The sequence below is a fragment of the Acinetobacter sp. LT1 genome (assembly GCF_059800965.1).
On sequence record NZ_JBBAXE010000005.1, the window covers coordinates 1 to 57671 of the forward strand.

At 37.9% G+C, this 57671-nt stretch carries 55 protein-coding genes, 4 tRNA genes and 2 pseudogenes (1 of these 61 running past the window's edge); 16 read left to right on the forward strand and 45 right to left on the reverse strand.

Annotated elements, in window-relative coordinates; translation table 11 throughout:
• Window positions 1-113: 113 nt before the first annotated feature.
• From WBW42_RS05945 to WBW42_RS05965, 5 genes and pseudogenes are all read right to left on the reverse strand, one after another.
• A pseudogene (locus WBW42_RS05945) lies at window positions 114-254 on the reverse strand (GNAT family N-acetyltransferase); the annotation flags it as partial.
• A gap of 27 nt (window positions 255-281) precedes the next feature.
• Window positions 282-1655, reverse strand: a complete 1374-nt coding sequence (locus WBW42_RS05950; protein WP_032055612.1) for a PQQ-dependent sugar dehydrogenase — start codon at window positions 1653-1655, stop codon at window positions 282-284.
• Window positions 1656-1827: 172 nt separating this feature from the next.
• On the reverse strand, window positions 1828-2247 hold the full coding sequence (locus WBW42_RS05955; RefSeq protein ID WP_032055608.1) for a PH domain-containing protein: 420 nt from the start codon (window positions 2245-2247) through the stop codon (window positions 1828-1830).
• Window positions 2248-2313: 66 nt separating this feature from the next.
• Window positions 2314-4143 (reverse strand): DUF1302 domain-containing protein, encoded by a 1830-nt coding sequence (locus WBW42_RS05960; RefSeq protein ID WP_080776769.1) that lies wholly within the window; start codon window positions 4141-4143, stop codon window positions 2314-2316.
• 100 nt (window positions 4144-4243) lie between these two features.
• The gene (locus WBW42_RS05965) at window positions 4244-4849 is read right to left on the reverse strand and encodes an RBBP9/YdeN family alpha/beta hydrolase (protein WP_080776751.1); all 606 of its coding nucleotides are present in this window, start codon (window positions 4847-4849) and stop codon (window positions 4244-4246) included.
• Window positions 4850-5139: 290 nt separating this feature from the next.
• Between WBW42_RS05965 and WBW42_RS05970 the strand changes: the two genes are divergently transcribed.
• A complete protein-coding gene (locus WBW42_RS05970) occupies window positions 5140-6150 on the forward strand; it encodes an AraC family transcriptional regulator (RefSeq protein WP_032055603.1) in 1011 nt (336 codons plus the stop codon).
• 92 nt (window positions 6151-6242) lie between these two features.
• Here WBW42_RS05970 and WBW42_RS05975 read toward each other — a convergent pair whose 3' ends face one another.
• From WBW42_RS05975 to WBW42_RS06010, 8 genes are all read right to left on the reverse strand, one after another.
• A complete protein-coding gene (locus WBW42_RS05975; RefSeq protein WP_032055601.1) occupies window positions 6243-7253 on the reverse strand; it encodes a YeiH family protein in 1011 nt (336 codons plus the stop codon).
• Window positions 7246-7554, reverse strand: a complete 309-nt coding sequence (locus tag WBW42_RS05980; protein WP_080759619.1) for a Rieske (2Fe-2S) protein — start codon at window positions 7552-7554, stop codon at window positions 7246-7248. Before WBW42_RS05980 ends, WBW42_RS05975 begins: the two co-directional genes overlap by 8 nt.
• 14 nt (window positions 7555-7568) lie before the next feature.
• Window positions 7569-8225 carry a DsbA family oxidoreductase gene (locus WBW42_RS05985; RefSeq protein WP_032055596.1) on the reverse strand — a complete coding sequence of 219 codons (657 nt, stop codon included), beginning with the start codon at window positions 8223-8225 and terminating at the stop codon, window positions 7569-7571.
• A complete protein-coding gene (locus tag WBW42_RS05990) occupies window positions 8222-9571 on the reverse strand; it encodes an MFS transporter (RefSeq protein ID WP_032055593.1) in 1350 nt (449 codons plus the stop codon). The genes WBW42_RS05985 and WBW42_RS05990 overlap by 4 nt, the downstream gene beginning before the upstream one ends.
• 117 nt (window positions 9572-9688) lie before the next feature.
• Window positions 9689-10741 carry a beta-keto acid cleavage family enzyme gene (locus tag WBW42_RS05995; RefSeq protein WP_032055590.1) on the reverse strand — a complete coding sequence of 351 codons (1053 nt, stop codon included), beginning with the start codon at window positions 10739-10741 and terminating at the stop codon, window positions 9689-9691.
• A gap of 60 nt (window positions 10742-10801) precedes the next feature.
• Window positions 10802-11650: a TauD/TfdA dioxygenase family protein gene (locus WBW42_RS06000; RefSeq protein WP_284105524.1), complete on the reverse strand. Its 849-nt coding sequence runs from the start codon at window positions 11648-11650 to the stop codon at window positions 10802-10804.
• A gap of 11 nt (window positions 11651-11661) precedes the next feature.
• Window positions 11662-12648, reverse strand: a complete 987-nt coding sequence (locus WBW42_RS06005; RefSeq protein ID WP_032055584.1) for a quinone oxidoreductase family protein — start codon at window positions 12646-12648, stop codon at window positions 11662-11664.
• Window positions 12649-12784: 136 nt separating this feature from the next.
• Window positions 12785-13537, reverse strand: coding sequence for an aspartate/glutamate racemase family protein (locus WBW42_RS06010; protein WP_032055582.1), 753 nt, complete (start codon window positions 13535-13537; stop codon window positions 12785-12787).
• Between the two features lie 137 nt (window positions 13538-13674).
• On the opposite strand from WBW42_RS06010, the gene WBW42_RS06015 reads away from it, so the two are divergent.
• The 4 genes from WBW42_RS06015 (at window position 13675) to WBW42_RS06030 (ending at window position 16084) form a co-directional block, all read left to right on the forward strand.
• Window positions 13675-14169, forward strand: a complete 495-nt coding sequence (locus WBW42_RS06015) for a GNAT family N-acetyltransferase (protein WP_032055581.1) — start codon at window positions 13675-13677, stop codon at window positions 14167-14169.
• 168 nt (window positions 14170-14337) lie between these two features.
• Window positions 14338-14910 (forward strand): nuclear transport factor 2 family protein, encoded by a 573-nt coding sequence (locus WBW42_RS06020; protein WP_005073557.1) that lies wholly within the window; start codon window positions 14338-14340, stop codon window positions 14908-14910.
• Window positions 14877-15371 (forward strand): chalcone isomerase family protein, encoded by a 495-nt coding sequence (locus tag WBW42_RS06025; protein WP_005073555.1) that lies wholly within the window; start codon window positions 14877-14879, stop codon window positions 15369-15371. The genes WBW42_RS06020 and WBW42_RS06025 overlap by 34 nt, the downstream gene beginning before the upstream one ends.
• Before the next feature lie 17 nt (window positions 15372-15388).
• A complete protein-coding gene (locus WBW42_RS06030) occupies window positions 15389-16084 on the forward strand; it encodes a response regulator transcription factor (RefSeq protein WP_002119620.1) in 696 nt (231 codons plus the stop codon).
• On the opposite strand, the gene WBW42_RS06035 is transcribed toward WBW42_RS06030, so the two are convergent.
• The 10 genes from WBW42_RS06035 to WBW42_RS06080 all read right to left on the reverse strand — a co-directional run bounded on the left by WBW42_RS06035 (window position 16081) and on the right by WBW42_RS06080 (window position 26396).
• A complete protein-coding gene (locus tag WBW42_RS06035) occupies window positions 16081-17409 on the reverse strand; it encodes a sensor histidine kinase (protein WP_032055573.1) in 1329 nt (442 codons plus the stop codon). The genes WBW42_RS06030 and WBW42_RS06035 overlap by 4 nt on opposite strands.
• Window positions 17410-17441: 32 nt before the next feature.
• On the reverse strand, window positions 17442-18488 hold the full coding sequence (locus WBW42_RS06040) for an SAM-dependent methyltransferase (protein ID WP_005073549.1): 1047 nt from the start codon (window positions 18486-18488) through the stop codon (window positions 17442-17444).
• Between the two features lie 8 nt (window positions 18489-18496).
• Window positions 18497-19276, reverse strand: coding sequence for a DUF1295 domain-containing protein (locus WBW42_RS06045; RefSeq protein ID WP_032055572.1), 780 nt, complete (start codon window positions 19274-19276; stop codon window positions 18497-18499).
• Window positions 19277-19305: 29 nt separating this feature from the next.
• Window positions 19306-20505: an SAM-dependent methyltransferase gene (locus tag WBW42_RS06050; protein ID WP_032055570.1), complete on the reverse strand. Its 1200-nt coding sequence runs from the start codon at window positions 20503-20505 to the stop codon at window positions 19306-19308.
• Window positions 20502-21293, reverse strand: a complete 792-nt coding sequence (locus tag WBW42_RS06055; RefSeq protein ID WP_032055569.1) for a DUF1365 domain-containing protein — start codon at window positions 21291-21293, stop codon at window positions 20502-20504. The genes WBW42_RS06050 and WBW42_RS06055 overlap by 4 nt, the downstream gene beginning before the upstream one ends.
• Before the next feature lie 21 nt (window positions 21294-21314).
• On the reverse strand, window positions 21315-22577 hold the full coding sequence (locus WBW42_RS06060) for an NAD(P)/FAD-dependent oxidoreductase (protein ID WP_032055567.1): 1263 nt from the start codon (window positions 22575-22577) through the stop codon (window positions 21315-21317).
• Entirely contained in the window at window positions 22574-23545 is a 972-nt protein-coding gene (locus tag WBW42_RS06065; protein WP_000032710.1) for an acyl-CoA desaturase, read from the reverse strand. Before WBW42_RS06065 ends, WBW42_RS06060 begins: the two co-directional genes overlap by 4 nt.
• Before the next feature lie 119 nt (window positions 23546-23664).
• Window positions 23665-24228 carry a lipocalin family protein gene (locus WBW42_RS06070; protein ID WP_000770558.1) on the reverse strand — a complete coding sequence of 188 codons (564 nt, stop codon included), beginning with the start codon at window positions 24226-24228 and terminating at the stop codon, window positions 23665-23667.
• A 96-nt stretch (window positions 24229-24324) separates the two neighbouring features.
• Entirely contained in the window at window positions 24325-25728 is a 1404-nt protein-coding gene (locus tag WBW42_RS06075) for a heavy metal sensor histidine kinase (protein ID WP_032055565.1), read from the reverse strand.
• A complete protein-coding gene (locus WBW42_RS06080) occupies window positions 25725-26396 on the reverse strand; it encodes a heavy metal response regulator transcription factor (protein ID WP_002055638.1) in 672 nt (223 codons plus the stop codon). The genes WBW42_RS06075 and WBW42_RS06080 overlap by 4 nt, the downstream gene beginning before the upstream one ends.
• 125 nt (window positions 26397-26521) lie before the next feature.
• Between WBW42_RS06080 and WBW42_RS06085 the strand changes: the two genes are divergently transcribed.
• Both WBW42_RS06085 and uraH read left to right on the forward strand, forming a co-directional pair.
• Window positions 26522-26989 carry a GlcG/HbpS family heme-binding protein gene (locus tag WBW42_RS06085; RefSeq protein WP_080776771.1) on the forward strand — a complete coding sequence of 156 codons (468 nt, stop codon included), beginning with the start codon at window positions 26522-26524 and terminating at the stop codon, window positions 26987-26989.
• 10 nt (window positions 26990-26999) lie between these two features.
• Complete coding sequence (gene uraH, locus WBW42_RS06090) at window positions 27000-27401, forward strand: hydroxyisourate hydrolase (protein WP_000167346.1); 402 nt, start codon at window positions 27000-27002, stop codon at window positions 27399-27401.
• Between the two features lie 59 nt (window positions 27402-27460).
• On the opposite strand, the gene WBW42_RS06095 is transcribed toward uraH, so the two are convergent.
• Genes WBW42_RS06095 through WBW42_RS06110 form a run of 4 tightly spaced genes read right to left on the reverse strand, consistent with a single transcriptional unit; the run spans window position 27461 to window position 31247 of the window.
• A complete protein-coding gene (locus tag WBW42_RS06095) occupies window positions 27461-28168 on the reverse strand; it encodes a PqiC family protein (RefSeq protein ID WP_032055557.1) in 708 nt (235 codons plus the stop codon).
• Window positions 28158-29825: a PqiB family protein gene (locus WBW42_RS06100; RefSeq protein ID WP_032055556.1), complete on the reverse strand. Its 1668-nt coding sequence runs from the start codon at window positions 29823-29825 to the stop codon at window positions 28158-28160. Before WBW42_RS06100 ends, WBW42_RS06095 begins: the two co-directional genes overlap by 11 nt.
• A 7-nt stretch (window positions 29826-29832) precedes the next feature.
• The gene (locus WBW42_RS06105) at window positions 29833-30642 is read right to left on the reverse strand and encodes a paraquat-inducible protein A (RefSeq protein WP_032055555.1); all 810 of its coding nucleotides are present in this window, start codon (window positions 30640-30642) and stop codon (window positions 29833-29835) included.
• Complete coding sequence (locus WBW42_RS06110) at window positions 30639-31247, reverse strand: paraquat-inducible protein A (protein ID WP_032055554.1); 609 nt, start codon at window positions 31245-31247, stop codon at window positions 30639-30641. The genes WBW42_RS06105 and WBW42_RS06110 overlap by 4 nt, the downstream gene beginning before the upstream one ends.
• A gap of 1008 nt (window positions 31248-32255) precedes the next feature.
• Here WBW42_RS06110 and aspT point away from each other — a divergent pair.
• Both aspT and WBW42_RS06120 read left to right on the forward strand, forming a co-directional pair.
• Complete coding sequence (gene aspT, locus WBW42_RS06115) at window positions 32256-33941, forward strand: aspartate-alanine antiporter (RefSeq protein ID WP_284105526.1); 1686 nt, start codon at window positions 32256-32258, stop codon at window positions 33939-33941.
• Window positions 33942-33997: 56 nt separating this feature from the next.
• Window positions 33998-35596 (forward strand): bifunctional aspartate transaminase/aspartate 4-decarboxylase, encoded by a 1599-nt coding sequence (locus WBW42_RS06120; protein WP_498478549.1) that lies wholly within the window; start codon window positions 33998-34000, stop codon window positions 35594-35596.
• A 90-nt stretch (window positions 35597-35686) separates the two neighbouring features.
• On the opposite strand, the gene WBW42_RS06125 is transcribed toward WBW42_RS06120, so the two are convergent.
• Together WBW42_RS06125 and WBW42_RS06130 are read right to left on the reverse strand one after the other, a co-directional pair.
• Complete coding sequence (locus WBW42_RS06125; protein ID WP_032055549.1) at window positions 35687-36241, reverse strand: TetR/AcrR family transcriptional regulator; 555 nt, start codon at window positions 36239-36241, stop codon at window positions 35687-35689.
• 679 nt (window positions 36242-36920) lie between these two features.
• Complete coding sequence (locus WBW42_RS06130) at window positions 36921-38012, reverse strand: DUF6670 family protein (protein WP_032055547.1); 1092 nt, start codon at window positions 38010-38012, stop codon at window positions 36921-36923.
• A gap of 413 nt (window positions 38013-38425) precedes the next feature.
• Here WBW42_RS06130 and WBW42_RS06135 point away from each other — a divergent pair, with 413 nt between their 5' ends.
• Window positions 38426-38659, forward strand: a complete 234-nt coding sequence (locus WBW42_RS06135; RefSeq protein ID WP_016806139.1) for a hypothetical protein — start codon at window positions 38426-38428, stop codon at window positions 38657-38659.
• Window positions 38660-38748: 89 nt separating this feature from the next.
• Here the strand turns inward: WBW42_RS06135 and csuE are convergent, their stop codons facing one another.
• The 6 genes from csuE to csuAB all read right to left on the reverse strand — a co-directional run bounded on the left by csuE (window position 38749) and on the right by csuAB (window position 44768).
• Window positions 38749-39768 carry a Csu fimbrial tip adhesin CsuE gene (gene csuE / locus WBW42_RS06140; protein ID WP_017402994.1) on the reverse strand — a complete coding sequence of 340 codons (1020 nt, stop codon included), beginning with the start codon at window positions 39766-39768 and terminating at the stop codon, window positions 38749-38751.
• Complete coding sequence (csuD, locus tag WBW42_RS06145; protein ID WP_284105527.1) at window positions 39765-42263, reverse strand: Csu fimbrial usher CsuD; 2499 nt, start codon at window positions 42261-42263, stop codon at window positions 39765-39767. The genes csuE and csuD overlap by 4 nt, the downstream gene beginning before the upstream one ends.
• Entirely contained in the window at window positions 42260-43093 is an 834-nt protein-coding gene (gene csuC, locus WBW42_RS06150; RefSeq protein WP_155394906.1) for a Csu fimbrial biogenesis chaperone CsuC, read from the reverse strand. Before csuC ends, csuD begins: the two co-directional genes overlap by 4 nt.
• Entirely contained in the window at window positions 43087-43605 is a 519-nt protein-coding gene (locus WBW42_RS06155; RefSeq protein WP_032055540.1) for a Csu type fimbrial protein, read from the reverse strand. Before WBW42_RS06155 ends, csuC begins: the two co-directional genes overlap by 7 nt.
• Before the next feature lie 4 nt (window positions 43606-43609).
• Window positions 43610-44158 (reverse strand): spore coat protein U domain-containing protein, encoded by a 549-nt coding sequence (locus WBW42_RS06160; protein WP_032055539.1) that lies wholly within the window; start codon window positions 44156-44158, stop codon window positions 43610-43612.
• A 73-nt stretch (window positions 44159-44231) separates the two neighbouring features.
• Window positions 44232-44768, reverse strand: coding sequence for a Csu fimbrial major subunit CsuAB (csuAB, locus tag WBW42_RS06165; RefSeq protein WP_032055537.1), 537 nt, complete (start codon window positions 44766-44768; stop codon window positions 44232-44234).
• A 583-nt stretch (window positions 44769-45351) separates the two neighbouring features.
• On the opposite strand from csuAB, the gene WBW42_RS06170 reads away from it, so the two are divergent.
• The 3 genes and pseudogenes from WBW42_RS06170 to WBW42_RS06180 all read left to right on the forward strand — a co-directional run.
• Window positions 45352-45990: a TetR/AcrR family transcriptional regulator gene (locus WBW42_RS06170; protein ID WP_032055536.1), complete on the forward strand. Its 639-nt coding sequence runs from the start codon at window positions 45352-45354 to the stop codon at window positions 45988-45990.
• 198 nt (window positions 45991-46188) lie between these two features.
• On the forward strand, window positions 46189-46590 hold the full coding sequence (locus WBW42_RS06175) for a DoxX-like family protein (RefSeq protein ID WP_017386491.1): 402 nt from the start codon (window positions 46189-46191) through the stop codon (window positions 46588-46590).
• A 30-nt stretch (window positions 46591-46620) separates the two neighbouring features.
• Window positions 46621-46989 (forward strand): annotated as a pseudogene (locus WBW42_RS06180) (SDR family NAD(P)-dependent oxidoreductase); the annotation flags it as partial.
• A gap of 67 nt (window positions 46990-47056) precedes the next feature.
• Here WBW42_RS06180 and WBW42_RS06185 read toward each other — a convergent pair.
• Together WBW42_RS06185 and gltS are read right to left on the reverse strand one after the other, a co-directional pair.
• Window positions 47057-48892, reverse strand: coding sequence for a monovalent cation:proton antiporter-2 (CPA2) family protein (locus WBW42_RS06185; protein WP_032005343.1), 1836 nt, complete (start codon window positions 48890-48892; stop codon window positions 47057-47059).
• A gap of 194 nt (window positions 48893-49086) precedes the next feature.
• Complete coding sequence (gene gltS / locus WBW42_RS06190; RefSeq protein WP_002115276.1) at window positions 49087-50322, reverse strand: sodium/glutamate symporter; 1236 nt, start codon at window positions 50320-50322, stop codon at window positions 49087-49089.
• A 434-nt stretch (window positions 50323-50756) separates the two neighbouring features.
• Here gltS and WBW42_RS06195 point away from each other — a divergent pair, with 434 nt between their 5' ends.
• Window positions 50757-51908 (forward strand): alpha/beta fold hydrolase, encoded by a 1152-nt coding sequence (locus WBW42_RS06195; protein ID WP_032055533.1) that lies wholly within the window; start codon window positions 50757-50759, stop codon window positions 51906-51908.
• Window positions 51909-52614: 706 nt separating this feature from the next.
• Window positions 52615-52938 (forward strand): hypothetical protein, encoded by a 324-nt coding sequence (locus tag WBW42_RS06200; protein WP_032005339.1) that lies wholly within the window; start codon window positions 52615-52617, stop codon window positions 52936-52938.
• On the opposite strand, the gene WBW42_RS06205 is transcribed toward WBW42_RS06200, so the two are convergent.
• The 8 genes from WBW42_RS06205 to WBW42_RS06240 form a co-directional block, all read right to left on the reverse strand.
• Window positions 52939-53409 carry an AnBLUF65 family BLUF photoreceptors gene (locus WBW42_RS06205; RefSeq protein WP_005073517.1) on the reverse strand — a complete coding sequence of 157 codons (471 nt, stop codon included), beginning with the start codon at window positions 53407-53409 and terminating at the stop codon, window positions 52939-52941. It lies immediately after the preceding gene.
• Window positions 53410-53687: 278 nt separating this feature from the next.
• Window positions 53688-53897 carry a cold-shock protein gene (locus WBW42_RS06210; RefSeq protein ID WP_002115279.1) on the reverse strand — a complete coding sequence of 70 codons (210 nt, stop codon included), beginning with the start codon at window positions 53895-53897 and terminating at the stop codon, window positions 53688-53690.
• A gap of 461 nt (window positions 53898-54358) precedes the next feature.
• A tRNA-Trp gene (locus tag WBW42_RS06215) sits at window positions 54359-54432 on the reverse strand.
• A 66-nt stretch (window positions 54433-54498) separates the two neighbouring features.
• Window positions 54499-54583: transfer RNA gene (locus WBW42_RS06220), tRNA-Leu, on the reverse strand.
• Between the two features lie 27 nt (window positions 54584-54610).
• Window positions 54611-54684: transfer RNA gene (locus tag WBW42_RS06225), tRNA-Trp, on the reverse strand.
• A gap of 55 nt (window positions 54685-54739) precedes the next feature.
• Window positions 54740-54824, reverse strand: a tRNA-Leu gene (locus WBW42_RS06230).
• A gap of 92 nt (window positions 54825-54916) precedes the next feature.
• Window positions 54917-55732: a protein kinase domain-containing protein gene (locus WBW42_RS06235; RefSeq protein WP_032055531.1), complete on the reverse strand. Its 816-nt coding sequence runs from the start codon at window positions 55730-55732 to the stop codon at window positions 54917-54919.
• Window positions 55719-57227, reverse strand: a complete 1509-nt coding sequence (locus tag WBW42_RS06240) for a DUF3336 domain-containing protein (protein ID WP_032055530.1) — start codon at window positions 57225-57227, stop codon at window positions 55719-55721. The genes WBW42_RS06235 and WBW42_RS06240 overlap by 14 nt, the downstream gene beginning before the upstream one ends.
• 177 nt (window positions 57228-57404) lie before the next feature.
• Here WBW42_RS06240 and WBW42_RS06245 point away from each other — a divergent pair, with 177 nt between their 5' ends.
• A protein-coding gene (locus WBW42_RS06245) for an ATP-binding protein (protein WP_032052273.1) crosses the window boundary here: on the forward strand, window positions 57405-57671 show its beginning. 615 nt of this gene lie beyond the right edge of the window; the window shows 267 of its 882 coding nt (coding positions 1-267); the start codon lies at window positions 57405-57407; its stop codon lies off the right edge, out of view.

Genomic DNA, 57671 nt, shown 5'->3' on the forward strand with positions numbered 1-57671 from the left:
CAGATGAGTTTTACTATGACCAGCTACCACAACAAAATAAGGTAGCTTAACTAGAGCAGAGTATCACTTATAAATAAGCTTTTAGTTGTTCAAACATGTGGGACCACCTCTCACTGTGGAATAGCATGTTTTTGATCAATGGAAATCTGAATGCTATCAAGATAGGCTTCCACAGGGATTTGCCATTTTTCAGAAAACCACTGTGCAGCCATTTCTTTGTATTGAGGGTAATCAGATAACCGTAATATTTGCATAAAATAAACCTATTTTGTCCAACCTTTTTAAGGTTGAGTCACTGAACTACTAATGGATTGCTGGGTTGGACTCTCATAAGTTGTCTCTGCAACTGGCGAAACGCGCCAAATCGTATTGCCCACATCATCTGCAACTAACACAGCACCTGAGAAATCAATTGCTACACCCACAGGGCGACCATACGCTTTGCCTTTATCGCTGAGGAATCCAGTCAAAATATCTTGCGGTGGACCAGAAGGCTGACCACTTCTAAATGGTACAAAAATGACTTTATAACCACTGTGAGGTTTACGGTTCCAAGAACCATGCTGACCGATCAATGCCCCACCTCTAAATTGTGGCATCAGTTCGGCTGCATAAAATGCAAGGCCTAAAGAAGCCGTATGGTTGCCTAGTGCATAGTCGGGTTTAATTGCACGAGCAACCATTTCAGGATTTTGCGGTTTTACTCGCACATCTACATGTTGACCATAGTAGCTATAAGGCCAACCATAAAAAGCACCGTCTTGAACCGAAGTCATATAATCGGGTACTAGGTCACTACCGATTTCATCGCGCTCATTAACCACTGTCCAAAGTTTACCGCTTTGAGGTTGCCAAGCCATACCATTAGGATTACGTAGTCCTGTTGCAAATGGGCGAGACTGACCACTTGCAATATCAAACTCTGTAATTTGTGCACGACCTTTTTCTTGATCTAAACCATTTTCAGCAACATTACTGTTAGAACCGACAGTAATGTAGAGCTTTGTACCTTCGCGATTAGCAATTACATTTTTGGTCCAGTGGTGGTTTAAAGCACCACCCGGTAAGTCCAATACTTTGGTTCCACTGGCTGTAATTTGAGTTTCCCCTTCTTGGTAAGGAAAACGCACCAGTGCATCCGTATTGGCGATATATAAGTTATTACTTACCAATGCTATACCAAATGGAGAATTTAAGTTTTTAAGGAATACCGTTTTCTGGTCAGCGACGCCGTCTCCATTGGTATCACGAAGTAAAATAATACGGTTTGCGCTCGGATGAGATGAGCCTGCACGCCTCATCACAAAAGTCATGATTTTACCTTTAATACCTTTGCTGTCTTCCGGTTTAGGCGGAGCATCTGTTTCAGCAACCAATACATCGCCATTTGGTAATACATAAAGCCAACGCGGGTGCTCAAGTCCTTTGGCGAAGGCTTTGACCTTTAAACCTTCTGCTGGAGTAGGCATAGCGCCATTTGGCCAACCTTCTGCTGGGGCTATATTAACGGTCGGTAATAAGCTTGTTTTTGGTTCAGGAAGTTTTGGTTCTGGGCCATAACTATCAGTAATTGGATATTGAGAGGATGACGCACATCCTGCAAGTACACATACAACCGTAATGCCTAAAGTTGGCTTCAAAAAATCGTTAAGCATCTTTTATCTCCATTTTATTTATTCGCAATAAATACAGGTTAATGCTTTAGAAGAGAGACTTATAGTTGATTTATTTAACTGTGCTGAGCATTACAGACCGTATTTTTCAAAAATCTAATACATAACTGAGTATTTATTAGGCACTTAATTTACTTTCTTAATTAACTATCAATTAGAACTTGGTCCCAGAACTATTGTTTAAAGTATTTAAAAAGCTCTCTTTATCTTTGGGCGAGATCATTACTGTAGCCATTCTTCCATCTTTCATATAATAAATTTTAAGTCGATCTAGCGATAATGCTGGAGAAGAAAGTGGATTATGGGTAGGTTCTATTTGAGTAATATCATTGATATTAATTTTCCATCGAAATACCAAGCTCTTAATGATTAATGTGTTGTTTTCTACTACGTAATACGTGTTAAAGACCGGAAGCCAAATAACCAAAATGACTAAACTATAAATGAAGAGGTGCTGAAAATTTGAAGCTAAAGAATAATGATGATTTGCTTCATAAATTTTCATAAGGATATTGCCAGTGACAACAATAAATATGAGTAAAAGCCACCAATCAATTTTTGATCTAAATTTCAAAGTTATCCTCCACGTATAAATATCATTTATAACGAGCCTTTCTATATTTTTTATAAAATAATTGAACTAAAAATTAGCTTTAAATGTTAATGATACAAAATCTCGATCATCTATCGTGCTAAATTCATTAGAACCAAAAAAGTTATTATAGGCAATCTCTGTTGTATATTTTTGCTGATAAGTCATAGATAACGCCGCAGTTACACTCATTTGCCCTTCTTGAAAGTTTTGGCTATATCCATAAACATCGTGTCTAAAACTAAGACTTGGCGTAATCACTGTAGAGGGTAAAATATCTTGATAATTTAATGCTCCACGTAATCGGTAACCTAATGACCATTCATTAAAAAAACCGTTTTTATTACAAAAGCGTTCATTCAAGTTATCAATTTCTGCATTGGTAAGATGAGCTGTACCATACGGCGTACATTTAAACTCACCTGTTTCAGGATTATAAGCACCTGTTGAAAGCTCACTACGACCAAATGCGCCTGTCCGGCCAATCCGATGATTACCAATATCTGCAATATGGTTTAAGGCAAACTCTGTAGACCATGTCATCGAATTTGCACCCCAAATATTGAATATGCTGCCAGTTGCTCCAACCGAAAATTGTGTTACAGGTAAGCGTACATATCCTTGGATATATTGACCCAATCCAACAGTTTTTCCCGGCGGTGCAAATGGTGTTCCTTCTGATAATACTTGAGCATAGACAATGTCTGTACCGTTTAGTTGCAAAGGTTGATTAGGTTTGTGGGTTAACTCACTAAAAACGTTTGTTGTTCCAACTTTACCAGTCAAACTTAATCCAAACATTTTGATATTTTCAGGATAGATAGAAAAATAACTCGCGCTATTAAAATGTTCGGGTCCTGCAGCTGTTACGGCCGTTCCATCAAAGTTTGCATTACGGTTATGGTAATTCGCATAGTAAATACCTAACTCAGCATTATTTAAACTGGGTAATGTCTGTTTTAAAGCAATACCATATTGGCCGTTATCCTTTGCTTTTCTACTTTCTGCACGTGGAATATAGGTACGTAAACGAATTGCGGTATCCGATAATTTATCTCCACCTCCAGCAATCAGAACTGGACCTGCATTTTCGGGCACAAAGTCTGAAATCTCAAAGAAAGTTCCGTTACCATCAACAACTGAAGGTCTAAATTTAAATTGATAGAACCCTTCTATTTTCAAATTTTTATTAATGCTTGTGTCGAATGAAAACATTTCGGTTGGAATGATTCTTTCTTTTGCATCACCACCCGGTCGGTTAATTGCAGCAAAATCAAAAGCACTCACCGAATTTAAACCGTTTTGAAAAAACTGAGATTTCCCCCAATTTAAAGTCTGTTTGCCTAATTTTAAATTGATGCTTTTTCCATCGTCTAATTCAAAATCTTTCCATATATAGGCATTCCATAAATCGATACCTTTGAACTTTGCGAGCCTTGGCCACGCTGAATCATTAAAGGGTTTAAAGTCTCCGTGCCCTGTCTCATAGGCATGGTCATACCAGTATTTAGTGCTAATGACCGCACCCTGCTGTTTTCCATTTAGCTTAACTTCGGTTATGCCTCTGATGATCTGTGAAATGGCATCATATTTACTAAAATTCATACGCCCATCATCACCATTCACATCAATGCTAGCGCCTTGTTTACCTATTTTGTTTGCGTCAGGCCGATAAAGTAATGAAACGGATGGATCTTGCGTACTCCAACTGGCACCTAAGCTTAATGTCGTCCTTGTCTCGAACTTCCAGTCTTTATCAATATCAAAATTGGCTGCATTTGCTTTAGACATGAATAAAATTAGGCTTAATGAAATACCTATTTTTTGAATATATAGAACGTGATTATTTCTTTGATTTAAATAGACGTACTGACCCATCATATTATCTCCCTATAACTATGATTTTTTTATTTATTGCTTATTACTCAAAGCCATCCATTGGCTTTAAATGGTTTACATAAGCAGGTATTTTTTTGCACTAGGCTGGTTGTTCGACCTGATCTAACTGTTGAATGAATTGTTCAGCTAAAGGCCAATAGCCAAAGCCAGATGCAGGGTTTAAATGTCCCACTTCACCTAAATTTACGAGTCGACTACCCCACTTTTCTGCCATTTCACTGACAGCTTCATAACAAGCTAAATGGTCATTGGTGCTTGCAACCAAAATGCTGGGGAAAGGTAGTTCTTGATCTGGTAAAGGACTCCATCCTTCTTGATGAAGTACAGTTGGGCTTGGATAATTTTCTGGCCAGCTTTCGTTTAAGTCAGGTGGAGCCACAAGTAGAGCTCCTTGAATTGGTCGTTGATATTTTGCAGCCCAGTGTATTGTCATCAGCACACCAGCGCTGTGTGCGACCAAAATGACAGGCCCTTGTATTTGTTCGAGTTGTGCCTGAATAGCAGCAACTCTATTTTCACAATTGAGTTTATTAGTTTCTACAGGTGGTACAGAGCGAACCTTTGCTAGCTTTGTTTCTAAGATCGTTTGCCAATGCTCGGGAACATGATCGCGTAACCCCGGAATAATTAAAATTGTTGCTTTGGTTTGTATTTTTTCCATTTCGACGCCTGTGAATTTTGCCATCTAGGATGCATAAGAATTTTTATAAAACTCTATTCACAATAAAGGCTCATTTCAGTTAATGGTGTACATAAGACGTCACGGACTTTTCATTTGACGACACATCTTTTTAAAATTTCGTAAATTAATTAAAATAGTTTTTGTAATTACAAATGAATTAAGAGAACAGCTTTAAAATTAAATCGACATCATGATTAGGCGCTTAAATAAAAGCTTTTGTAATGTGGATATTTTAGTTATAACTAGATATGAGCTGTAAGGAATATGGCTGATTAAGAACAGGAGATAATAAAATGGTGCCTCTTGCGCATACCGCCTCTTTAAAAAATTATTTGGCAGTTGCTCAGCAATTAGATCTAAATCCCTACCATTTATTATCACGTGTTGGGCTTAGCCAAACTCAATTGAATGATCTTAAACAACGTATTCCTGTAGATAAAGCCATTACCTTGCTTGAAGACTCAGCCCAAATGAGTAATTGCGATGTTTTCGGTTTACATATGGCAGAGCAACGCGAAATCGCGGATTTTGGTGAACTGAGCCTATTATTAAGTTACCAATATACTTTGAGAGAAGCGCTGCAAACGATTGTTCGTTACAGGAATTTACTCAATAACTCACTTGAAATATATATAGAAGAAATTGACGATACAGTAGTTATTCGAGAAGAAGTTGTAACAACAACTTGCGGGTATAGCCGTCAAGCCACAGAACTTGCTTTAGGAATCACCCATCGTTTTTGTGCAGCACTCATGATGCAAAAATGGCGACCATTAAGTGTACACTTTACTCATAACCCGCCTAGTGATTTAACTTTGCATCGGCGAATTTTTGGCTGTGCGCTCGAGTTTGGTAGTGACTTTAATGGCATTGTTTGTACTGCGGCCGAACTTGATACAACAAACCCTCAAGCAAATTTGGCTATGGCTAACCATGCACAACGTTATTTAGATATTTTGCAGAATAGCAATGAATCGACCATGATTTTTGATATTCGTAAAAGTATTTATCTTCTTTTGCCAATGGGCCGCGCTACTATTGATCAAGTCGCTCAAACACATGGTATTCATGTACGAACTTTACAACGTCGATTAGAAGAAGCTCAGACGAGTTTTAGTGATTTAATGAATGAAGTACGCAAAGATCTCGTATTTCGTTATTTAAAAAATCTAAATTATTCACTTGCTCAAGTGTCTGATATTTTAGGTTACTCAATGCCGAGTTCTTTTACCCGTTGGTTCATTAGCCAATTTGGTATGTCACCAAATATGTGGCGTAGTCACAATAAAGCCCTGCTCAATTAATTTCTCTTTATTTGACACCCCATAAAGTCATTTAAAGTATAAGGAAGCTGGGAAACTACTCCAGAACTTCCTTAAAAATCTAATTCTTGAAATTAAAACCACAAGCGCATAAGCCCAAGAACCAATACCACTAAAAAGATGCTTTCGCCGATCATTAAAAGAATCGGTTTAATGCTGACAGATGCTAATTCTTTTAACTGAGTTTTCATTCCTAAAGCACTTATTGCGATGACTAAAAACCAGCGCGATAAATCATTGATTCCATTTTGAACCATCGTTGGCACCCATCCTGTACTGTTAATACAAGCGAGTAGTAGAAAGCCAACGGCAAACCAAGGCAGTAATGGTGGTCGCTCTCCGGTTGAATCTGCTCCTTGCATGCGGGTAATCATGGCTGCACAAACGATTACTGGAAGCAGCATGGCCACACGCATAAGTTTAACTACAGTCGCCGTATCGCCAGTTTGAGTAGACATGCTATAACCAGCGCCGACCACTTGCGCCACATCATGAATCGTAGCACCAAGAAACACACCAGCCGCTTGTGGAGATAGCTCTAGCCAATTCGCAATCATCGGATAGACAATCATTGCAAAGGTTGAAAGTGCCGACACGCCAATCACGGTAAACAAAGTCGCCTTTTCTTTTTGCGGATGATTTGGAAAAGCAGCGGATAGCGCCAGTGCGGCTGAGGCACCGCAGATTGCCGTTGATCCACCAGTGAGCATGCCAAATAGTTTTTGGAAGCCTAAAATTTTAGCGGCAATAACAGAAACTGTAATTGTGACAACAACCAAAGTGATAACTAACGCAACTGGTTGCCAACCTAGTGCGGTAATTTGTCCTAAAGTTATACGCATTCCGAGTAACGCGATACCCATTCTGAGCACACTACGTGCAGTAAACTCGATACCTGCCTTACATTTACTTTCAGCAGCTAAAAAATTCACGCTCATGCCGAGTAATAATGCAAATAGCATAACTGGCGCGCCATAGTGCTCTGATAAAAAACAGGCAGCTGCTGCAACGACCGAACTGACCACAAAACCTGGTGCTAATTCTCTTGTACGCTGGGAAAAATTTTTCAAAACTAAACTACTCATGATTTTCCCCACAGCCCATCACAATAAATACCTTGTCCTCGATCACTTCTACGGGATAGGTTGCAACTTTGAGCTGAGAGGAATTAACCAAACAGCCATTTGTTAAATCAAAACGTAGACCATGGGCACAGCACTGAATCACTCGTCCTTCTAGACGTCCGCTAAATAGCGATGCGCCCTGATGAGGACAACTGTCATCGATTGCATAAAATTGAGCCGCAACGTTAAATAGTGCGAGAGTTTTATCTCCAATTTTAAAAAAAGCCCGCTCACCTGAATTTGGAATTTTTTCAAAAGGCACTTGAAATCGGTTGGTCATATCAACTCTCCTTGTGCCAGCATTGCCTCTTGCATCGCTTGATAAAGTGCATCTGCTGATTGCGCGCCCACCAAGGCAGAAGCCCGATCAAAAATAAAGTAAGGCACGCCATTACCTCCTGTACTTGCAGAGATAAAATCTTGATGATCTTGAATAAGCAAATCTTTGATCAGTTCACGCGGGAAACCACAGCGTTTGGCGATTTTGTATAAAGTAGTGGTATTTCCGATGTCTAACCCATCATAAAAATATGCAGCAAAGAGTTGTTCTAACAACGCATTGCACTGCTCAGGAGTTCCTATCTTTAAAGCTTTATCAAATAAGCGATGAGCTTTGGCCGTATTTGGCATTCGTTTAATTTGCTCAAAATCGATCTTGAGCCCAACTTTATTTGCAGCTTTATTGACCTGTTCTTGTCTCATACGAACTGCTGTCAAGCTACCTAACCGTTTCAAATAAAACGTTTGAAACGGTACACCTTCAACAGCTAAGTCAGGTATAAGCTGAACACCTCGCCAGTGCACGATAACTTTGACTTTGGGGTGAAGCTGATAAAATCTATTTATAGCGATCAGTAACTGACGTTTTCCGATCAAACACCAAGGACAAATAAAGTCAAAAAATACATCAATGTGTAATTGCCGAATCATCATTTGTTATTCATCCCGCATTTTTGTATTTGGTTACCTGAATGATTTTCAAGCTCAGTTATTGCTTGCTGCTCAAAGCGTGAGATATCTTTGTGATAATGGCGTTTGGCATAAAAAAATACTGCTGCAGCTGCAATACTGACCAATGGCATGAGTTGAAATGCGCTATGTAAACCAATCACATCAGATACTTTGCCAACCACTAAAGGACCAAGAGCTAAACCAAGAAAATTGTTAGCTAAGGTGAGTGTTGCAAATGCAGAGCCATGAACTGAGTTATGTGTGAGATTGGCCACCATGGCACTAGATGGCCCATTGGTTCCTAGGGCAATAAACATTCCGAGGCAGATGAGAAGTAACTGGTTACGTCCCACAGGCATAGCAAAAGCAATTGATAAAAGAACACAACCGAGCAAGCAGTATGTAATCGCTAAACTGACCTTACGATCTGGACAGTTACGGCCCAAATAATCACACAACATGCCGCATAGAATTGTGCCTACTGCACTACATAGCAAAATGATCGCTGCCATTACGCCTGCTTTGTCGGTACTCATGCCGTAATAGCGATTGAGATAACTCGGCATCCAGACAATCACTGTGCCACCAACAAATAATTGCAGACCACTACCAATGTAAGTGGCAATGACTGAACGACTTGAATATAAAGTTTTTAAAGGGCTTTTTATGTGCTGGGTTTTACTACGAATTTTATTTTGAGGTGCTGCATTTATTCTGTTTTCTTTCACTAAAATTGGATATAGAAAAGCCAAAATGAGACCAAATAAAGCAATGCCTCCAAATGCCCAACGCCACCCGAAGTGCTGTGCGAGTACACCACCTAAAGCTACACCCAAAAATGAACCAAATACGCCACCCGCCATAAAAGCACTGGCGAGTGTTGCGCGCATTTCTCGTGGAAAAACAGCCACAACCACTGCAATTCCAACGCTGCCATAAGCAGCTTCACCCACACCAACCATAAAACGAGCAATAAACATTTGCTCATAATTTTCAGCCAGTGCACATCCTAAAGTCGCCAAACTCCATAAAGCCGCCATAATAGCCAAGCTTTTCACTCGCCCAAAATGGTCTGCCATTAAAGATAACGGCAGAGTCAATAAACCCACCATTAACGCGACAATGCCACTGAGCAAACCTAACTGGCTATCGCTGAGCAACCACTCATTTTTAAGTAAAGGAAAGACTGCGTTTAAGACTTGCCTTGACATGTAATCTGAAATGAGCAAACCAAATGTCAAAGCAAAAACAAGCCATGCATAACGACGAGGTATACTGATTGACGTATCAACATCGCTCATCTGATCTGAATACTGATGTGTATTCATACGACCTCCTTGTATTTTTTATAATTTCTATTTAGCTAGTGCAGCAGCGCACTTTTAAAAACAAAGTGAATAAGCTGCACTACATTTGAGGTCTAAATTCCGTTAGACCTTGTCACATTAGTTACGCTGCGGCACGCCTTTTTGCCCTGCTTTACGGTTGGGTGCCATACCATTTGCGATTAGAGTTTCTTCAATACTGTTGTATTGCACCCCAATACGATAAATTTCACGGGCTTCTTTTCCTGAGGCAATTTCACGGCCTAATTCATGGGCAATCCGAACGGTTTGCTTAATTTGCTCTACAGATGAAAAACGGCGTCCGTGATGATCAATGATCGTGTCTTCGTTACCCACTCGTGCATGTAAACCCATTGCCATCGACATGGTGTTAAAAGGTAATACATTTTTGAGCAGAGATTCTGATGTCAAAGTACATCCATCAGGTACGCGATGAATAAAATTAAAGAAATTAAATGGGTTTGGACCATCAAAACCACCGCCAATTCCAATCCAAGTTAAGTTTAACGGCCCCATGTACAACCCTTTACGCACCATACGTTCTAGCGTCTCAAACCCATGCATACCTGTTAACTGAAAGTGCGGTTGAATATTGTTTTTACATAAGCGCTTAATATGTTCGGTAACCCATGCAGGCCCTGCAGGCACAGTCATCTCTGCATATGCTGCCTGAGTCGCTGGATGTGCCAATGAAGTCCCTTCTAAATATTCAGGATAGAGCAATTCCATAATATTCATTTGTGTGGTGTTAATTGCCACCGTGACCTGATCGGGCTTTGGAGTGAGTTCTGCCAACATATGTCGGGTATCATCACTTAACCATAGGGCTGCCTCACCTTCACTTTCTGGTGCAAATGAAATCGAACCACCCACCTGAATAATCATGTCAGGCACAGCTTCACGAACCCCTGCAATGAGCTCATTAAATTTTGACAAGCGTTTAGAGCCTTTGCCATCAAGCTCACGGACATGTAAATGCAGCACTGTCGCGCCCGCTTCATAGCACTCAACCGCTTTTTGAATTTGCTCATCCATGGTCACTGGAATATCTTCGGGAAAGTCTTCTGGCATCCATTCGGGTCCATACGGCGCAACCGTGATCACCACTTTTTCCATATTTTCCGGGTGCAATGAGTCGTCAAAGAATTGCATGTGCATCTCCTCATATATTTTTTAGAATTTTCAATTAGATAAAATTATTAACCTATAGATTTAATAGGTTGCGTCACCAATAATGCCGGCCCGCTCCATTTTTCGGTGGCAAGGTGGGTAATCCATGACTGCATAATGTTGTGTGCTGCGGTTATCCCAGATGGCAATGCTGTTAGGCTTCCAACGCCAACGCACTTGAAACTCAGGAATATAGGCTTGAGAAATTAAGTAACGCAGTAGTTCAGCTGCGCCCGGATTGGCATCTTGTCCAAATCTGACTCGGTCTTTGGTGTGATAGTTACTGAAGTGAGTTGTGAACGCGTTGACGTATAAAATTTTCTCTCCCGTTTCAGGATGAGTACGTACCTCTGGGTGCTCAGCATCGGGAAACTTTGCTTTTAAGTCCAAGCGTTTTTCAAGTGGCATAGCCGCACCAAAACTCGCTTCTATGCTGTGGTAGGCACGTAAGTCTGCAATCTTAGCCTTAATATCGTCGGGTAAAGACGCATAGGCCATGACCATATTGGTCCACATGGTGTCACCACCTACAGGTGGGCATTCGACACAGTGCAGCACACATCCCATCGGTGGAACCTTGCGCCAGCTTGCATCGCTGTGCCAAGCATTTTCATAACGATCGACAGGACTTTCAGGATGTTTATAGATCTGCACCAAACCCGGATGATCAGGATGGCTGCCTACCGCGGGATGATCTTCTAATTGTCCAAATTTTTCTGCAAATGCGACATGATCCTGACGGGTTAAGTGCTGATCTCGTAAAAACAACACACGATGTTTAAGTAGTTGTGTGCGAATTTCAGCAAATAATCCATCATCATAAATCGCATCAGCAAGTTTGACGCCACTGAGCTCTGCACCAATATTGCAAGTTAACTGTTCAATTTGCATAAGAAATCCCTTCAAATTACAAAGATTGATGAACCTATTGTTTTACGTGCTTCCAAATCACGATGAGCTTGCACGGCATCCTTTAGCTCATAGCGCTGATTAATTTCAATTTTGATTCGCCCATGTCGAACATGATCAAATAATTCATTTGCCAGTTCTTTCTTCTCAGCAGGATCTGCAATGTAATCTGCCAAAGCTGGACGTGTGACAAACAATGATCCTTTCACGGCGAGTAATACCGGATCAAAAGCAGGGATTGGACCAGACGCTGTTCCCACGCAGACCAACAAACCACGGCGTTTGAGAGAGTCTAATGAACTCATGAAAGTGGCTTGGCCAACACTATCGAAAACGACATTTACACCCACGCCGCCTGTTAACTCACGTACACGCTCAGCAACATTTTCATGACTGTAGTTAATGACATGATCACAACCATGAGCTCGCGCTACGGCAGCTTTTTCTTCTGAAGATGTGGTCCCGATAACAGTTAGGCCAAGTAATTTAGCCCATTGAGAAACGATCAGCCCAACACCACCTGCGGCTGCATGTAATAAAATTGAATCGCCCGCTTTAAAGTCATAAATGCGGCGCATTAGATAAGCAGCGGTCAACCCTCGCATGGTCATGGCTGCCGCTGTTTCACAAGAAATTTCTTCGGGTAATTTAATTAAAGCATTTGCTGGAATTAAACGGTGGGTGCTATATGCACCTAACGTATTTAAAAAACCTGTATAGGTAACTCGATCACCTACTTTAAGCTGAGTTACTCCTTCACCTAAAGCTTCGATAACACCAGATGCTTCGACGCCCATGCCATTAGGCATTGGAATTTGATAGGTTCCATTACGAAAATATGTATCGGCATAATTTAAACCGACTGCCACATGACGTAGGCGTACTTCCCCTGCTTTTGGATCTCCTACTTCTACATCTTCATAGCGCAATACTTCTGGCGTTCCTGTTCCATAGAAACGTATAGCTTTCGTCAACGTCATGTCCTATTCCATATTTTGGTTTTTTATTGAGTGCATATAAAAGCAATAACCAAAATTACAACAGTTAGGATATGGGCCACTTTACATTTGACGACACAAGCTTAACGTTTAATGACAAAGGATATTCCAAATATTGCTAAACAGTATTCCCAGAAATTGCAGCAGATATATTTAAATTGGTGCTATGAAAATTCTTATTTTCATTCAAGCTAAAACTCACCGCCTCTTTTGCATGAATGGTGGTCGTATCAAATAAAGGAACCGAGAATTTAAGCTCACCAATTAACATACAAATTTCGGTACAACCTAAGATAATTCCTTGGGCACCTTCAGCTATAAGCCTCTCTACAATAGCAATATACTTTTGCTGAGAATCGGGGTTAATCACACCTAAACAAAGTTCTTCATAAATAATGTGATGGACTGTCTTTCGATCTTCTTCATTTGGAATAACAACATCAATTCTATGATCTTGTAATCGAGCTTTATAAAAATCTTGCTCCATTGTAAAAGCAGTCCCTAACAATGCAACTTTACCAATGTTTTGACTCAAAATTTCTTTTGCAGTTGCATCAGCAATGTGTAAGAAAGGAACCGTAATTGAATCTTCAATCTGTGCAGCAACTTTATGCATGGTGTTAGTACACACCAAAATACAATCTGCCCCTGCTTTTTCTAAATTTTGTGCTTGCTCAGCTAAATATGTGCCAGCTTCTTGCCATAAACCCTTCGCTTGCAAGGCTGCTATTTCTTCAAAATCAACACTATTAATAATGACCTTAGCTGAGTGCAATTTTCCTAATTTATGATGAACCATTTTATTAATTTTCTGATAATAAAGCGCTGTCGATTCCCAACTCATTCCACCTAATAAGCCGATTGTTTTCATTATTGAATCCTTCTATTTATGTAAAATTTATCTATATCTCTTATGGGTAAAGCGCAGCTAGAATAAAATTGCTTTCTTTATTGAATTATTATTCATCTTATAAGCTATAATTTTTTAAACTATTTAATAAGAACTCTATGTTAGAAACAGAACGTTTAATTTTACGGCCATTCCTTGAAGAAAACTTACCTATTATGTTGGAGATGTTTCAAGACAAAGATTTTATGGCTTTTTCACCTCATGGTGCCTTATCAACTGAGGCAGCAACTGATCGTTTTTTAGAAATTTTGGAGCACTATAAAAATCATAATTTTGGCAAGATGGCTATCGTTTTAAAAGATACCCATAAAATTATTGGTTATTGTGGTTTTGAAACTTGTGAGGTTGATAGCAAGACAGAAGCTGAACTAGGTTTTAGACTTATTAAAACTGAGCGAAATAAAGGTTATATTGTTGAAGCTTCACTTAAGTTACTAGAAGACATGCAAAGTCGAAAATTTAAGCATGTGATCGCTTTTTCAGAAAAAGATAATTTACCTGCCCACAACCTATTAAATAAACTTGGTTTTGAAAAAACAAATTCATCTAGTTACATGAATATGGATGTTATCTTTTTCAAAAAAGATCTGTAATTTCTTTGATAAAAAATAAAGCATTACTATAAAAAACTTTAAGTTAGTGAAGATCTATTTGCCTCAAAGAAACCAGCATTAAATCCCAAATCATAAAACATAAGAATTCACGCAAAATTCACGACCAGCTCTTTAATTTGATCTTATAAAGTTGGCTTGGATATCGACATGAAAATTATAACTACAGCCCTAGGGTTGATTACTTTGGTAGGTTTAACGGCGTGTAAAAGTGTGCCTAGTTACTCAGGTGACTATGGCAAAGCTGAACAAAAAATTACTGGTATAGAATTAGATGATCAACAGGCGCTAGATGTCGGCAATCGTTTTGTCGCTGCATTTAATACGCTCGGTACTCCTTCTTTTGTAAATAATGCTAGCAATCTTTACGCTGATCAGCTCTATATCAACGATACACTCTCGCAGTTCTCTCAAAAGAAAGATCTGATTAAGCATTTTGAAGGCATGAATGCCCGAGTGAGTAATGTCACGGTAAAACTCATTAGTGCAACTCATCACCAAGATACAGCCTACATTCATTGGTACATGACCTATGACTTTAAAATGCTAGGTCGCTCAAAAACCATGGCTTCTTATGGAATTAGTCAAATTAAGATTAATGAGCAACAAAAAATTATTTTCCAGCAAGATTATTGGGATCCGGCAAATGGCCTTTACCGTTCTTTACCAATATTTGGAGGAGTATATAAATGGGTATTACCGTTCAAAAAAGTCGAATCTTGATATTTCTGGGAATCTTAATCGTATCTCAAGCCAATGCGGCTGAACTAAAAAAATGCAGTTCAGCTCCTTTAATGGTGACGAGCAAGAAAGTGGGAAATGTCAGTTACTTTGCTGAAGATTGCCTAAAAAATTGGCAGAACCAAAGCATCAAAATGGACTTTAGCTATAACCGCGATATTCCCGAGTGGGCATTTAAACGTGCAGCAACCCACTTTTTGAAGAAAAATGTTAGCGGCTTTGATGCGAAATCCCCGCTTAATCATATTAATGAACTATATAGGCCAATTAAGAGTGGAGATCTTTATAGTCTCTACTATCAACATGAAAATCAAAAACTAGAATTAAAATTAAACCAGAAGCTACTCGGCTCTTTGAACAATCCGAATGCAAATCAATATTTTAAAATCTGGTTTGGTAGCGAACCGTTTAATGCTAAATTAAAACAACAATTATTAAATTAATGGCTTAATAAAATCTCATGGGTAATCACTTTATCCTCATGGTTGAGGACCATTTTGAACTCGCAGCAACGGTCTGCGAATTTCTTGAAGTGCATGATTATGTTGTCGATCATGCACGTAATTTAGATGCTGCACGGACTTTTCTCAAATCTCAGCATTATCATCTTTTGTTGCTCGATATAAATTTGCCCGATGGCTCGGGTTATGACCTATGTAACTGGCTACGTACCGAACAAGGCGTTGATATTCCCGTTCTTATGCTCACAGCAAGAGATACTTTAGATGACAAACTTAAAGGTTTTACTGCTGGCACAGATGATTATTTGGTAAAACCTTTTGATTTTAATGAATTAGTGATGCGGATTCGTGCATTAATAAAAAGAGCAGCTGGTGAAGTCACTCACCATAAAATTCAAATTCACGACTTAATTCTTGATAGCTCAACTCAAACTGTGGTTCGTGCCGGAAATAATATCGAGTTACCCCCTATTCAATTTAAACTATTAAAAATTTTGATGCGCCAGTCTCCAAAAGTAGTGACTAAGCAAGAACTGATGATGGAATTATGGGGAGACGAAGAACCTGAAAGCGATGCGTTACGCAGTCATATCTATAACCTAAGAAAAATGGTTGATAAACCTTTTGATCCTAAACTATTACATACAGTGGCAGGTGTCGGTTTAAAAATTGCTTTGGAAGATTCCGCAACTTAACTTAAATAGACCACAACAATTAAGCCCGTGGTTGGCTCCAAATCGAGTTCAGGATGAGTGGTTAAATAATATTGTCGATCAAACAGCTCCACTCTCCATCCTAGTTGTTTGCAAAGCTTTTGTACCAATTGCAAGCCAATTCCATGGCCTTTAGCCTTTAAGGAAAGTTGCGAATCGCTGAGCTCTTGCACCTTTACATCGTTAGGTAAAGAAATTCCAATTCCGTTATCTGCAATAATCAGGCTGTTTTTTTGTTGAATGATATCGATTTGTGAGCCTTGAGAATAGTTCAGCGCATTACGTAAAATATTACCTAAAACCATTTGAGTCATCGAAGGATATAACCAACGTGGCTGCTCAGAAACGTCAGGTTGAATATTAATCTGTATCCCTTTACCTACACTCACCGCTTCTAAACTTTCAACAAGATCTTTTACCGTTTTGGATAATAAATTTTTCTCAGACGGCAAGCTTTTTACCGTATTCCGAGCAATCGCAAGTAAGGTATCAACGAGCAACTGCATGTCTTCAATTGTGTTATGAAGACGGACTAAAGATTTATCGTCTCCATATTTCGCCTGACAAAGTTGCACATTACCTTTCAAAATGGTGAGTGGAGTGCGTAACTCATGGCTCACATCTCCAGTAAATTCTCTTTCACGTCGAATAAAATCACTTAAAACTTGATGATATTTTTCTAAAGCTTGTTTGAGATATTCGGCTTCCATGTTGCCATTGGTATTAATATCTCTAAAAGGAGATGCCTGAGTATCTTGATGTGCCCAATCAATATTTTCTAAAGCGTTCGCTAAGCGCGTAATTGGGGAAAAATAGCGTCTTGCTCTTCGGTTTGACCACCACAAAAAGCTATATAGAACAGATAAGCTGAACATCAGTGGAGCAAGACCAAATAACCAGATCAGCTTATTAACATTGCTTTCGCCAAATACCAATAGAACATGCTGACCATTACGCTCACCATAGACCGTCATTCGTTCTTTACCATCAACGAATACTCGGTGCACGCCACTCTCTAAATGCATGCCCCGAAAAGGTTGAGGCGCGGCCTGTGTATTCCACCGATATCCATATAAATTTTTAGTATCTGGTAAATCAGCATTTGGATTACGTTCTATGCGTAACCAGTAATGCTCCATTTCCTGTTCTAAAGCGGTTTTAAGTAAAGAGCCCTTAATCACCCAAGCACTACAAGCCAACCCGACCACGATCGATAATGCAATCAGACCAATCTGCAACCAGTAATATCGATTGAACATTTGGGCTAATGGATGACTCGCTTTGCCATCATGTCGAGTTTTTATCATATCTTTATCGCCGGGATAGGCTATAGAAATTACTATGATCGCTTTTTAAATAAAAAGTGACCAATGACCCATTCTTGACCTTGCTCAAAACCAAATAACTCAGCACAAGCCATGAAGAAAATACGCCAGCGTTGCCACCAAATATTGGCATCTTTTCCATAGATTTTTTTAAACAGGGGCTTCAGTTCGACTTCTTGGTTATCCATGTTATCAAGCCAAGCATTTGCCGTTCTCATATAGTGCTCACCCGACCACTGCCACTGTTGAGCCAACTCTAAATGCTCTTGAAAATGCAAAAAAGTCGAAGTCGAAGGCATTAAACCGCCAGTAAAGAAATACTTGGACATCCAATCATAATCTGATTTTACTTCAAAAGGATAATGTAAAAAGCGATGGCAAAAAATATGACACCAAAGTAAGCCGTCTGCTTTTAACCAGCCCTGAATTTTTTCAAAAAGACGTTGGTAATTACGAACGTGTTCAAACATTTCGACCGATACAACACGATCAAACTTGTCTTGGTCTAAGTCAAGTACATTCACATCACAGGTAAGCACTTCAACATTGGTTAAACCTCTCAATTCTGCTTGCCGAAGAATATGCTTTTTCTGAGTTGCAGAATTTGAAACAGCCGTAATCTGTGAGCCTGGATAGTTTTCTGCCATCCACAAAGTTAAAGAGCCCCAACCACAGCCTAACTCTAAAATCTGTTGACCGTTTTTAAGTTGTGCTCTTTCACAATAAAGCTGAAGAGCCAACTCTTCTGCCTGATCTAAAGTTGTTGTTTTAGTCGGAAAATAACACGCACTATATTTGAGTCTTTTTCCAAGCACCGCCTGAAAAAACTCGGTCGGCAATTCATAGTGCTGCTCGTTTGCCTTATCCGTTTCAACCGCGATTTCGCTCTTCTTCAGCATATTAAGCACATCCATGTAGCGCTGCGCTCCTTGCTCAGGATCATAACGGCCTTCTTGGATTAAGCGCTTTTTACTTAAAGCACGAATTGCAGCTCGAATTGCATGATCTGGAATCACACCACTTTCAACAATTTTCAAAGACTGATGAACAATAAAATCCATATGCGCACCTATTTTTTGGGTTTTCGCGGAATAAACATTGATGTTTTTTGTTGATAATCAAGATAATTTTGACCGCGACTTTTAATTGCTTGTTTTTCACTAAATGGAATACCCGTGACGTAATATAAAAATAGCCACATCAGTAACGGATAAATCCACAATACATATTGGCCTGCTGCTAAACCAATAATTGGATAGGCAAACCAGTGTAACCATTCAAAAAAATAATTGGGGTGCCGTGAATAACGCCATAAACCCTGATCCATCGTTTTGCCATGATGATCTGGATTTAATTTAAATCGGTATAACTGCTGATCAGCGAGCTGCTCTCCAATGAAAGCAATTGCCATGATAACAGCAGCAATTACTAAAGCGACTTTATATCCACTACTCCATTCAGTTGTCTCTACATTGAGGAGCATCCACATCGGCAAAAAGAACAAAAGCACTAAAAGTGTTTGAAAGATAAAAAATAATAAAAAGCCAATATGCTGAAACTTACCCATCGCTTTACGCATGCTCGCGTAACGTCCATCTTCTTTTTGTTCAGATTGATAACGTCTTAACAGGTGCCAAAATAATCTTAAAAACCATAAGCCGCTAAAAATACCGATAAAAAGACGCACTTCAACTGGGGCAACTGAAATGAGTAAAGAAGACACAATAATGTTTACTGCCAGACAGAAACTCCATGCAGCATCTACAATTCCAGCTCTGCCATTTAGAGTGGCAAGTAGCCAGCTCAGCAACATGATCATTAAATCTAGAATCAGTAAATTCCAAAACATGAGCAGTCTCCTTACTTGAGCTGTTTGATTTAGTAGCTGGTACTTTCAAACAACAAGTGAACATTGCTTATCACGCCTTCTTTAAAACCACCTTCGCAATAACATAAATAAAAATCCCACATGCGAATGAAGTTTTCATCAAAACCTAGAGCCAATACTTGTTCCCGCGCTGCTAAAAAACGCGCTCGCCAGTGATGAAGTGTTTGTGCATAACTTAAACCAATATCATTTAAATGTTTTAACCTTAAACCACTCTCAGAGGCGGTTTGAGTTAATACACTTATGCTAGGAATGAAGCTACCCGGGAAAATATAGCGCTTAATATAATCAACTGTATTTAATGCTTTTTTATATCGGAAATCTTCAATGGTAATGGCTTGAATAAATGCCAAACCTTTCGGTTTTAAGAGTGCTTTACATTGATCAAAGTATGTCGATAAATATTGCGCACCAACCGCCTCAACCATCTCAATTGAAACCAGCTTATCGAACTTACCTTCGAGCAAACGGTAGTCTTTAAGTTGCACATCAATTCGATGTGCCAAGCCAGCTTCATTTACACGAGTAATGGCTTCATCATATTGAGCTTGTGAAATGGTAATGGTGGTTACTCTACAGCCATAATGTTGAGCTGCATAAATGGCAAAACCACCCCACCCACTTCCAATTTCAACCAAATGATCTAGCGGTTTTAAATCTAACTTTTTACAAATGATCTCTTTTTTTAAATCAGATGCTTCTTCGAGAGTCATGTTTTCATTTTCAAAAACGGCGCTCGAATACATTAAAGACGGATCTAAAAATAATTTAAAAAAGTCGTTGCTTAAGTCGTAGTGCTCGGCAATATTTTTACGGCTACCACTTATAGAGTTCTTTCGATTTTGATACCACGCTTTAAGAAAAAACTGGCTCGCTTGAGCAATAACATTCTGGTTGATTTGGTCCAATACAGCTCGATTACGTGCCAAGATCTGAATCAACTCGACAAGGTGCTCGCTGCTCCAGTCACCACGGATGTAGCCTTCTGCTGCTCCCAAAACACCATTTTTTAAAATGAGATCCATCAATAAAGGATTGTGAACTTCAATCACAGCATGTAAGTCTGAAACTTCACCGACCGTCCCATTCCACGCGCCCTGAAAAGTGATCTGTCCATGACGTAGTTTGAGAAGACTCTTGAGCAATAACGGCAGTGAGTCATCTTCACCATAAAGAAATGTTTTTATCATGTCTTATCTACCTTGATCTTTTTAGGATGACGATAAAATGGAACTTTTTTTCGCCACAACTTAAATGCCTCTAAATATATTGAAAACAACATTTTAAAAGGCGCTAGGCTGTTTATAAGAGCATATCGATATTGCTGTGAAGGAAATGTGATGGGCACAAGCTCAAAACGCATAGTGGCATCAAAGACTTGTTTCTGCTCTTCAAAAAGCTGCATGTGAATGACATTCTGCTGATCTGAAAAACTAAATCGCCAACGGTAAGTCAACTGCATGGGCATAAATGGCGAAACATGAAATGATTTTTCAAAGTTAAAATCGAAACTTTGATAGTCACCTACCTGACCTTGTTGTTTTATACATTCGTGTGTATAGACTTTTCGTTCATTCCACGGAGTATTGGTGATTTCACTAAGAATAAAGAGCGGTTTTCCGGCTTTATTTAAGACAAAATAAAATACGACCGAATTAAACCGAAAACCTAAACAACGAGGCAAAGCCAACACTCGGATTTGCCAGTCTGGCCGAAGATGTAAGTGATTATTTTGTAGTATCGCTTTCTCTACTCTATCCCTTATAGAACCGTGATACATGTTTAAAAAATCATTTTTAGATAGATTTAGTACATTCCAATGATCCGTCGACCAGAGTGAACAATCTTTTGTGATATCAACTAATTGATCTGGATCGAACCATAAATAATTTAAGGTCGATGTAAACTCATGCGGTTTTGGGCTATAACGCCGATGACGAATAAGCGCAGGAGCGATAGCAAGTTTATTTAATAACATTTGAAAGCTCCTTATTTATTCTTATAGCGCTAAGAGTTGCTCAACAACACGTGCTGCACTACGGGCACCGTCTTCATGAAAGCCCCAGCCCCAATATGCTCCACAAAATGAAGTACGATTTTGCCCATTAATTTCATACCAACGAGATTGAGCTTGAATCGCTTTTGCATCAAATACGGGATGCCGGTATTGCCGCTCAACCAAGATGTCTTGAGCTTTAATTTTCATATTCGGATTTAACGTAGAAAAAATCTGAGTAGCGCAGGATAAATTCTGCAAATTATTCATCCAGTAGGTAAAACCATAATATATGTCGGATACTTCGTTTTGAACTTGAGATTTTGGTGTTACATGTACATGCCAGCTTGCCCACTGCAAACGGCTTTTAGGCATAATTGAAAGATCACGATGGACGACCATTCGATTATCTTGATAACCAAATTGGCTTAATATTTCTTGTTCAAGCTCCGATGCATCTTTAATTAAACTTAGGCTATCGTCAGCATGGCTTGCAAAAATCACCCAGTCATATTGCTCTTGCCCTTCAACGGTTTCGATCAAAACTGTTTCTGGTGAACGGCTCACAGCTTTTACTTCTGCAAATTTCCACTCAATGGATTGGCAATTCTTTTGAATAGCACGAATATAGCTTGCCGAACCATGTTTAACCGTTTGCCATTGCGGCCGCTCTTTTAACTGCAACATGCGGTGATGCTGAAAAAAGCTCACCACAAATCGATATGGAATTTGGCCTACCTGCTCAACGGGTGCCGACCATAAGGCACCGCACATCGGATAAAGATGTTCATAACGAAACTCATGACTATATTTGTGAAGGTCCAAATAGTCTTCAATCGATAAATTAGGATCAATATCTGCCACATCTATATCTTTATTGTCATCATAAAAACGCAGCAAATCTGAGAGCATTTGCAGAAATTTTCGGTTTAAAAAGTTCTGCGGACGGGCAAAGAGCGACCATTTTTTTGAAGGATTATATTGAAGTCCACTGACCAGATTATTCACCGAAAAACTCATATCGCTGCTTTGAGTTTCTACGCCTAATTTTTTAAGCATGTTGGTAAATAACGGATAGTTATAGCCATTAAACACAATAAAACCACTATCTACCGCGACTTTAGTGCCTTCTATCTCTAGCTCGTGAGTGTCAGTATGACCGCCAAAATAGTTATTTTTTTCATACACAGTGACTTGATGTTGTTCCGACAATCTCCAAGCTGCGTAAAGTCCAGATATACCTGAACCAATAATGGCAATTTTCATAACACTTCACCGTTTTCAATTTTTTCTATCGATAGGTTTTTAATCTTTTTATATTGATAAACCTTGTCTGGTACTGGCTTTAGTCCCCACACCAAACCAAATAAAGACATCAGTTTAAGCACATAAAAGGTGATATCAATCTGCCACCAATAAAAGCCTTGTCGCACACTGCCTGCGTAAAAGTGATGGTTGTTGTGCCATCCTTCACCCAAGGTAATTAAAGAAAGTAGGAAGTTATTACGGCTATCATCTGGGGTATTAAACTCACGTGAGCCATAACGATGAGCGAGTGAATTAATACACAAGGTTGCATGTGTTAATAGAACAGTGGAAATCACAAATCCCCACACCAAAAGCTGTAAGCCATTGGTGCCCAACTCAGGAAAATGTTGTGCAAGCCAAGAACCTAAACCATAAATTGCTAAGGCCGTCAAAATCACAATAGGCAAACTAAATCGGTCTAGCCAAATCAGCTCAGGATATTTCAACCAGTCTTTAATGACTTTTTTTCGAGTAGCAAAATTTTGCTCATTTAAAAACCAGCCTACATGCGAATACCAAAAGCCTGCTTTCGCTGAATGCGGGTCCTGATCGGTGTCGGTAAAGTGATGGTGATAACGGTGATGTGCTGCCCACCATAAAGGTCCGCGCTGCGCACTCATGGTCCCGATCAGTACAAAAATGAATTGAACAATACGTGATGTCTGAAAAGTTTTATGCGAAAGATAGCGGTGAAAAAAAGCGGTAATTGCAAACATGCGAAGAAAATAAAATCCCAGCATGAAGATCACAGCAAACCAAGATACGCCCACCCAAAATGCAGCTAAGCAAGCGATATGTAATAAAATAAAAGGAATAATTCTTAACCATTGAATTTTCTTTTCAATGACATATTCGCTAGAAGCACCCACTTGCGCATTTTCTGAATCTGACCAGCTATCGATCCAGCGCAGAAAAAATTTAGACATTGATTCTTCCTGATCTAAAGCATTTCTTTTGGTTCTAATTTAGAAAATGCGCAATGAAATTTATGTGAAGTTCACTCGGTTACGAGATAAATATAAGCATCTACGCAACCAGCATTTCACTATTTAGACTGAGTTGTTTTAACGAGTTTAGAAACGTCGTAGCCATAGCTTTTTGCGGTTTGCAGATAAGACTGATATGTCGCCTCATCAAGTTGAGGGCTACGAGAAAGAATCCATAAATATTTATGGCTTGGGCCACCCACTAAAGCGACCTGATAATTTGGGTCAACTCTTAAAACCCAGTAATCGCCTTTTGTAAAAGGAATCCATCGGAGGCCAGAAGGTAAAAAGCTCACCTTCAATTTACTGTTGCCTTCATTTTGCGGATAAGCAACGCCTTCTGATGAGATCATTTCGCCTTTTTTAGTCGTACAACTATTTAAAACACCAACGGTTTTGTCTGCGTTAATAGAATAGTTTGCAGTTGTATTGGCTACACAATTACGCTGAAAAAACATAGGTAAATGCGCAATTTCATACCACTTACCTGCATATTTATTAATATCGATAGAATCAACAGCGACAGGTTTAGTATTGGTGTCGGCAAAGGTGCTCAAAGGAAGCATTAAGCTAACCGCTGCAAGGCTACTGCTGATGACAAGTGATTTAAATAATAATTTCATGATTGCCCTCTTCTGTTTATTTCATACGTTTAAACATACTTCAGAGGGCTGTGAACAAAGTGTGAATTTTAAAAATTAAGCAACATTAATAAGGATTTAATTGTATTTCTTTAGAGCATCGGCAACTGGAAAATCAAGCTCAAAGCACACACCCTCAACCGTGTTATAAACTCGATAGCGGCCATCATGTAGATCCATAATTGAAGCAACAATCGATAGGCCTAATCCACCTGTTTGATTCTCATCACTTCGACTTGAGTGGCATTGGTAAAATCTTTCAAAAAGATGCTCAAGTTGATGTTCAGCAATTGAAATACCACCCGTTACCACAGTTAGGCTGACCCATTGCTTATGCTCAATCATCTTATGTTTTGTTGCGATATAAATAGTTCGCTTGTCACCACCGTGAACCAACGCATTTAAAATCAGGTTATAAACGGCTCTTTGAAAAAGCTCAGGATCTGCAAATAACGTTTGAGCTTCTAAGTTAAAACTAAAATGACAGTCTTGTTCCTCGGCCTGATATTCAAAAATCTGGCATAACCCATCAATAACATCTTGGATATTTATTTCTTGTTTATTTACAAGCACCATTTTCTGATCGGCTCTTGCCAAGAAAAGCATGCTATCAATCATGCGTTTTAATCTGTGGTAATCATCTAAATGAGAAACCAGTAAATCTTCATATTGTTCAACCGAACGTTCGCCAGTTAAAGCAATCTCGGTTTGCCCAATCAGATTATTTAAAGGTGTGCGGAACTCATGTGCAATATCTTCAGAAAATCGGTTGAGCTGGGTATAGCCCTTTTCAATACGCTCAAGCATATGGTTTATATCTTTTGAAAGTAGATCAACTTCTAAAGGTGAATTTAGGAGGTTTAACCGTTTCTGTAGCTGATTTACGTTAATAGAATGAGTTTGCTTGCGAAGCTGTTGCAGCGACCGTAAACCAAAATGACACGCTAAAATACAAAGCACAAAGATTGCAAGCGCGCCCCCGACCACATACATCAACAAACTTTCTTGAAAAGGTAAAAGAATATTGATGCGTTCCGACCACTGTTTACCTGCAATGAGCACATAAGGCTCGTTATTAATTTTTATGGTTTTCCAAGCAATGCGTGTTGGATATGAGTTGTTAACTAAATCTTGAAATTGAAGACTGTTGCGCTGTGCAAGTTCAGGCAGTTGAATGTGGAGCGGATTGATATTAATTAAAGTTTTGTCTTTATGGATGAGCAGAAACAAGTTGTCTTGGTTGCCGAGCATGTTTTGATACAGCTTAGGACGCGCAATAATTTGCTCTACATTTTCGCTATCTTGCAGCAAAATTTCCAAACGGTTAATTCGCTCTGCTAAAGCTTTATCTTGTTGCTTCAATAAAATTTGGTTAATGCCTAAATAGGTCATAAAGCCGACGGAACATAAAATTAAGGCAGAACAAAGCGTGACCAGTAATGTAATACGGACTTCGAGAGAACGCAGAAATTTAAAGTTCATAAGCTAACCGAAATTTTATAGCCCAAGCCACGTATGGTATGAATGAGTTTTAATTCATATCCTTCATCAATTTTGCTTCGTAAACGGCGTACAGCGACATCAATAAAGTTGGTATCAGTGTCAAAGTTAATATTCCAAACTTCGGAACCAATTTGTCTGCGTGTCACAATTTGCTCTTTGTTGAGCAATAGATAGCGCAACAAATTAAATTCGGTTTTACTCAGCTCAATTAAGTTGCCACTACGCCAAACTTTATGGCTAACCACATCCATTTTTAAATCGCTAATAGATAGCTCATTTTCTTGCAGATATTGCTGTCGTCTTAACAGACTTTTAATACGTGCCAACAGTTCAATATAGGAAAAAGGTTTAGCCAAGTAATCATCTGCACCCAACTCTAACCCTTTAACTCTATCTATGACCTGATCTTTTGCCGTTAAAAAAATCACCGGAATTTTTGAAAACTGGCGTAGGACCTGTAATACGCTCCAGCCGTCTATGTCCGGCAACATGACGTCAAGAATAAGCAAGTCATATTGATCTCTCTTTAGCATTTCCAAACCTTGCAGCCCTAAGTGAACACACTCCGCTTGATATCCAGACTCTTTTAATCCTTTGACCAAATAAGTGGCGATCTTGATCTCGTCTTCAATAATAAGGATACGCATTTTGTAGAGACTCATTTGAGAGATGACAACTTTGTAATGTGATTGTCATGCTTGAAATTAAGCAATTTGTTTAAGATTTTCAAAGCGACATAGAGGCAATCATTATGAAAAAATTGAACTGGCTGATGTTAGCAGCCGTGCTATTTGGTAATAGTACTTTTGCACAGCCCCCTGCTTTGAATCAAGTTTATTCGTTAGATCTCAAAACTGCCCACCTGTTAGCCGACAGTGCGAAAGAGGCATGCAAAAAATTAAATCAAAATATTGCGGTTGTTGTTGTAGATCGCGGCGGTAATCCATTAACTGCCGAACGGCATGAGTTGGTTGGCCCGCATAATTTAATGGCTGCAGAGAAAAAAGCCTATACCGCGTTATCTACCAAAACATCGACCTTGGTTTTAAGCCAAAACAGTAACCAAAACCCCGATGCAAAAAATTTAACCACTGTAGCAAATTTACTTTTGTTAGGCGGCGGAGTACCTGTTCGTTTTGAGAACCAAGTGATCGGCGCGATTGGCGTTGCGGGTGCTGGCGGCGCACAAAATGACAATCAATGCGCAAACAAAGCCATTGAAACCGTTTTTCATTCATAAGGAGTTCACCATGACTAAATCATTTATTGCTTTATCTTCTTTATTTATTGCTTCGGCTACATTTGCACAAACTAATCCGCTAAGTGTGCATGTGTTAAATCTAGAAACGGGTTTACCCTCTTCTCAGGTTGAAGTCGTTTTAGAGAAAAACACCAATAACCAGTGGGTTAAACTCAACCAGCAAGTGACAGATTCAAATGGTCGTATTACTGCGCTCTATCCAGAAAATAAAAAACTAGAGCAAGGTATTTATAAAGTTACTTTTAAAACAGAAGACTGGTTTAAAAAGAACAAACAACAAACTTTTTTTGCCGAGGTTCCTGTAATTTTTAAAGTCGATGGAAGCGTAAATCACTACCATATTCCTTTATTACTCAGCCCTTACGGTTATTCAACCTATAGAGGCAACTAAAAATAAAACCCCTTTATCTGTTGTACACAAATAAAGGGGTTGATTAAAAACGATGCGTTTTACGAACAAACACCATTGCTAATAACCGATTTCTTGTTTGAATCTAGCGCCACAATTGAAGAAGAAACCGTATTAATAATTTGGGTCATTGCTTCACTTGAAGCATTCACAATACCTTCCATCTTTTTAGCTTTCTGATCAATCGGCTGCTTAAAAGCAATTCGACAATTGAGCTGAGATCCTGCATTCGTGATGACTTTTGCATTATTTGACTCTAATTGAGTGGGCGGTATTTGACGCTTCACCACCCAAGATACCGCAATATTAATATAGCTTTTATCTACAATATCAAAATGAGAAAAGTCTGTAGAAACTCGATATAAAGGTTGGTTGTTTCCAGCTAGCCCACTGCTATAACTGTCAATTGCCCCTAATTTTTGCTGCAAACCCGCCGACAAGGTATCGCGTAATTGCGTACCCATGGTCGATGTCCAGCGTTCATTATTTAACAGCGTAGACTTACCACTACTGTCTTGGAGCACCAAAGGCGCACGGTCCAATCGGTCTGGAATCCCGACGGGTAAAACCTCAATCACCTGCACAGTTGATTTTGTAGCCGCAGTAATTTTAGGGGACATTGTATAATAATTTGGCGTTGGCGAACTCGAACATGCCGTCATGGCAACTGCCGTTAAAAACAGGCCGCTCCCAAGCAGCCATTTGGCTGCTTTAGGATGTTGAAAAGATAGAGTGTTTTTATTTTTCATCATCGGTCTCTGGTGTTTTACCACGAATAATTGATTCAGGATGTTGCTCAATATAGTCTGCCATTAACTGTAATGAAGCAGCTGCACGTGTCATTTGCTGCAATGCTTTACGTACGTCTTGTTGTAACGGCGCATCGCTCGACAAAATAGACTCTGACGATCTTACAGTTTTACGAACATCGTCTAAGGTTGCTTGTAAACCAGGTGCAACTTTTCCATCTAACTGTTTAACCAATTTATCGGTAGACTCAATGGCTGTGTTCATATTGTTGAGCGTTTTACGTACATCTTGCCCAATCTCAACTAACGGGAATTTAGTTAACTTATCAGCAATCTGAGAAACTTGTGCTTGTAAGCCACTCAGTTCAGTTGGTGTAGTTGGAATCACCACACGATCATCACTCAAAATTTGTAATGTGGCTGGTTTAGCTTTAGGGAACTTATCTAGGGCAATATAGTTTTGACCCGTGAGAAGGTTGCCTGTTCTCATTTGAGCACGCCAACCATGTTCAACAAAATCTTTGAAAATATTGCTGTTTGGATTGAGTGCCTGTCCATTCTCAACGCGTGACGGATAGATGACCGCCTCAACACGCATACGAATCTGCTTATAGTTGTTATAAAACTCTGCATTAATCGATTTAACATTACCAATTTCAATGCCCATGAAATCAATTGGCGCGCCAACAGACAGTCCACGTAATGAATGATCAAAGTACATAATCACACCACGAGGTTGCCCGTCAGGTTCTTTTAATGCCTCAGATTTCGAGTCCCACAGATTAAAGCGACTATGATTTGCCGCTGTAGTAGCACGCGAGCTTTCAGGAATTCCAAAAGCAATACCGCCCGCGACAATACTTGCCAGCGATTGAGTATCTAAACTAAATCCTGAAGCATTCAAGCTCACATCAATACCACTCGCCTGCCAAAAACGTGCATCGGTGGTGACAAACTTGTCATATGGTGCACGGATAAAAGTTTGCAGCTCTACAGTTTTACCATCATCAGATAACTTATAGGCTGTAATTTGCCCCACATTAATTCGACGATAATAAATTGGGGAACCGACATCTAAAGACCCCAAATCATCTGCATTTAAGAAAAATTCTTTGCCCGGCACATCGGAAGTTATCACTGGCGGTATTTCTAAGCCAGTAAATTCAAGCTTTTTCTCTTCCGACTTGCCACCATCCACTTCAATATATGAACCTGACAATAATGTATCTATTCCTGAAACCCCACTCGTCCCAATACGTGGTCGCACAACCCAAAACCGTGAATCTTTTGCGGCAAAGTTACTGGCATCTTTGCGCAAATCAATTCTGGCAATCACGTGTGAACGGTCTTCTGAAAGATCAATCTGGCGTACTACGCCAATATCCACCTGTTTATAACGGACCGTTGTTTTACCTGCGACCAATCCCTCAGCCGTCCTAAAAGATACGTCAATGGTAGGGCCGTGAGACAAGAGCGCTTTTATCGCTAATGAAAGCGCGATTAAAAGAGCAATCAATGGAATGAGCCAAATTAAAAGAGGCTTCCACCGACTTTTCTTTTCTTGGGGTTCTGGCAAATCATTCATGCTATCCAGTTCAACATCCGGATCACGACGATCTGAGTTACCAGGGGTTATTTCATTTTCAGACATACTCATTGTTCTTTTATTGACTGGGATTAATGGAATCATTATTCAACGGCGGGTGTTCTGCCTGAATAATCTTGGTTTTGTTTGAGGCAAAAGAAGAAGGCTTATTTGTATTTTGAGATGCGTAGAAGTTATCCCAAATAAGCCGTGGGTCAAAACTTAACGATGCAAACATGGTTAACACCACAACCGCACCAAAAGCGATCGAACCCGGCCCTGCTAAAATGGTAGCAAGTGATTGAATCTGAATGAGCGCTGTTAAGAGTGCCACCACAAATACGTCAATCATTGACCATCGGCCGATAAACTCGACAACTCGATATAATTTAACGCATTGCTCAGGTAAAAACTTCCAAGCTGACGATTGTTGAAGATATACCGCCACCAATAAAAAATACAAAATTAGTAGCTTCAACATGGGAATAAAAATACTGGCCATGAAAATAACCACTGAAACCAGATAGTCTCCACTTTGCCAAAAGTAAATGACCCCACTCATGATGGTATCTTGCTGGCTACCCAACAGTGAGTCAGTCACCGTCATTGGAAGTACATTGGCGGGAATATAGAGAATGGTCGCAGCTACCACTAAGGCAAAAGTTCGATTTAAACTCGCTGGCTTACGTGAATGCAGAACGCTATTACAACGAATACAACGTAACACCTGATGGCTTTGGTTGATTCGTCTCTTTTCATTTTGAGCAGAATTTACGACGCCACAGCAATGACACACAATTAATGAGAGATCTTTGGCTCTTGGGTATTGCTTAAGCACTGACCCTTGCTGCGAGCTTTGTGTTTGGGTCACATTTTTTATCGTTTTCATGGCAGTGACCTATCAATTTCGTTCCATATATCACTCACCTTTATGGAAGTAATATAAACCAACAATACACTTAAGATCGCAAATGCCCATAACGCAATCTCGGGAATCACCAACACCATTCCTATTAACTTTACGAGCGTAACTAAAATCCCGATTAAGAACACCTCAACCATTCCCCACACTCTCATAAAATAAAGTGTACGTAAGGCAAACACTAAAAATGTGGGTCTTTTCTTCAATACACTTACTGTGCCCAACACATAGGAAAGTAATAACAGATAGGAAAGCGGCACAATAAAAGTGGTGATTAAGATGAGTAAGCCAACGAAAGCCCGATCATAATGAAACATCACCCAGACCGCACCCAGTAAGGTGGTTTCAGAGATGTTGCCCTGCAATTCAATTTTTACAATAGGAAAGCTATTGGCAATAATAAATACGATTAATGCCGTTAATATTAAAGCCAACAGCGTCGAAAAAGGTTTGGTGTGCCGATAGAGTTCAGCACCGCAGCATAAGCAATAAGCTCTTTTTCCATAAGCAAGCGGGGTTCTACGATAGACAGTATCGCATTCCTCACAACCTGCTAATTCTTTAAGCTTCATAGTTATACTCTGAGATTTATAGTTTTAACTGTGTCACACAAAACTCTTTTTATTACTAAGGTAAATTAAAATATAAATCAATCGAAAAACTATCCAAGTCATCATAAATTTTGAGATGAAAATTACCATGTACTCTTCAATATATTATTGAAACTGCTGAATAATCTGTACAAATTCTGTGGCCAAATTAAAATAGAACCTAAAAGTCAAAGGCTTAAGCTGAGATAACACAGTTTTATGACCAAAATATCTGAGATCAGCATGTGACAGCACAGAACCATCAGAAATTTAGCATTTCTGAACAGTACGGCATGTGAGTCATTGGGAGAACAGTACAAAAGAATAGCGTGTTGGTTATAGAGGCGGACAGAGATTTACTTAAAAATATGAGCGGTCATAGAGTAGTTCTAAAGTTTTTTTAATACCCATAACCCTCTCTTTTTAATATGATAATTTTAATTAGAACATAAAACCAAAAAATTAATTACTTTTATATTTAAATATACATTCTATTCAAGAACGGTAATTTCAAATCTTATATTTTTCTTTAAAATAAATGTAATTATGAAGATTAATTTAAATATATTAAAAATTAATTTATGCGACACAATTATCAAAAAACCAATTTTAAGTAGATTATTTTTTAATTTATATAGAAATTAAGACCAGTCTAGCAATTAAAAATTAATTATTTAAATATCAATATATTGAAAAATTTATTTTCAAGATTAGATATAAGCAAGACGCTTTAATCTCATAAAATATTCTTTATATTATTGTAAATAAATTTTACCTTTCATTAAAAAATTAATAGTTGATTTAAACACTCAGAATTACCACCAGACCTTAGTTCATACGTATTTTAAGCACATTATTTTTTATAATTAAACTTAAGAAAACCACTAAACCTGAAGGTTTGCTTAAGTAATTTTCATACTGTATTTTAAAAATGAAAAATAAATAAATTTATATATTAAAGATAGAGCTAATAATAAAAGTGAGATCAAAATGATTGAATGGTTACAAGGTGTTTTAAAGCACAGCCCCGAAATATTATTGTTCTTATCACTCGCAATCGGCTTCTGGATTGGACAATTCCAGTTTGGAAAATTTCAGTTTGGTGGAGTCGCAGGCTCCTTACTCGTCGCAGTTGTTTTAAGCCTTATTGGCGTACCTGTCGATAATGGCGTTAAAGCAATTTTATTTGCCCTCTTCATTTACGCAGTAGGCTTTGAAAGTGGTCCTCAGTTTTTTAAATCGCTGGGTCCACAGTCCATAAAAGAAATTCTTTTAGCAGTATTCATGGCAGTGTGTGGTTTAGTCACTGTTTTAGTGATGGCTAAAATTTTTCATCTCGATAAAGGCTTGGCTGCGGGTCTCGCTGCGGGCGGCATGACTCAATCAGCCATTATTGGAACTGCGGGAGATGAAATTTCTAGACTCGATCTCCCACTCGCAGAAATTCAAAGACTTCAAGCAAATGTCGCGATTGGCTATGCAGTCACTTACATTTTCGGTTCATTGGGAGCAATTATTGTCTGTGTGAACATCTTGCCTAAATTTATGGGTAAAGAAATTCACGACGATGCTTTAAAAGCTCAGAGTGAACGACTCAAAGGTGCTTTTGAATTAGCCCCAGGTCAAGAAATGGCAATGCCTGAAATTGTTGGCCGTATTTATAAAGTTAAACAAGCCAATGGGCAAACTATTGCGGAAATTGAAGCAAAAGAGCCGAGTATTACGATTGAACGGTTAAAACGTAAAGATCAGTTTATTGATGTCGCTCCCGAGCTAACTTTACAAACAGACGATGTCATTTTACTGGTTGGACGCCGTGCCAATGTAGTTTCAGTTGCCGAGCAAATCGGTAGCGAATTACAGTCATCGCAAGGTATGGAAATGATTATGGATACCAGCGATGTCATCCTAAGAAATTCCAAATATCTCAACCGTACTTTAGGAGACATTAAGGCCAATACGCCTGCATATTTAAAGCACGGTATTTATGTACTTGCGATTAAACGTAAGGATGAGCCACAACCTTTAAGTGATGACACCGTTTTACGTCAAGGCGATGTGGTCACCATATATGGTACAAAAAGCGACCTTGACCGCTTGGTGAAAGAAGCAGGTAAAGCCCTACCTGAAAGCTTAAAAACAGACTGGATTTTTCATGGTGCTGGCCTTGTGGTCGGTTTGGTGATTGGTCTATTTGTGATTCGTTTAGGTGATGTGCCATTAACTCTTGGTGCTGGTGGCGGTGCTTTACTATCAGGTCTTCTGTTTGGTTGGATTCGAAGTCGAAATCAAGTGCATGGCAATATGCCTTTAGCGGCTTCACAGCTTCTTAAAGATTTGGGTCTTGCAGGCTTCGTTGCTGCCGTCGGCTTACAATCAGGTTTACAAGCTATTCAAACCATTAAAGAAAGTGGTCTTTCACTCTTTATGATTGGAGTTGTGGTAACACTGGTTCCTCTCCTACTTTCCATGCTCTTTGCTCGTTATGTTCTGCGTTATGACAACGTTGCAGTAATGGCAGGTGCACTATCTGGTTCACGCAGTGCAAACCCTGCATTTGGTGCAATCTTAGACAAAGCTGGAAACTCGATTCCGACTGTTCCATTTGCAATTACCTATGCCTTAGCAAATGTGTTCTTGACCTTGCTCGGACCACTGATCGTAGGCTTGGCTTAACTTTATACATTGAATTAGAAATTTTATTCATCTCACTATAATTAAGGAGACGTCCCATGGGGAAAGTCGATTATTCTAAATACGCAAAACTCAGCCCATTTGAACTAAAAGATAATTTAATAGAATTAGCTCAAAGCAGAACTGACCGAATGATGTTAAATGCTGGGCGTGGTAATCCGAACTTTCTTGCGACTATTCCACGTCGAGCATTCTTTCAACTGGGTCTGTTTTCTGCGACCGAATCGGAATTTTCATTTTCCTATATGCCGGAAGGTTTAGGTGGCTTCCCGCGCCCCGTTGGTCTCCAGTCACGTTTTGATAATTTCATTTTGGAAAACCGTGACAAACCCGGTGTGGTCTTTTTAGGCAAAGCCGTGTCTTATGTGCGCGACCAGTTAGGTTTAGACCCAGATCTTTTTTTACTTGAAATGGTTGAAGGAATTTTAGGGTGTAACTACCCAGTTCCAGACCGAATGCTCCGAGTGAGTGAAACGATTATTAAAGAGTACGTCTTACGAGAAATGGGCGTACAAGGCATGCAAAATAGAGACTTAGATTTATTTGCGGTTGAAGGCGGAACAGCCGCAATGGCCTATATTTTTAACTCATTAAAAGAAAATAAAATTATAAAAAATGGTGACCGTATTGTCATTGGTAGCCCTATTTTCACGCCATATCTTGAGATTCCAAAACTCAATGATTATCAACTCGAAGAAGTATTAATTGCGGCAGACCCTAAACTCGATTGGCAATATCCAGAGTCGGAGCTTAGAAAGTTAGCAGATCCGTCTATTAAAGCTTTCTTTTTAGTCAACCCAAGTAACCCGCCATCAGTAAAAATGAGTGATGAAGGTCTTGCGATTTTGGCCGATATCGTCAAAAAACGCCCTGATCTGATCATTTTGACCGATGACGTTTACGGTACATTTGCCGATAACTTCAAATCACTATTTGCGATTTGTCCTGACAATACGATTCTGGTTTATTCGTTCTCTAAATACTTTGGTGCGACAGGCTGGCGACTTGGTGTCATTGCACTTTCAAATAACAATGTGCTTGATAAACAAATTGCGAACTTATCGAAAAAAGAGAAGAAAGAGCTTGAAGAACGCTACTCATCTTTAACTACCGACCCAGCAAGCATTAAGTTTATTGACCGTTTAGTTGCAGACAGCCGAAATGTTGCTTTGAACCATACCGCTGGTCTGTCTACCCCACAGCAAGTTCAAATGGTTTTATTTGCGCTATTTAATATGATGGACTCACGCCAGAGCTATAAAAAAGCAGTTAAATCTGTTGTTCGTGAACGCGACGCAGCACTTTATAGACAGCTTGGTGTCGAGGTTCCAACAGATCCAAATGCTGTTGATTATTACACGCTAGTCAACCTTGAAAACACATCAAGGACTCTCTATGGAGATGAGTTTGCTGATTGGGTCATGAAAAATAAAAATCCGACCGAGCTATTGTTTAGAGTTGCCGATGAAACAGGTGTAGTTTTATTACCGGGTTCTGGCTTCGGTGTGCAGCACCCTTCTGCCCGTGCATCTTTAGCTAACTTGAATGAATACCAATATGCTGCAATTGGTGACTCTTTAAGACGCTTTGCAGATGAAGCTTATGCAGAGTATTTAAAAACTAAAAAAGGCAAATAAACACCTATATAAAGTGAGGCTCTAGCAGCCTCACTTTTTTCTTTCTGTTCTTTAATTTGCTATTTCAGTTTTTCAATTTAATGTTTTAATTTAAGCATTTACCTTTAAAAAGTAATCTAGCAACTGATCAGGTTCTTCATTTTGGCTTGAACCTAAAAGACTAAAAATCGCACCATCAATCATAAATACAAAAATATCCGACTCTTCATACGTAGCCCTTTTTTTAGATTCTCGCCGAACCCAGAAAATTTCATTTTTAAGCCATCGCCTATAGCGAATTGCGGTTTGGTAGGCGTTTGGATAAAGCTTTTTAATTTCAAAAATCGCTTTAAACAACAAATAATACGCACCTTTTAAGTCCGCATGTAAAAGGTAAATTTGTCTAAGCTTAAGAGCCAAATCTGGATATTGACGAGATTCACTCACCGCTCTCACTTTTTCTTTTAAGTGTTCTTTTTGAACTAATAAACACATTTCAATTAATCTTTCTTTGGAGTGAAAGTAGTTGTAAAAGGTGGCTTTAGTCATTTTAGCCTCACTAACAATTCGGTCTACCCCGACCTTGTTAAAGCCGTGTTGTTTAAATAAATCTGCTGCTGTATAAAGCGCTCGCGTTGCTCTAAATGAAACTTCTAAATTTTTCATGTATACCGCTTAAAATAATTTTTTGTTGTATATAAAAGAGATAGAAATGCCGTCACTCTTAAAATGAGTACTAAATACAGGCGTGCAAAAGCCGCACAATAATGATGTGCTCGCCTATCTCTGGTTTATTGTTGCTATGTTTTAGTCGTAACGATTCTTAAGGTGTAGAAACCTATAGTCGGTTAAATCGTTTTAAAGACTGTTTAAGCGGTATGAGTAGAGAGAATTTGGCAAAAGCCAATAAAGAAAAAGAATTAGTACGCATAGAGGACTCCTCATGTCTAAAGAAGTTCTACCGAATTACTGTCAAATAATTATGGTGGCAGAACGAGAGAAGGTTGACAGACTGGTTAGACGCCAGCACACCCGAAGGTGTCCCTCTCCCGTCCTACCGCAACGGGAGGAGACGAGAAGCTTACACACAAAACTATTCCTCAGAAGAAATAATTCTGATGCGGTCTAAATCAGCCTGTCAAAGCCGGCTGACAATGTAGGTCAGCAGGCAAAGGATAGTGCCCAACCCTATTTCAGTCAAGCACACAAAATGACATCTGTTTTAAAATAGATCATTAAAAAGTAAGGATAAATAATTAAAATCTATTGTTAAATTGGGTTTATAAAACAGATATTTTCTAGTTCGCTTAAATCTGTAGATAAACAACTAAGTTTTAAAACGATTTTATCTTCGGTCAATATATTCCAGATAGCCCCTTCCTACTAATGGCTGATCATAGAATTCGCCTTGCCATGCATACGAAGAAACGAAACCAGCAGCCAAGCCAAAACAATATGGAGTGTCTACTTGTGCTGAAATATCTAGAACCTTTTGATTGTTGTGATAAGCAGCCCAGCGAAAAGTATTTGGTAAATTCATTGGAAAACCATCAGGTGTAATCTGTGGTTTTTCTTGAAGACTGGTTACTTCAAAAAGTATATCGCCGTTGTATTGGATTGATGTTCCATCAATATGACGATAGTAAACAGAAGTCAAAATGGGTTGGTCTTCATAGCAAATAAAAGCCAGTAATAACTGCTGTTCATTGTCAATATTAATAACTTGATAGCTAAAGACTTTTACAGGGAGTTGAATATTCTCAACTAACCATTTGTTTTTGAGCATTGAGGTCGCTACAGCTTTCCAAGACTCAAGCGTACAAAGCCCTTGAACAGTCTCACTATTGCCTTTTTGTTTAATGTAGCCTTCATAATGCATCAAGACACTGAAATGTTTATAAAAAGTACTATAGGCAAACCATGAAATAGCTTTAGTAGGCTTTAAATGAAGTTCTAGTTCTAAATCTTCTCTTTTAGTAATTAATATAAATCCGTCACCATCCTCATGCATGACACTCTGATTGTCAAAATTAATAGCGAACGGCGTTTGGTTAAACTTGATATCATTTTTGATTGAAAATGTTCTGTAGGCCTCAGGCGTTGTCGATAATGCTGTTCCATGTACCAAAGAAGCTGTATCCCCTTTTCCATCTTTAGACATTTGATAGTTGGTATCTGTAATCGTAAATCCAACATAACCTAATACCGAAGCCCAAGATAAATATCGAAATGGTTCAGGTAAGTCAGGAATCATGACCCCGTAATGTGCACTACCAAAGCGCTTATAAAGCGTATGAGGACTGAGTTCAAACTCTTTTGGCAATGTTGCTTGTCGTTCTGGTGTAACAGCTCCCAACAATGAGCCTGAAAGTTTGGCAACCTTTTGATTGGCTTTGTCTTTAAAACTCTTTGGTAATCTATCGCTTGAGATTAACATTTTTAAGATCCTTTATTTTTATCTACTTAAAAAATGAAGTTCCATATTAGAACTTGATAATTTGCAATTGAATGTTAATAAAGGACATCTTGATCTAAGCAAATGCACTAAAACAAAAAAGCCAACTCTTTCGAATTAGCCCTAATTACCTCACGACCACGTCTGTGAAAATTGCTTTTGATTTTATTGTTCGCAACAATCTTCATCAATTTTTGTTATGACTTTAAATTAACCTTTCTTTGTGACAATCCGATTAAAAAAACATCCAAAATCTCTCCTAAACAAACTTCATACATAAAATATGTGTTTTAGAGAACTACATCACAATTTATATAGCTGTACATTTTAAAGGCATATTCCGCTAAACGACTAAGTCTATTATGCTTAAGTCATCTAATTGTTAAGTATGTATGATGGAACAGCAAACTTTATTACAAGAACTGAACTCACTCATTGAATACTACTCAAAAAGAACCGATTGCCCGCCTACTCGTATACGTATCGGCTATAGGGCTTATGCAAAATTGATGCAGTGCCCGCCTTTTGCAGATGAAGTGATGAACTCAGCCCTAGATCCAAATAAGCGAAAATATAAGAAGTTAAAAATTAAAATTACCAAAGATGATAATCAATTGGAACTGGAATAGGTTTATAAGAACCAGAAATTTCATATTCTATTTAAAGACAAAAAGCCCATGAACTGAGCTTTTATCTTTCACACCAAACCAAACAAATTTTAAAACTCGACTTGTACCGTGACCGTGTCTTGATAAGTTCCCGCAGGGATCGTGTCTGCATTTTCATCAACAATTTTTGTGGTAAACACATAGCTCTGCTGCGTCACTCCGTTATGTACACCGGGGTTAAGAGTCGCATTTAAACTCGACCAACGCTCGTTACCACTTCCCCATCGATCATTCGATGAGTTCTTGAAAATATCGTATTTTAAAAATGTATTACCAGTTTGCGACTTCATAGCTCGTTGGTCGCCATTTTGAGGGGAAAGTCCATTATTTAAACTGACATAGTATGGGGTATTTACCGAGCAACGGATTCCCATAGAAGACTGGACAGGTTCAAGCTTGGAAGCAAACGCTGCTGTACCAAAGTTTACGTCTTGAGCTAAAATTCGACAGTCCGGAAGTACAGTAATTGACAGTGAACCAAGCGAGTCTGTTCCAGTTCCCCAGTTAAAACCGATACCCAATACCCCGCGTTTAAATCCTGGGCTTTCAAAGAATATACCGATTCCGGCAATAGCAACCCCTGGTACCGAATAGAACCATTTTACTTTTAACGGTGAATCAGCCTGATAAACACCAGGTGATACGCTTTGCCCAGCCGGAAGGCGTATATAAAAAGGCAAATTACCATCTGGCCCGCTAAAAAGATTGACCAGTGTAAAGCTACTCATGTCTTTTTCTTGGCCTAAGCTAATGATTTCATTGTTACTATCTAAAATAACAGCATTGAGCTTTTCTCCGGTTTGAGCGTTGGTAAACGAATTCGACATTTGTTCAACTCGATATTTTAGATATGTCATGTTTGCTAAAGCCAGACTAAAACCCGTACATGACAAACCAGAATTAAACTGTGAAGAATTCTCACCGTTTTCCATTAGGTAAATAGACGGAACCGAAATAGTAGATGAACCGGAAGCACTCACACTACATGCAGCATGAGCCAAATTTCCAGCCAACATCAGTCCAGAAAACATACATAAATGGCTGAGTAATTTTTTTGTTTTTATTTTCATGGTAAAGATACCTCATGACACGTAACAGGCTTAACCACCACAATCTGTTGCTTGGCTTGCTCTACATCTACAGAAAAATCTGCCTTACATACGCTCTGATCCGAACGTTGAACAGTTACGGTATTGTTCGCTTTTAAATTTTCTAAATAGACAATGCCATCCATTCCCACATAAGATGACTCTTGGTCAGCTCTATGCACGACTGAACCAACAGGCATCGGTTTGCCGTCTGCTTGAGTTAAATAAACGTTAGCAGAAATAGACTGATGAACTGGGAACTTAATCACAACACCCGAGCCGCGTTTAGCAGCAATACGTTGTTCAACTTGCGTGATTGTAAAGTTTGAAGGTAAATCGATTGGGTCGACGCTGTATTTACCCGAATAATAAGGCGTCACCGATGGCACAAAAATATGGCCTTTTTTATTACTACGACCAATTAAACTGTTTTCGTATCTAACCAAAACATCTGGTACTTGGTTGGTATCGACCAATGCAAAAGAATCGCCTAAACGGTTTGAAGCAAATATCTCACCCCCCATATAAATAAGTGAACCAGATAGACCAAACCAATAGTTATAGTCATGGTTTCCAGACATACCAAAGTCGGTATTGATATAACCATTGCGGTAATTGACACGTGCCTGATTTAAATCTTCACTATTTTCATTAAAGCGTCGGGTCAAGTCGACACCCACACCGCCCTCAGACGGCACAGAACGGTTGAAATTAACATAACCCGTATCGCCCTCTTTATTAAATGCATAACCCGAGTTCACAGTCGCGTTTCGTTGGAACAGTGGTATCGAAAGCTGAAATGCAGCACTCCACTCTTTTTCGATAAAGTCACGGTTGGCACTTAAGGAAACGGTCACACCATTCATATAAGTCGGTAAAACAGGTGCCCATGACAAGTTTAAGAAGCGGTTTTTAAAGTCATTCGCCTTAGTATTAATATAACCGACGCCAAATGTGCCTGAGTTTTTGGTCGCAAAGTAAGTATTGGCCGTTAAGCTTTTATTGCTATTGACCGAAATTAAATTGCTATATTGCAGCCGTGAAAGATCGGTATATTCATCATCGCGCTGGTTATGGTTAATACTAAAACCAAACCGATTACGGTTATAGCTGTACCCGACCGTATATTGATTACCCTCTAAATCTTTAGCTCGATCTTCAGACATAGACTTATCGGCCTTACTTTGGCTAAAAGAAGCACTCAGCACACCTAAGTTTGCAAGCTTGAGTACAGACCCTGCACCCAATAACTGTAAGTCTGAAGAAAGTTCTGTACGACCTTCTACGGTAAACCAGTCATTGACCCCATAACGGGCATCGGCTGCACTTGCAAATTTTCCATAAGAAAAGTTCTTAAGTCCGTAGTCTTCACGGATTTTCCCTAAAGACAATGAGTAATCAAATAAGCCGGGCTTGAGCAAAGTATTAGAAATATAAAATGGGACCGCTGTTGTAACCTGACGCCCGACTGCATCGGTCGTGACCACAACAGCTTCCCCTTTACCATTAATAAAAGGAACATTGTTTAAAATAAATGGTCCAGACTGTACCTCTGTTGAACTGGTCTTTTGACCATTAATAATTAAATCGACTGTACTTGGCAACGCGGCTTGCCCAATAAACTGTGGCAATGGATAGGTAATTAAATCGGGTCGAGTTGAATAATTTCTCTGTACCTGAAAACCACCTAGACGGACAGAGCTTCCCCAAGTCGTTTTACTACCGGTAATAATGTCACCTAGTACAAAAGATGTAGCGTTATTTTGGTTATCAAATTGCCAAGATGTGTCATAACGACGATAGCCATCATTGTCTAAAGACTCGGCGTTACCTTCATTTTTATATTGATTTTTGACATAGACACCAGAGTTTTTAATAACCCCTAACGGAGAGAAAAAACGCTGCTCAGTAAATAAACTACTGGTTGAAACACCTTGATAGGGTCTATAAGTATAAAAATCATAGTTATTGAGCAGCCCTATACCAGACTGAGCAACGACAGGCTTATACCATGAGTCTTTACCTAAAACTTGAGTCGGCATCCAAGCAGGTGGAAAGTTAAGCTTAAAATATTGGTTTGATGATTGATATTCATAGCTTACATCTTTCAACTTATCTAAAGATATCCAGTCACTTGCATCACCACTAAACCCCAAAGTTAAGATATCTTGATTGGTTAAAGCAGTCTCGTTGTTTGTCAGTAGCTCCTGAGGAATTTGAATTTCTAACTCATCGATCAGCTTGTTTTTTTGTATGAAGTACTCATCATTTTTAACGATGACAGGCACAACCTGCTGAACTGAATATTGGTTTACAACCAAGTCTAGATATAGCTTAAACAATTGATTAATTTCGTTAATATCTTTTAGTGGTGGAGGCAAATCGCCAGCAACAGCAACATTTGGAATATTTAAGCATCCACCCGACAACAAAATTAGCAAAATACTTTTGCATAAATTATTATGCCGAAGGATCATGTTGGATCCTCCATTTTGGTGATTTCGATTAACTCTTGTTTTATGCCAGAGCTATCAACACCATAAATTTTAGAAGTTTTTAACAATTCATTTGCAGTCGACTTATCAATAGCAAACTTCACGGTACTATTCGATAAAACATAGCCAAAAGCAGCTTTCCCTAAAGAAATATCATTGCCAGTTTTTGAAGTTTTAAGTGCCGAAAGACGCGCAAATTTCTGTCCATTATTTTTTAAATATAGCTCAGACTGGCCTTTCTCATTGTTGCGGACGGACCACTGTAAAACGGGTTTGGCTAAAGGATTTTTTGTATTTGCTTTTTGGCTCTCTTCAGTTAAACCACTACCAATACCTTTTCCATAGGCAAATAACGGAATTGAGTAACGCATTTGGAAACTCACTTTAGAAGCGTCTTGCTCGTTTCCATCGGAAAGGCGAATCGGTAACTCATCTACAATCAACCGATATGACTGTTCTTTGCCATCTGGCAAATTGGCGCTTTTGGTTAAACGAAGCATATGCTTCTCACCTGCTTTAATTTTAGCTACAGGCGGGCTTGGTATAATTTCGGATTGCTCATTATAGTTATCTTTTAAGCCATCTTGATTCCATTTAAACACCCGAATTTGCACCATCGCATCGGTCTTGCCGGTATTTTGAAGCCAAACCGCTGTTGCTTTTTCATTGGCTTCAATTTTTGGATAAATAGGCCAAATTAAAAAAGTTGCTTGCGCCATCACAGGTGTAACAAGTGATAATGTACTTGCAAATAAAAAAGATTTTAAAATGCCATTTTTAATAAATGCAGAATTGTTCATACAAATCACCATGTAATCATTATTGAAACAGTATCTTTATAAATTCCAGCAGTATGTGGTTCATTATTATTTTCTAAATCAACGACACCATATATTTCAAAATTTGCCAGACGGTTTGTAGGTGTTGTGGCAGGCAATAAATATTTATTACCGACAACATATTCAGTAGACAAACTGCTAGAGTTATATAACTTATAAGGCAAATAATTCGAAGATGAACCATTTTTCATACGTCTTATATTATTCTGTAGATTTTCACCACCATCTATAGAAATACTAACAGGCAAGCTTTCAGTACAACGAATATTCCAAGATTCTTTGCTATTTATAATGTTAGAAACGACTTTATCTTTTGATAAAGCTGAATACTGACCAAAATCCATTTTCTGTTCGATATTATCTATTGAGCATCCATTTTCAATTTTAGCCTGAACTTTAAAACTAGAATTTAATTGAGGATCTACCGCATATACAAATGGACTTACAGATAGCAATAATATTGCTTTAAAATAAAAATATTTCATTTTCTTAAAACTCAATTGTAATTGGTACTATATCTCTATACTCACCCTTAGATATACGACCACCATCGTGTATGGCTTGAGCAAAAATATCGATATTCTTTTTAGTATTCATATCATTAAGAATAAAAGCATCATTCGCTCTAATCACTTGTCTATCTAAACCATAGAGCAAGTTATAAGCAACAAAATCTCTACCATTACTTAATGCATGATAATAATTTTGTGAAAAAGAAGCAGGAACTTTACTATCATTATTTCCAGAACCAAATATTATTTTTACAGTAGAAATACCAGCACACTGTATCTGTAAACCAGAGTTTCCATTATTCATCAAACTTGCGTCGATCACCCCATTAAAACCAGTTGAGGTTTCACCAAAATCAACAGTTCCGAAATTTAAATTTGTCGCATTATTTTCAACAACTTTATTATTAATAGAACAAGAAGGTAATAATTCAATTTGATTTGTTAACTTAGCTCCAATTTCACCCGCATTTAATGAAGAAATTAAAAAATAAGAAATTATAAATATAGAACCGCGATTAAATATCATCTCCCCTCCATTTAAAACAGGTTCACTCGCTTTTAAGTAAACCTGCCACTCAATCAATTATTTCTTTTTATATTTAGAAATTTACAGTAACTAATAGAGTATCTTTATAATCACCTTGAGCTTTTGCTGTGCCAGTGTTTGGAGCAATTGCACCGAAAATTGGTACCGCTGTAGCTTGGCCACTCACTGTAGTGAACTGTTGTGGCTGGTTTACAACATAAAGGTTTGTACGAGCAGCATCGCGGTAAACGTTATATGCAACTACATCAGCAGAAGCAGTATTTTTTAAAGTACGGTCTGTACGTTCACCACCATCAATTGCAACTGTAAAATCAACAGGATCCGTGCCGTCACAAGTCACAGAAATATTACCGCCTGTTGCTGCTGAAGCGACTTCAGCTGTTAATACGTTGTTCCAAGTACCAGAAGTTTTACCAAAATCTAAAGTACCAAACTTGTTCATATTCCCTTCAGTTTGACTACCACCTACAGTACAGCCTGTTGAGATATTTAATTTAACGTCAACCTGTCCAGTAACAGCCGCTTGAATATTTACCGCATAACCAGCAACTATTAATGCTGCAAGAAGTGATTTCTGAATGTTTTTCATATTCATAACCTACATATATAATGATTAGTTTTGTAGAACAAAATGAATCAAACTCAATAAATAAAATATGTCCAATTTGTTTTATATATAAAACAAACTACCTTTTACTATTGTGTGATTCTTTTCACAATTTAATAACAATTATTTAACTTGTATACACACATTACAAAAAGACTATGTTTACTTATTTAAAATTCTTTTTTTACCAGTAAAAAAAACACCTAACTAAATACCCACCCCTACTTTAAAAAAAAGTCTAAAAAATAGAGAAAATAAATATCATCCATCAAATAAAAACTAGTCAATATTTATTCAAATACAATAATTTATAGATTTAATAAAATCATAAGAAACTCATTATTATTTAAATAGGTCACACGACCTATTTTAACTATTACTTAAGAGATAAGAATAAGTCATTCGACCTATTTTTTAATTTTAGATTAGGTCATATGACCGATATTAAAAAATTATAGGTCACATGACCTATAATTAGTTTAATAGAATTTAAATATTTTATTTATATTTTTCTAATTTCATGGTTTAGAATGCCTTTTTTTAAATAGTACTTACAGGCTGGATAATGATCAAAATTGATACCTTTGATACTATGCAAATAAAGAAGTCCTTTACCACACTAAAAGGACAAGAAAGAGTAAAGCAAATCTTAAAAAATGCTGAGATAGTTTTTCTTACCAAAGGTTATTCTGGTTTTAGTATGCGAGGAGTTGCAGCTCAATCGAATATTAGTTTAAGTACCTTACAGCATTATTTTCAAAATAAAGATAGTTTATTAAAAGCTTTACTCGATAAATTAATTTTCGACTACATACAGCGTATAGAAATTTTAATCAACTTAAATGCAAATGAGCCACCCTTGCATCGGTTTATGAATATTATCGCTAATATAATATATGAAATAGAACAACCGGTCATTACGCATACATTTAAAGAGGTGTTTTCTATTTCAGATCACTTACCCTATGTATATGATTCTTTATCAATGATACAAAAGTATAATTTTGAACTTATATATAAAATTATACTCCCTATTCACAATAAAATCTCATCAGAAGAATACAAAGAAAGAGCCATAATTATAATTACACAGCTCAACGGTTATTTAGTTCAACATTCAAACAAAAATACAGATGAATGCTATAAACAATTTCTAAGAAATATACTTTTAAAAAATATATCAAGATTAGTTAGTGAACCATAAAATTAAAAACATAGGAGTATTTCTGCTATGTTTTAATATAAAATTTTCCTATCATATCCCTACATTAATGTTAAAAAACAACCATAAGAAATGATTAAAAAAACTAGCTAGTCTTATTAGCTATTGAAGAATAAATTAAATCAAAACATAATAATCGCAATGATCAAAATTGAAATTTCAATCTTTTAGAGAATCTTAATGGATAATGCTAAAGCATTAAAATTTATAAGCTTTATGCTCGCTTTCTTGTGGTTTTATCAAGGACTGGTTCCTAAACTAATTTTTATTAACTCTGATGAAATATTTGTATGGCAAACCATCGGACTTTCTTTTGAGTATGCAAAACTTGCAGGGCGCGCGAGCGGTATAGCTGAAATTATTTTTGGTTTATTGTTTCTTTTTTATACTCATAAATATATTCACTATTTAAGTATTTTAGGTTTATTCGGTTTACTATTCTTAATTGGTTTTTTAAAACCTTCTACACTTATCTCGCCTTATAACCCTATCGTAATGAATATTTCGATGATAAGTTTATCAATTATCTATTTGCTTTTATTAAAAGAGCAAACAACTCATTTTCATAAAGCTGCTCAATAGCGTTAATTTTAAAAAAATTTAGAGATTTCAATGAGTTTATCTAGTCGTGAAGTTGGCTGCGTAGTCATCACTGGAAGCACAAAAGGTATAGGTTTAGCACTCGCCCACGCTTTTTTAGATCTGGGATGTTCAGTTGTCATCGCTGGACGAAACGCGGAGCATCTTAAGCATGCTCTCACTCACCTAGAAAATCATTTTAGTAAAGAAAAATTTATTGGTTCATGCTGTGATGTGACACAAATTGCAGATTTACAAGCCTTATGGGAGGGAGCAATTCAGCATTTTGGACAAGTAAATGTGTGGATTAATAACGCAGGCAGCTGCCACCCAACGAAAGAGTTTATTGACCTTCAGCCAGATGAATTAAATGCAGCCGTTTCAACTAATATTTTGGGCACTTAGGTACTTCCACCAATAAAAATGCTCAGTAAAAGCTTTTCTAAAAAACTCTTACTGAGCTTTATGACTAATCCACACCCTCATTCTCTGAAGTATCTTCTTTATTTAAAATCCGCCCTTCTTGTTTTGGTCGAATCAATGGCGCAGTTGGTCTTGGATGATGAGTATGTGTATATTGCATACCTGCTCCCGCATTGACGTCATCTGCAGCGATTTCAGTTTCAAAACGCTCATTATCGAGATCTCGAATTTCCTCGGTAATTCTTTCTACTTCGTCTTCATCTACACCCAGTTCTTGCAAAATCACACCGCCAAACTTAACTGCAGATTCAAACGTTTCACGAATCATAAAGTCCACTTTTTGTTTAACTAAATGCAGTGAATGCTCACGGTCATATGAACGGACTAATAATTTTGCCAAAGGAAATTCATGGGTCACGAGTTCTACAATTCTATTGGTCGTTTCCTTGCTATCTACACACACCACAATCGCTTGTGCTGTTGCGGCGCCAGACGCATGCAGAATATCTAGACGGCAACCATCGCCATAATAAATTTTAAAACCAAACTTTTCGGCGTTTCTAATCATGTCGGTATTATTATCAATAATGGTGACATCGACACCTCTTGCTAATAATAATTGACTAGTAACCTGTCCAAAGCGCCCAAAACCAATCATTAAAACACTACCGCTTAGCCCGTCAGCAATGTCGATGTTTTCTAATGAAACCTTCGTTTTTGCTTGAGTAAAACGTTTGAAAATAATACCGACTATTGGGGTCAACACCATTGAAAGCACAACAATGGCGGTTAAGTTAGATTTAACGATACTATCAATAACTTGTGCACTTAGCGCAGCCGAGAAAAGTACAAAGGCAAACTCTCCACCTTGAGCCATAAGTAAAGCGCGGTCTAACGCTTCAGTATGAGAGCTTTTCGTTACTCGGGCGACCATATAAATCATGAGCGCTTTGACAAGCATTAGGGCAATTACACCACTCACAATAAGTTGCCAGTTTTGAGCAACTACCGATAAGTCCAATGACATACCGACCCCAAGGAAAAACAGGCCCAGTAATATTCCTCGGAATGGTTCAATATCCGCTTCAATTTGATGTCTAAAGGTCGATTCAGATAAAAGTACACCCGCCAAAAAAGCACCCATCGCCATAGTCAAACCGCTGACTTGCATCAGTAACGCTGCACCCAACACCACCAATAAAGCCGCCGCAGTCATGACTTCTCGGGCTTTAGCAGCGGCCAATAGTCTAAACAATGGGTTAAGTAACCAATACCCTGCCGCAATAAGCCCTGCAATTGCGAGTAAACCAATTCCTATATTTTCTAATCGTACCGATGTGCTTTCGACCACATGATTCGGTGCCATAAAAGCAACAATAGCCAGCAATGGCACAATGAGTAAATCTTCAAATAGTAAGATGGCTACAATCTTTTGTCCTCGGGGTTGAGTCAAATCCCCCCGATCACCCAATAACTGCATCACAATCGCAGTCGAGGTTAAGACGAACCCTGCCGCACCAATAAAAGCAACTTGCCATGTAAAGCCAAATAACAGCCCAACGCCAGTCAAAGCCAGCGCGCAAATAATAATCTGTAGCGTACCAAGGCCAAAAATTTCGCGCCTAAGACTCCACAAATGTGAGGGTTGCATTTCCAAACCAATCACAAAGAGGTACATCACAATTCCCAACTCGGCAATATGCAAAATTGCGGTGGAATCTTGAAAAAAAGCAAAACCGAATGGGCCAATAATTAGACCCGCAATTAAATAACCAAGTACTGAACCTAAACCAATACGTTTAAAAATAGGAACTGCAATGACAGCAGCCGCCAATAAAACCACAGGGGCAACCAAGCTAATTGAATGTGCTTCTGAGCTCATACATTTCTCATTTTATTTATCTGCAATTTATTCTATGTGAAACGAGGTTTAAGGGCGATTATTAGTTTTGAGAAAAAGCATCCTAAAAATTAAATGATTTAAGTCATCCGAAAATAAAAATTGAGCCTATAAATAGAAATCAAATACTCATGGACAAACACCCATAAAAAAAGCCCTAACGGGCTTTTTTTATATTAGGCAATAAATTTCAGCATGAGCTGAATGACTGTCGCATTAATTAAGTCGACAAAGAATGCGCCACAAAGCGGAACAATCAAGAAAGCCTTATGCGATGGACCATACATATTAGTAATGGCTTGCATATTTGCCACGGCTGTTGGTGTTGCACCCATACCGAAACCACAATGACCTGCTGCTAATACTGCTGCATCGTAGTTTTTGCCCATGACGCGGAACGTCACAAATGCCGCATATAAAGCCATCGTAATGGTTTGCGCACCTAAAATAACTACAAGCGGACCAGCTAAGTCGGCAAGTTGCCAAAGCTTTAATGAAAGCAATGCCATTGCTAAATAAAGCGACAAAGACGCGTTACCAAATACATCAATCGCGCGGTCGAAAATATCAATTTTCAACACGCTTTCTAAAATATTTCTTAAGATTACACCGCCACCGAGTGCCCAAACGAAAGTTGGTAACTCAAACCACGTTCCCTTACTAAAGCCAGTCATAAATTCAGCAAACGCTAAACATGCTGCAAACATACCCAGTGTAGTAATTGCATTATCGGCAGTAATTAAACGGACTTGATGCGGGTTTTCAAACGGAGCAAGGTCATCTGAATTTTGTTCAAGATGTGTGTCGCGATTTTGGATTTCAGCATTGGTTTTTGGTTGAGCAAGACTGTAACGATTAATGAGTAATTTCGCTAACGGCCCACCAATCACACCACCAATAATCAAGCCAAAGGTCGCACTCGCCATACCTAATGCTAAAGCACCCTGAATACCATGCTGGGTTTCTAAAATTTCACCCCATGCGCCAGCTGTACCATGACCACCTGTTAAGGTAATTGAACCTGCAATCAAACCAATAAGTGGGTCAAGACCCAATAATGTCGCAAGGCTCATACCAACAGCATTTTGCACAACAATGAATGATGCAACACAAATTAAGAAGATGACTAAAGCAGTACCACCTTCTTTAAGCTTCATAAAATTGGCACTTAAACCAATTGAAGCAAAGAACACGAGCATAAAGCTGGTTTGTAATTCGCTACTAAAAACAATGCTATACCCCCACAAAGTGTGGACAAGTAAAGAAACTACAGCAGCAACCAAACCACCAGCTACAGGTTCAGGGATATTATAACGTTTTAAAAAATCAATTCGATTAACAAGAAAGCGGCCCAACAATAAGACGATAACCGCCGAAATTAGTGTATAAAAACCATTAAAAACAAATTCCATATATGCTACTTTCTGATTACATTCCTAATGGATTGTAAAATAATTATATTTTATTTTTTATTATTTAAAAAAAACACAAACAAACTTTACAAAAACCATCTTTATTTAAAAATAACTATATAAATCAAAATATTGTTTTAAGTATTTAGTAAAAAATCATGATGTACCCTCTCCTAAATTTCTATCTTGCTTTGAGAATTAATTTTTTTAAAAGTTTTAATGCTCGAGTGATGAAATCAAGACATCTGGTTACCTCAATCTTATTACTCATTTTTTAAGCAACAGTATATTGCGCTAAGCTAAGCTCTAACTTGATACATTTAAAGAAAAATCCTGTCTTTTGGGTCACTGAACTTCTGCATCATTCACTTTAATATCCTTCAAAGACCAGCTCTTTACTGTTCTGGGCAACATCTTTATAGGTTTTATATTCAATGAGTTTATTGCTTAAAGTTCGTCAGAACGTTCCACAGCTACAATCTATTAAAAAATCTCTTCAGACACGTGCTGGTCAAAAAATACCTCACATGCTGATCAATGCATCAGATCTCTTTTTCAGAGGCCCTCAAATAGCTTTGTCAGGAAAAACACCTTTTGATGTGATTCATAAGCATGAAATTATTACCTTACGCCATTATAAAAATGAGACCGATACCTCTACTCCTAAACACCGCGTACCTTTAGTTATTGTTCCACCATTAGCAGTGAACATGCTCATTTACGATTTGTTCCCTACTCGTAGTTTTGTACGTTTCTTTTTAGCCCAAGGGTTTGATGTTTACTTAATTGACTGGGGCGTACCAACCCGACACCAAGCAAAATACAACTTCGGTACTTATATTAAAGTTTTCATGCCAGAGATGTTAAAGCAAGTTCGCCTACACAGCGGTCAGCAACAGCTTTCTTTACATGGTTGGAGTTTAGGCGGCGCACTTTCGCTCTGCTATACCGCATTGTTTAAAGATAAAGATATTAAAAACCTGATTATTCTGGCATCTCCTATCGACACACATAAAGCGGGTTATATGGGGAAACTCTACGGTAGCCTCACCAAACCTGCCGAATGGGTTCGCAAACATACGCCATTTCGTATTCGCCATCATGTACCAAGTGAAGCATTTCATATTCATGGGTGGCAAAACACTCTTGGCTTTAAATTAACGGATCCGATTGGAAATTTGAAAACATATTGGGAACTTTTTAAAAATCTAGATAACCGAGAGTTTATTGTCGATCATGCAACCTCAAGCTCATTTATCGATAATATGTTGGCTTACCCAGGTGGAGTCATGCGCGATATTATTCTCCGCTTCTGGATTGATAATGAGCTGTCTAAAGGCGTGGTTAAATTTGGTGAACTTACCGCCTATCTAAAAGACATTAAATGTTCAGTATTAGCTGTCGGTGGTAACACAGATATTATCGTGACGGCTGATGCTGTTAAGCCGCTTATGGATTTAATTGGTAGCGAAGACAAAACCTTTAAAGTCGTACCGGGTGGCCATATGGGCGTAGTTTCTGGTAGCCAAGCACCGACTACAGTCTGGCCAGAAGTGAGTACTTGGTTAGCTACTCGTTCAGAATAATTAATTCAAAAGCAGTAAAGCCAGTGTAGTCAGTTCTATGCTGGCCAAAATTTAAATTTTATAAGTCTGATATTCTAGTTTTATTTATATTGCAGTAGTTTTTTCTCATAATTCAAAAGCAGCTCATTACTAGATGACACAAAAATATAAATATAATTTCCTCACTATTAATCACATTAAAAATCCTTCAACACATAAATTTTATTTATTAGAAATACAATTTAATAAAACAATATTTTATCAAATGTTAAAATTTTTTAAATAAATTAATTTTCTCTTATTAATATTTATAAATTTTAAGAAAAGTATCTCTTAAAATTGATGTTACTTTTTGTTATTTATGTAAAGCTCATCTAAACAATATATTTACTTAAGTTATTGTTAAATAAATTTTTTTGTAAATTTAATTTTGTAAAATTTGATCATTATTTATACAAATGTAGGCAATCTCTCACAATTATGTAAGCCAAAGCTTACAACTCAAATGATTGTTTTTCTTATAATTAATTTCAGTACATATAAGCACTCTTTACTATTAAATAGAAAGCTGAATATTAATAAAGAGATCTGGAGAAAATGATAAAGTCATCTTTATTAATATAAAAACTCTTAATAATAGAAAAAGAATCTCAAAAATTAATATGTACTATCTTTCCTCTGGAAACAGAGGAAAGATACTTTTTAATCATCAGATAGGGTATAGAAAATGTTTATTGCAAAAAATATATTTGTATATTTACTATCAATGTTAGCTTTATGCTTACTGATTATTTTCTTTAATTACATAGGAATGAACGAGACGATTAATCTCCTTCTCTCTTCTGCACTGTTTGGAATATTTATTACTTGGTATTTTAAAGGTAGTAGACTCTGTCTCGCCCTATTTAGCTTTTTTTATTGGGCTATGTTTGTCATTAGTCAAAGCTTAGAAGTGATATGGATGCTCGCAAGTTCAGTTATTGTATATTTAGTCATGACTAAAATATTACCTAAACTCAAGACCATCCATATTGGCGTGATAGCCAAATAGCTAAAATGGTTTCACCCCACGATTCACCATACCCACTTTCTTAACTGTGTTAATTTTAGTTTGTTCGGCAATGACTAATTCATTGATGAAAGCTTTTAAGTTTTGCTCATCAAGACGAATAGGATTAAAAGTACTTTCTCCCATTTTTAGAAAGAAAGATTCGATATTTGTATTACGTTGTACATATTTCATTGACCATCGTTGAAACGAGTTTTGTTCAATGGAATATGTACACAACCATTTAACATTGTGGTGTCTTTCATCATTTGTAATTTTTTCAAATAATCGTTCAACCACCTCTCGCTCACCTTCCAAGCATTGAAAGAAAGCATTATCGGCATAATAGAGCACCCCACAGATCTGATTCAAATCATTGAAATCTCGTGCTTCTGTCAAAATATCACGTAAATCTTGCAACAAGTCTTCATTTTTTTCGTTCCGTTGACTGGCATAACACAGGCGAACGTTCATTAGCAATTCCGTGAAATATAAAATTTCTTTATTTAAAGATTTTTTAATCTACCATATCTCTATTACTAATAATTTATATTTCACACATATTCTAAAGTTTATATTAAAAATATGTTCGATTATTAACTATAAGAGCTTAATAACTAATGATTTATATTAACAAGAAAATAAAAAGCCCTACTATTGAGGGCTTCTAATGCTCTAAAAGAACAATAAATTGCTTTAAAAGCTAAAATAAAAAAAAGCACTAAAAAGTGCTTTTTTTACTTGCTGTTATATTATTGTGGAATAATATTTACAGCATTTGGGCCTTTTTGCCCTTGAGTAACGGTAAATGTTACGCGTTGACCTTCATGCAAAGTTTTGAAACCAGAACCTGCGATTTCTTTGAAGTGAGCGAACACATCTGGACCGTTGTCTTGTTGAATGAAACCAAAACCTTTAGTTTCGTTAAACCACTTTACTGTACCACTTACTGTATTAGACATGATATATCCTACTGATTTCTAATATTTTAGAATCATTAAATAATGACCCTATCATAACTTTGAAAAAAGAATAACAAATTGAGCTTAATATCTTAAAAAACGAAGGATTATGACTAAAACTACGATACTTAAAAGAAGATTTACTAACAAGTCTTTTTTCTAGTTAACTGAATAATACAGGAAATAAATTTGTATTCAAGGCTTTTATATAAATAATTTCAATAAATTATAGTAAATAAATACAAAACAACAAGTTAGGTAAAAATATCAGCAAATTCAATATATTCCCTGCTTAAATAATAACTTATTTTGGTAAATATTCTTGAAAACACAAATTAAAAAAGATTGTTTAGAAAATAGCTTGATTCAAAATAAAAAGAGTTATTTTTTAAATTGAAATAATTTAAATTAAAAACTTTAGATAATAAAAAACTCCTAAACAGGAGCCTTATTTTATTTGATGGCAGAGGATCAAGGACTCGAACCTTGACGAACGGTTTTGGAGACCGTCATGCTACCATTACACCAATCCTCTATATTCATGATTAAACACTCAAGATTTAATCACAAAAAAAGCAAGATCATAATCTTGCTTTTTTAATGGTGGGGGCGAAGAGACTCGAACTCTTACACCTTGCGGCGCTGGAACCTAAATCCAGTGCGTCTACCAATTTCGCCACGCCCCCATCTGGGACATTTATTTAAAATAAATGTGGCAGAGGATCAAGGACTCGAACCTTGACGAACGGTTTTGGAGACCGTCATGCTACCATTACACCAATCCTCTTCCAAGATCTAGATGACCTAACATCTACATCAAACTTTAAGTTATTAACTTAAAGTGGTGGGGGCGAAGAGACTCGAACTCTTACACCTTGCGGCGCTGGAACCTAAATCCAGTGCGTCTACCAATTTCGCCACGCCCCCGATGGCTGTGTATATTAGCGATAAGATCTGACAGTGACAAGTGTTTTTTTTCTAAAAAAAACTAACCGTGTAAATTGTATACAGATACTAGATCAATGATTTTTATCAATTTGAATCTCTTTTAAGCAATTTATTGCTTCATCAGCATTTGAAAACCGATTTTGCTGTTGTTTTTGTAATAAACCTGCAAGTAAGGGATAAAAAATCAAAAACTGCGTGGGTAATTGAATGTTTAATTTTTGACAGTGCAAGACTGCCCAATCACGATAACTACCAACTTCTAAGCGAGTTTGTGTTAACCATTCATATAGAACGATGCCAAAAGCATATAAATCGCTTTGTATTCCCTTATGCCCTCCTCTAAATAGCTCAGGAGCCATATAACGAGGTGTTGCATCCATGACTGTATCGCAACTTGAAATCGGTCTCGTTTTCTCAAAATCAATTAAATAAGGCTTTTGCTGAAACTTTCTAAAATGTTCTGCCTTAACGTCACCATGAATCCAGCCAAGTTCATGAAGCTCTGCAAGCTTATTTATTGCCAACCAAATCTTACGATATACATCAGTTAAATCATTTTCATGAATCAATGAACCAAACCACACGTCACTATCAGGTAAAATTAAAACCTTACCCAAAGAATGGCCTAGCTGAGGAATTAAACTGCCCTCAATCAATCTATGAGGTAAAAGCCATGCAGGTTTTTTAAGGTGAATTTCTTTATAAAATAATTGCTCATGCATGAAATCTTGCTCACTTTGAGCATGGGTTTCAGGCAAGTGATATTTTAACCAGTAATTCTTGGCATCTATGGTACATGTCCATAAACACCGCCCTAACGCTGCACTTGTTGGCTTTGTTACACATGTCAAGTTTTCTATATGCGAAGCAAAATCATGCTTCAGCATAGTAAAACTCAGGCTGTTGTTTCTTTTCTTCAAAGCGCAAAACTTCTAAACAATGCTGAATCGTCTTACCAATACGAGCATGGGTCTCAATTGAAGAAATTTTTGGCCAAGTTGCACGTTCCCCTTCTCTTTGCAAACGCTTAAACAAATGCGGACGCGGGTTTTGCAAAGTGTAGGTATAGTGACTTAGGCTATATTTAGCAATGATATTTACATCACCATAATAACGCTGTCCCATTACGCCATATCCATGATCTAACAATCTTCTAACTGGAGATATAGAACCAAGTCGTTGACGCGTAAAGTCCATAATGCCCATTGATAGTACTTTACCTTGGCGTCTTAAAATTCTTTCAGGCCAACTTAAAACGTCTTTACGGAAGCGATCCGCATCATTTTGCATAAATGGGACAATATGTGGGTTAACCTGACTCGCAATCGTGTAGTTTAAGTTATAAAGCCGCGCCATTCTTTCTTGCGGGAAATCGCTTCTTACACTTCCATCCACCCACTTTGTATTTGCCATATAAGGTGTATGTTCACCGTCATAACGTTTACTGGTTAAACGTACCGGTGGGAATAAAATTGGCACGGCACATGAAGCCAATACAGCACTCCAAACCAAAACATTCGGTGTCATAATGGCGTTCATAATTCTTGGGTTTTCTGTTGCATCATACGGCGCTACCGCCACATTAATGTTTAAACCAGATTTTTTGAAAGCCTCTTCAAACGTAAGATCACCTAAATTCTCAATGAGGAATTTTTTCAAATATTGAACATCGGCAATTCCACCATTGCCTTTAATGAGTTCACGGAATTTTCTAAAATGAAAAGCATCACTAAAAAATTGCTCACCATTTAATAAGTTTTGGATATCTTCACTAGCAGAGGTTCCAAGCATACCTGTCATAATTGCCCCTGCACTTGAGCCAGAGAGCACTTTAGGCATTAAGTCTTGTTCAATTAAAGCCTTACATACTCCCGTATGAAAAAGTCCTAAAGTCGCCCCACCCGAAAACATAAGTGCAGGTTGTCCATATGCCTTTTCACAGTTTTCAAAAAACTCTATTTTTTCTTTTCTTTGAAACGTAATGCATTCACTTGAAGCGATGTAAGCCAAGCTTTGGCTAACTTCTTCAATATAGTCTTCAATTAACTTTTTTGTACCGACATGTGTTGCGGCAAAAAGCATTGGATGACCAATATTTGCAATATCGTAGGTTAGACCTTCTTTAAGTAAATAGATGAGGTCTAATGTGCGATGTTGCTGGCGATATCTTTTGAGCAAAGTGTATCGATAAGAAATCAGTTCGGCATCGAAGTAAGGTGAACTATTATCAAACTTCCACTCTTGCACACCTGTTTCTTCATCTAGTTTTAATGCAAAAGACTTCCATTCCTCATAAGATTCAGCCATGTCTAATTGACGTTGTAATTTTTTGATACGGTAAGCCTGATGTGGATTCATATCACTTCGTATTTTTTCAAACATATTTCGTCCTCATCTTCCCAGATGATTTTACTGAATAGACATCACAACACTATGCTCGGTCTGAACATTTCAATCAATTGCAAAACCGATAAAGTGGATAGGTAATAAGTTTTTTGTCAGCCTGTTAATTTCGGTGTTAGTATCCTATCAAACACTGTTTAACATGATTGACTTACCATGGCTACCATTGATTTACCGGACAATTTAGTTCAAACATTATCACTTGTATTAAATCAGTTACAGCAAGTCTTGCCTGAGCCTCGACAAGAAACAGATTTTACTGCACCTGCTTTTAGATGGGAAAATCAGCAACTTAATGCCATCTATACGCCAAAAAATATTTATCTTGATGACTTAAAAGGCATTGAGCGTCAAAAAGAAAAAATTATTCAAAATACTTTGCAATTTTTAAATGGCCTACCAGCAAATGATGTACTGTTAACC

Coding starts and splice junctions, on each gene's coding strand:
- WBW42_RS05950 (WP_032055612.1), bottom strand. CDS start 1,655: ATGCTTAACGATTTTTTGAAGCCAACTTTAGGCATTACGGTTGTATGT.
- WBW42_RS05960 (WP_080776769.1), bottom strand. CDS start 4,143: ATGGGTCAGTACGTCTATTTAAATCAAAGAAATAATCACGTTCTATAT.
- WBW42_RS05965 (WP_080776751.1), bottom strand. CDS start 4,849: ATGGCAAAATTCACAGGCGTCGAAATGGAAAAAATACAAACCAAAGCA.
- WBW42_RS05970 (WP_032055603.1), top strand. CDS start 5,140: ATGGTGCCTCTTGCGCATACCGCCTCTTTAAAAAATTATTTGGCAGTT.
- WBW42_RS05975 (WP_032055601.1), bottom strand. CDS start 7,253: ATGAGTAGTTTAGTTTTGAAAAATTTTTCCCAGCGTACAAGAGAATTA.
- WBW42_RS05985 (WP_032055596.1), bottom strand. CDS start 8,225: ATGATGATTCGGCAATTACACATTGATGTATTTTTTGACTTTATTTGT.
- WBW42_RS05990 (WP_032055593.1), bottom strand. CDS start 9,571: ATGAATACACATCAGTATTCAGATCAGATGAGCGATGTTGATACGTCA.
- WBW42_RS05995 (WP_032055590.1), bottom strand. CDS start 10,741: ATGCAATTCTTTGACGACTCATTGCACCCGGAAAATATGGAAAAAGTG.
- WBW42_RS06000 (WP_284105524.1), bottom strand. CDS start 11,650: ATGCAAATTGAACAGTTAACTTGCAATATTGGTGCAGAGCTCAGTGGC.
- WBW42_RS06005 (WP_032055584.1), bottom strand. CDS start 12,648: ATGACGTTGACGAAAGCTATACGTTTCTATGGAACAGGAACGCCAGAA.
- WBW42_RS06010 (WP_032055582.1), bottom strand. CDS start 13,537: ATGAAAACAATCGGCTTATTAGGTGGAATGAGTTGGGAATCGACAGCG.
- WBW42_RS06015 (WP_032055581.1), top strand. CDS start 13,675: ATGTTAGAAACAGAACGTTTAATTTTACGGCCATTCCTTGAAGAAAAC.
- WBW42_RS06020 (WP_005073557.1), top strand. CDS start 14,338: ATGAAAATTATAACTACAGCCCTAGGGTTGATTACTTTGGTAGGTTTA.
- WBW42_RS06025 (WP_005073555.1), top strand. CDS start 14,877: ATGGGTATTACCGTTCAAAAAAGTCGAATCTTGATATTTCTGGGAATC.
- WBW42_RS06030 (WP_002119620.1), top strand. CDS start 15,389: ATGGGTAATCACTTTATCCTCATGGTTGAGGACCATTTTGAACTCGCA.
- WBW42_RS06035 (WP_032055573.1), bottom strand. CDS start 17,409: ATGATAAAAACTCGACATGATGGCAAAGCGAGTCATCCATTAGCCCAA.
- WBW42_RS06040 (WP_005073549.1), bottom strand. CDS start 18,488: ATGGATTTTATTGTTCATCAGTCTTTGAAAATTGTTGAAAGTGGTGTG.
- WBW42_RS06045 (WP_032055572.1), bottom strand. CDS start 19,276: ATGTTTTGGAATTTACTGATTCTAGATTTAATGATCATGTTGCTGAGC.
- WBW42_RS06050 (WP_032055570.1), bottom strand. CDS start 20,505: ATGATAAAAACATTTCTTTATGGTGAAGATGACTCACTGCCGTTATTG.
- WBW42_RS06055 (WP_032055569.1), bottom strand. CDS start 21,293: ATGTTATTAAATAAACTTGCTATCGCTCCTGCGCTTATTCGTCATCGG.
- WBW42_RS06060 (WP_032055567.1), bottom strand. CDS start 22,577: ATGAAAATTGCCATTATTGGTTCAGGTATATCTGGACTTTACGCAGCT.
- WBW42_RS06065 (WP_000032710.1), bottom strand. CDS start 23,545: ATGTCTAAATTTTTTCTGCGCTGGATCGATAGCTGGTCAGATTCAGAA.
- WBW42_RS06070 (WP_000770558.1), bottom strand. CDS start 24,228: ATGAAATTATTATTTAAATCACTTGTCATCAGCAGTAGCCTTGCAGCG.
- WBW42_RS06075 (WP_032055565.1), bottom strand. CDS start 25,728: ATGAACTTTAAATTTCTGCGTTCTCTCGAAGTCCGTATTACATTACTG.
- WBW42_RS06080 (WP_002055638.1), bottom strand. CDS start 26,396: ATGCGTATCCTTATTATTGAAGACGAGATCAAGATCGCCACTTATTTG.
- WBW42_RS06085 (WP_080776771.1), top strand. CDS start 26,522: ATGTTAGCAGCCGTGCTATTTGGTAATAGTACTTTTGCACAGCCCCCT.
- uraH (WP_000167346.1), top strand. CDS start 27,000: ATGACTAAATCATTTATTGCTTTATCTTCTTTATTTATTGCTTCGGCT.
- WBW42_RS06095 (WP_032055557.1), bottom strand. CDS start 28,168: ATGAAAAATAAAAACACTCTATCTTTTCAACATCCTAAAGCAGCCAAA.
- WBW42_RS06100 (WP_032055556.1), bottom strand. CDS start 29,825: ATGAGTATGTCTGAAAATGAAATAACCCCTGGTAACTCAGATCGTCGT.
- WBW42_RS06105 (WP_032055555.1), bottom strand. CDS start 30,642: ATGAAAACGATAAAAAATGTGACCCAAACACAAAGCTCGCAGCAAGGG.
- WBW42_RS06110 (WP_032055554.1), bottom strand. CDS start 31,247: ATGAAGCTTAAAGAATTAGCAGGTTGTGAGGAATGCGATACTGTCTAT.
- aspT (WP_284105526.1), top strand. CDS start 32,256: ATGATTGAATGGTTACAAGGTGTTTTAAAGCACAGCCCCGAAATATTA.
- WBW42_RS06120 (WP_498478549.1), top strand. CDS start 33,998: ATGGGGAAAGTCGATTATTCTAAATACGCAAAACTCAGCCCATTTGAA.
- WBW42_RS06125 (WP_032055549.1), bottom strand. CDS start 36,241: ATGAAAAATTTAGAAGTTTCATTTAGAGCAACGCGAGCGCTTTATACA.
- WBW42_RS06130 (WP_032055547.1), bottom strand. CDS start 38,012: ATGTTAATCTCAAGCGATAGATTACCAAAGAGTTTTAAAGACAAAGCC.
- WBW42_RS06135 (WP_016806139.1), top strand. CDS start 38,426: ATGGAACAGCAAACTTTATTACAAGAACTGAACTCACTCATTGAATAC.
- csuE (WP_017402994.1), bottom strand. CDS start 39,768: ATGAAAATAAAAACAAAAAAATTACTCAGCCATTTATGTATGTTTTCT.
- csuD (WP_284105527.1), bottom strand. CDS start 42,263: ATGATCCTTCGGCATAATAATTTATGCAAAAGTATTTTGCTAATTTTG.
- csuC (WP_155394906.1), bottom strand. CDS start 43,093: ATGGTGATTTGTATGAACAATTCTGCATTTATTAAAAATGGCATTTTA.
- WBW42_RS06155 (WP_032055540.1), bottom strand. CDS start 43,605: ATGAAATATTTTTATTTTAAAGCAATATTATTGCTATCTGTAAGTCCA.
- WBW42_RS06160 (WP_032055539.1), bottom strand. CDS start 44,158: ATGATATTTAATCGCGGTTCTATATTTATAATTTCTTATTTTTTAATT.
- csuAB (WP_032055537.1), bottom strand. CDS start 44,768: ATGAAAAACATTCAGAAATCACTTCTTGCAGCATTAATAGTTGCTGGT.
- WBW42_RS06170 (WP_032055536.1), top strand. CDS start 45,352: ATGATCAAAATTGATACCTTTGATACTATGCAAATAAAGAAGTCCTTT.
- WBW42_RS06175 (WP_017386491.1), top strand. CDS start 46,189: ATGGATAATGCTAAAGCATTAAAATTTATAAGCTTTATGCTCGCTTTC.
- WBW42_RS06185 (WP_032005343.1), bottom strand. CDS start 48,892: ATGAGCTCAGAAGCACATTCAATTAGCTTGGTTGCCCCTGTGGTTTTA.
- gltS (WP_002115276.1), bottom strand. CDS start 50,322: ATGGAATTTGTTTTTAATGGTTTTTATACACTAATTTCGGCGGTTATC.
- WBW42_RS06195 (WP_032055533.1), top strand. CDS start 50,757: ATGAGTTTATTGCTTAAAGTTCGTCAGAACGTTCCACAGCTACAATCT.
- WBW42_RS06200 (WP_032005339.1), top strand. CDS start 52,615: ATGTTTATTGCAAAAAATATATTTGTATATTTACTATCAATGTTAGCT.
- WBW42_RS06205 (WP_005073517.1), bottom strand. CDS start 53,409: ATGAACGTTCGCCTGTGTTATGCCAGTCAACGGAACGAAAAAAATGAA.
- WBW42_RS06210 (WP_002115279.1), bottom strand. CDS start 53,897: ATGTCTAATACAGTAAGTGGTACAGTAAAGTGGTTTAACGAAACTAAA.
- WBW42_RS06235 (WP_032055531.1), bottom strand. CDS start 55,732: ATGCTGAAGCATGATTTTGCTTCGCATATAGAAAACTTGACATGTGTA.
- WBW42_RS06240 (WP_032055530.1), bottom strand. CDS start 57,227: ATGTTTGAAAAAATACGAAGTGATATGAATCCACATCAGGCTTACCGT.